This window comes from Kaistia defluvii (assembly GCF_026343955.1).
GTDB classification, from domain to species: Bacteria; Pseudomonadota; Alphaproteobacteria; order Rhizobiales; family Kaistiaceae; genus Kaistia; species Kaistia defluvii.
Genome location: NZ_JAPKNI010000002.1, coordinates 57094 through 114078, shown reverse-complemented (window position 1 = coordinate 114078; position 56985 = coordinate 57094). Strand labels below are relative to the sequence as shown.

Below are 56985 nucleotides of genomic sequence, written 5' to 3'. Positions count from 1 at the left end.
AGCTTGAGTGGCGACAACATCGCTCCCGAGATAGCCCGCTTGAAAGGCGAACAGGAAGCCGTCCGAAAGGCTGGAATCACGAAAAACTGCAAATAGCGGCGGGTTAGACACTATCCTGTTCTCGCTGGTGCTTCAGGAGCAGGCCATCATTACGATTGTCGTTGGCAAGCTTACGGCAGCCGTATGGAGCGCACTCTTGGTCGGCGGCCATAAAGCAGCTCAGACCTTGGCGTGAGGACCGCCTGTCTCCCTCACGCGCGCCGCGCACTTGCATGCACGTGAAGGCCGAGCCAGCATTGCACGTAAATCGCCTGCCGAGTCCACTGGCTGGCGTTTGGGGTGCTGCGGCCGCCCGGGTGGCGGCCGGCCTGCAAAGCGCCGTCAGCGGCTTCGGCTGACTCGGGAAAGTGCATATCGCACTGGCAGCCGCCTATCCAAAGCCCGGCGATCTATTGGCCGCACATCTCGTTGACGGCTTTGTAGATTGAGCCGAGGGCCGGCAGTGGCAAGTCCTTCGGGTTCCTCGCGAGCCAGGAGATTACCAAATCGTACAGCGTCGCACTGTTTATCTTGGCGCCAAAGACACAGGCACGGATCGCCTCGATCCTCGGATCGTCTGTGTCGACCACCAGCACGCGATCCTCGACCACCCCCAAGACATAGCCGGATGCAAAGGACGGGTCGGCTTGCTTAAACTCGGCGCCGGTCAACCCAGCCGCCGGGGACGCGACAAGAGCGAACGCAACCGGCACCACTAAATGCATCAGCCTCATCGCAAGCCCGTTGGAGTTTGCTGATTCAGATGCGCCGCTCTCATAAGGTGTTTTGTCCTTTGGAAAAGCCTCGAACGATCCAGCCAATCGCCCAACTGGCAACGAACAAAAACACCGACAGGGCTATCCACCCCAATCCTAACCAAAGGGCGTTATCGGCGCCGCTGTACTTCTCCCAAGGCCCTCTTGGTGTTGTTAGGTGGTTATAGGCCCAGCCTGCGAGCATGACCAAGCCGATCAGAAACGGGATGGCGCCTAGCACCACCCCGACGCGGCGAAACCCGACCGCAAAGTTCATCCTGGTTCTAACGCCCGCCGATGTAGTGGCTTCCCTTGCCGTGGCTGTTGTAGCCCCCGATGCGGATGCTACCCTTCCGTCCGCGCGCTTCCGCGGCGCTCTCGACGACGATTGTAGTAACGAACAGAACAACAATCGTAGCGGCGGCTATCCGTAGATAATTTCTCATCGGACTACTTCCCGCCGGGGCGGACCGTTGAGGCTCTGTCGCCGCAGCGTGAGCCATCCGAAGCGCGGTCATCGGAATAAGTGCAGTTGCCGGCCAAAGCCGCGCCAGTGCTCATCGCGCCTAAGACGAGCGCCAATATCAAAGTTCTCATGAAGTCCCCCCCAACCGCCCCAATAGGCGAATAACTTAGTTTGCCCGATACATTCCCTAAAGTCATCCGGGAACACGCGGTTCTAGCGACCGAAGGAATATTGCTTGGCCGCCACACAAACCGCATGCGTTGCGGCCGCCTGATCTGGGAACGCCCCCAGCTTGTTCCCGTCGTGGCCCACCGCCACGAAGTCGTGCGGACCAGACGGCTGGGTTGCTGGTGGCGGCCTCAAGTTCCCGCGGTCGCCGACTGCCACCAGGTTTCGCCCTCGACAAACGGCACGCTGCCGGCGGCGACGCCATCGCTAGCCATCTCGGCTTGAACCTCGGCCATGATGTCGTGCTCACTGGCGGTCCGAGGCGGGAAGTCTTTGCCCCGTTCGAGGTGCCAGCGCATGGCGCGTTTCACGCTGGCTCGCTTTTCGGCTGTGCGTCGCTCTTCCACGGCCAATAGATCGAGAAGCCCCTGCCGCGCTTCCGATAGCCTGGAAAGGGACGCTATCCACCTCGCCTGCAGCGCTTCCTCCGCCTTCAGGGCCGTCAGCACCTCCGCTATCGACGGGAGGAAAGTCTGCGTGTCCATGATGCGCAAGCACGCTGCTTCAAGCGCGCCGGTCGTCGGCTCTTGAGCCCCTACCCGTTCGGCCAGCATCCGGCCGTAGACCGCGGCGTCGCCTTTGCCTGCGGATGGGTTCGAGCCGATGACGAGCGCCAGCCTTTGGCTTATCTCTGCCGTGGTGGCCTTGGCTTCGCCGGTTCGGAGCTGGTTCAGGACGGACGCGGCGACCGTCTCTGCAGCGTCCAGGTGCGCCACGAGGGCGGTGGCGACGTCGCGGCTGTAAACCGCATACATGTCTCCCTGCAGGATCCGCTCAGCCTCATAAACCAAGCCGGCCAGTTCCTCGGCCTTCTTCCGGGCGCGCTCGGCGACGGGCGTTCTTGGAACCGCAGAGGTGGAGTTAGCCTTCGATGACAGGGCCGTCGACATATGGCGCCTCCTGCGTAAGTCCGTAGCTCAGAATGCCCGCCATTGCCGACTGGCTGCGGGATCGCGGCTGTCCGGACTGCATACGGCTGGTAGCAGGTACTGCTGGGGGTGCGACGTTCAGCCATGCCTCGGCATTGAGCCAAGTCGCCGGCTGCTTGGTGTATTTCGGATCCTCGTTCTCGCGCTCGGCGGCATAGCGCATCGCGCCGTTCACCAATTCGGCAACGGTCGCCTTCTTCGCCCTGACGACCGCCAGGAAGACCTTGCGCGCTCGGCCCTTGTCGTCTTTCCGCGGATAGGCTGGCCAGAACTCTTCCTCAAAAGCCGCTTCGAATGCTGCAGCTTCCGCCTTCATCTGAGGTTTTGACGCGGACGTCGGGATCGGTTCCTCATCGCTTTCGAGCACTCGCGAGATAGTTCTTTCCTGCTCCTCTTCCTGTTCCTGTTCTCTCTCCTGTTCCTGTTCCTGGTTTCGAAAGGGTTCGGGAAGGGTTTCGAAACCGTTCAGCACACCTACCGGAAATTTGGGCGCGAATTCCCGCAAAGCCCTTGCTAGCTCTCGCTTTTGATGGATGTCATCGGGGACCATTTTGAAGAGCTTGGCGGCCGATGCGCCTTGGTTCGGATTTTCGATCAAGTTCCATTTGAGGAAGAGCCGGATGAAGACCCAGCTCGACCCCTTATCACGGGCTGCGAAACCGTTTCGAAACAGTTCGGCAAACCCTTCCGAAACCCTCTCGACCGACCACTGCAGGTCGTCGGCGACATACCCGTCCGGCAGCCGGAAGCAGCCAATCTGGTTGCTGTGGGGCGAGGTGAGAAGATAGAGGGCGAGCGCCCTCCCATCCTCCGACATGGCTCGCGTGGTGCTGCTGGTCCAAAATGAGGTGTGAACCTTGCCGTAGTCACGCATGAGGGCGGCCTATCCAACCCGGCAGGTCGTCATAGAACCCACGGCAGGCCGAGGCGAAGGACTGATAGACCGGCCGGTCCTTTTGCCAATCGGCGAACCACGTTTTACGGAAGGGTTTCAGCCACTCGATGCCAGCTGCGCGCCAATCGTCGTGAGAGCAGACGGCATAGAAAGCCGCGGCTTCTAGACAGTCGATTTCCAATTCCGCAAGGTGTTCGACAGCCGCCGTCAGCAGGATCGACAGGCCCGCCGCTGCAATCTCTGGCGGTGCCTGCCACGACTTCGTGCTCTCCATGGCGAGGTCGAGCACGGGTAGGAAGGTGGCTGCCCGCGTGTCCCAGGACGAATGATCTAGGGCCAGCGTTACCCAGTTTTCCAGCGGCTCGACGATCCCTTGCGTCTTCGGCATGTTCGTGTAGGCCGAATGGCCTGGCCGTTGGATCGGTATGTGCGGGACCTTGCAGCCGCCGTGATCAAGGAAGATCTGGAAGTGCACGCCGCCCTTTCCCATTGCCTTCTCCAACGCGGCTTTGCAACGCCCGCGGTTGATCTTGCCGTGGATGCCGGCGATGGTCATGCAGCCGTCGAGGTCGTGACCGAACTCGTCGTCGAGCCCTTGGAGCCGATAGACGGCAACTGGCACCCCATAAGGCGACGGGATGTAGCCGAGGGGTGCCCTCATGCCGCGCGCTCCTCTTCCAGAACTTCGACGGACGAGCGCAGGACGTAGCGGGCATGGTGGCCGGCGTATGTTCCAGCATGGGGTTCGTCGATGGTCTCTACAACCAGGCCAGCACGGCGCAGTTTGAAAATGTAGTGAGACCACCTAGGCGCGGGGCGCTCAATCGGGGTGACGCCGCGTTCGCCGGCTCGCAGCAGGGCATCCAGTGCCCAGGCATCCCGGCCACGAACCTTGACGGTCCGACCCTCGCGCCCGCCGACGCGGATTTCGAGTTTGGTGACATTGGTCATGAGTGCACCTCACGCATGGCGAGGCCGGCACTGACCGCCGTTACCTTCGCGGTTGATTCCGACAGCCCGAACCGCGCCTGAAGGCGACGGGCAGCTTGTAGAAGGGGGGAGGGTTGGCTATCTTCCGAAGTGATCAGCCCGCCAAGGTGATCGATTTTACGAAGGCCGCGCGCTGTGCACCCAGCCGCGGCCTTTCGCGTGTCTGGGGGAGCGGCAGCCCGAGCCGGCGGGAGCTTGGTCTGTACCGTAACTGGCATGACTGAACCTCGATGGCTTTGCGCCAGAGGACGGTCGAGGCTATTCTGGAAACGCGAAACTGATAGCCTTCGGCCCGTCCATTGTGGCGGGGCTTTTTCTTAGGCGGCGCGCTGGACGCGGCTAGATAACCATTGGCCGATGATGCTTTCCGGCCAAGCAATCGCACGTTTCGACAAGTTCACCGGGCGCGGGAACGTGCCATCCTTCATCTTGTCGTAGATGGTGCTGCGGCTCAGGCCAGTCGCGTCGATGACGGCGGGCAGTCTCAGATGCTTCTCAACCATGTCGGTTCCTTTCGGCAGGCGCTGGACACCGCCAAAAGAACGCAACCGTCCCCGTATGTTAAGAGAAGATCTGGGCCCACTAAGCGCCTGAAGGAATTAGGCAATCCGCTTAAGTTCTCCGGGCCAAATGACGAACCGCTTAAGGTCCATCGCGACAGTGATAAACTGCTTAAGCGGTTGCCTAGTGACGGTGTAGCTTCGGAGGGAACAGGGACAAATACCTAGCCTGCAATGCTTCCCCCGCTTCCCCTCTGCGGACTAGGCCGAGATACTCCTCTACCTGTCCCAGTCCTTGCGACCACAACGAGGGGTTCTCCGCGCTGGCATCCTGTCCAGCCAACCTTGCAAGCCCCAGCGGCCCGATGCGCAGCACAGCAGGACTCCCGCCTGCCAAGCGCTCCATATGTGCGACAAGTGAAGCGATCCGCTCAATTCGCTTGCCGGCTGACTTTTCTCCTGCTTTATGCGCCCGCTTGGCCTTCAGCTTCTCGAATCCCATTCCCGCTAGTGCATATGCCTCGATGCCAGCTTTGACCTGGTATTCGCTGAAGATACGACCAGCTAGATACCCTAAATCGAAGGCCTCACTCACATTGTCCCGACCCGCGTTGCCAGGCGTCTCGCTAGCGAAGCCGATAAAGTTATCCCGCTCAGCCAAAGTCAGGGCCAACTGCGAAAGGACCATTCGTCTTCCGAGCTCTTCAGGCCCCATGGCGGCAGCGCATTCACTGCAGAGGCAGGGCATGGCATCGACGTCGGAATAGTGCTTCTCAAGGATATTTTCTATTTCTGTTTCCATGATCTGACGTTCGCAGGAAGTATCATCCAAGGCGCCGAGCAAGACGTATCTATTGAATTCGCCCAAGCTTGCAAATTCGAGTAATTCGGCCGGGGATACCGTCCAGCGGATCGAGAAGATACCGTTCCGCCGCCTAACACCGACCACGTATTCAAGGCATCCGTCTCGGCCGCAAGGGCACCGATAAATATCGATTTCCACCGAGTATGGATTGTCACTACGGCTGATACGCAATGGTCCAAGAGACTCGACGGCATGGCGCAATTGCTCAAAGTCGATCGGTCCATCGATATCTATCGGGCTTTTGGGAAACTGAAGCGCGTTTTCGGTCATGCGATCCTCACCACATTGTTGCGCCGTTCAGCCAGGAATGCTGCCCAAGCGTCCATCATCTTTCGCCGTTTCTCGAACACGTCCGACCGCGCATAGGCCTGCTCGACGGCATCGCCGACCGCATGCGCCAACGCCGCCTCGGCGACCTCGCGCGGGAAGGTCGTCCGCTCTTGCGCCCAGGTCCGGAACGACGTCCGGAAGCCATGAACATCGACGGGGAAGCCCAATTCCTTGACCAGCTTCGACAACGTCATATCGGAAAGGGGTTTTCCGGTTTTCGTGCCGGGGAATACCAAACCTGATCCATCGCCCAGCGCCTTGGCCTGATCGAGAAGCGCAAGCGCCCGACTGGATAAGGGGACGCGGTGCAGCTTCTTCATCTTCATGCGCTCGGCGGGCACTTCCCAAACCTTGGCCTTCAGGTCGAACTCGCTCCATACCGCCAGCCGGATCTCGCCAGACCGTGATGCGCTTAGCACCAGCAGTTCCAGGGCGAGCTTCGTTGCTAGACCCGCGCCCGATGCCCTTACGGCGTCGAGGCAAACTGCAACCTCGCCGTAGGCGAGCGCTTTCCGATTCGCTTTCGCAGTCTCAGCCTTGGGCAATGCCTGGGCTATGTTCTCAGCCGGGTTGTCCTGTCGCCAGCCTTGAGCAATCGCCCATTTCATGACGGTGCCGATGCGCTGGCGAACGCGACGCGCGGTTTCGGCTTTCTCCACCCAGATCGGACTGAGCACCGCCAAGACATCGGCCGTTGTCACGTCCGGGACCTTTAACCGGCCCAGTCTCGGGAATGCATAGGTCTCAAGCGTCGAAATGAACTGTGCCGCGTGCTTGGGATTTTTCCATGTTGGCGAGTGCATTTCGTGCACCTTGCGGGCCGCTTCTTCAAACGACAGGACCGCAGCGGCTTCCCGCTTAGCCTGCAAAGGGTCGCCGCCCTCTCGCGCAAGCTTGCGGTTTGCCAGCGCTACCGCCCGCGCCTCGGCCAGCGGCACCAAGGAAGGCGGGCCGAGGCCCAACTCGCACCGCTTGCCGCGGATGGTGATCCGCTGCACCCAGAACCGTGAACCGTTCGGCTCCACACGCAGATAGAGCCCCTGCCCGTCAAAGTACTTGCCAGGCTCTTGCACGGTTCGGACGAGTTGGGCAGTCAGCGCCTTTTCGGGCCGGCGGTTTATCGAGTGCGACAACGCATTCCCCCTCCGCTTCCCCCAATAGAGACCGGAATGCATAGAACATTACCGGAACATCTTGGACAATGGAAGGGAGGATAACGCAGGGATACCCAGCTAATTCCGGATGTTCCCGGATAATCCCGGATATGGCGGATGCGGACGCTCCCTCCGCCATTCTTGCTAACTAGTTGCTGTTTTCAGACGGTAAACTTGGCAGCCTATTCGACCTGCACCCTCTCATACCCCGCCCGTCGTTACAGTCCCGCTTAGTGGGTGACACAACCACGCGATAGATGGGCATGATCTCTTCGCGGCCTCTTGGCGCGGACAGTCGGTAGACGTGTCGGGCCGCAAGAACCCTCCCCCTTGCGGCGTATCAGATCGTGGATCCGTGTCATCCGCAACCGATCGCGCCGAGGCAGCGGCTGACCGGGCGATGACAAGCGAACGCACCATCCGGGGCTCGGATCGCCTTGCGCGCCACCTTGCGCGACAAACGCAGGTGACGTGCATTTGCCTTGATCGGCTTGCCGCTCGCATGGTTCCGCCGAATCCGCACCACGGTCTCCACAACCAGCATCCCGATCTCGCCACCGGGAAAACCAGGCCGCTGTCGAATTCATCGAAAGGAGGGGCCCCTCTTGGACCCCGATCCCCCCGCAAGGGGGATCCTTTTGCACGCGATCCACACGCAGCGGGAACCCCCGGGCGCTTTTCGGCAGGCATTTCGGCGTTGCGGAGAGGGAGGATATTTTTCGGAACAATCCGCAAGAAATCGAGACAGAAAATGAGGCCGGAGCACTGAACTAGATTGCACGGCATGCTCCGGACTTAAGAAATCCGCTTGGCCATGGCTAACCAACATCTCCGGTTGAACCTTGGCAATCATCCATGAGACCGAGACATTGCGATCGACCAACCCAAGGTGTCCTCCGGCATCTCATACCTTGGCACTGCTTGAAGAAACGATCTTCATCTCACCCCCGTCAGAGACTTGCACGTGGTGCTGGACAAGGGGGCGATTGCCAGCCGCCCGGCGCATCAGGACATAGAAAACGGGCGTCATGAATATGCCGAAGAAGGTGACGCCGATCATGCCGGAGAAGACAGCGACACCCATGGCCGAGCGCATTTCCGCACCGGCGCCGACGGAAACAACCAGGGGAACCACGCCCATGATGAAGGCCATCGAGGTCATCAGGATGGGACGCAGGCGCTGGCGGCTGGCCTCGATGGCCGCCTGAACCGGGTTGCGACCTTCAAACTCGAGTTCGCGGGCGAACTCGACGATCAGGATCGCGTTCTTGGCGGACAGGCCCACCAGGACCATGAGGCCGATCTGCGTGAAGATGTTGTTGTCGCCGCCGATCAGCCAGACACCCGTCAGAGCCGCCAGCACGCCCATCGGCACGATCAGGATGATGGCGACCGGCAGGGTCAGGCTCTCATATTGAGCCGCCAGCACCAGATAGACCAGCAGCAGGGCGAGCGCGAAGACGATGAAGCTCGAATTGCCGGCGATAATCTGCTGATACGTCAGGTCCGTCCATTCGAAGTCGATGCCCGCCGGCAAGGTCTCGCCCGCGATCTTCTCAATGGCCGCTTCCGCCTGGCCTGAGGAAAATCCAGGCGCCGGCCCTCCATTGATGTCGGCGGCCAGGAAGCCGTTGTAGCGGGTCGTTCGTTCCGGGCCATTGGCGCTTTCGACCTTGAGCAGAGCGGCCAGGGGGATCATCTCGCCCGATTGCGAGCGGACATGGAGCCGGCCGATGTCTTCCGGCACGGCCCGATAGGCCGCGTCGGCTTGCACGCGGACACTGTAGGTCCTGCCAAAAGCGTTGAAATCATTGACGTAGAGCGATCCCAGATAGATCTGCAGCGTGTCAAAGACGTCCGTGACCGCGACGCCGAGCTGCTGGGCTTTCGGCCGGTCAATATCGGCGAAGAGCTGGGGCACGTTGATCTGGAAGCTCGAGAACAAGCCGGCCAGTTCGGGCGCCTGACTGGCCTTGGTCAGGAAGTCCTTGGTGGCGTTGTCGAGTGCCTGGTAGCCAAGGCCGGCCCGATCTTCGATCTGCAGCTTGAAGCCGCCCGTCGAGCCAAGGCCGTTGACCGGCGGCGGCGGGAACATGGCGATGAAGGCGTCCTGGATCCCGGCAAATTTGCCGTTCAGCTGCATGGCGATGGCGCCGCTCGACAGTTCGGGCGACTTGCGCTTCTCGAAATCGTCAAGGACCGCGAAGACGATGCCGGAGTTCGAGCCGATCGTGAAGCCGTTGATCGACAGGCCCGGAAAAGCGATCGCATGGGCGACGCCCGGCTGTTCCAAAGCGATGGCGCTCATCCGCTTGATGACAGCCTCGGTGCGGTCGAGCGATGCCCCGTCCGGGAGCTGCGCGAAACCGATCAGATACTGCTTGTCCTGGGCCGGCACGAACCCGCCGGGTACGCTGTTGAACACCAGATAGGTCGCGCCGCCGAGGGCAAGATAGATGGCCATCACGATGCCCTTGCGCGTCATGAGGCCGCCGACGCCCTTGCCGTAGCCGGCGGACGCCGAACTGAACATCCGGTTGAAGCCGCGGAAGAACCAGCCAAAGGCAAAATCCATGGCGCGGGTAAGGCGGTCCTTCGGCGCGTGATGGTCCCGCAGCAGGAGGGCTGCCAGGGCGGGCGACAGCGTGAGCGAGTTGATGGCCGAGATCACGGTCGAGATCGCGATCGTCAGCGCGAACTGGCGGTAGAACTGGCCGGAGAGGCCGCTGATGAATGCCAGGGGAACGAAGACGGCCACCAGCACCAGGGCAATGGCGACGATCGGTCCGGACACTTCGCGCATGGCGCGATAGGTCGCCTCCCGGGGGCTCAGCCCCATCTCGATGTTGCGCTCGACGTTCTCGACCACGACGATGGCATCGTCGACGACGATGCCGATCGCCAGCACCAGGCCAAACAGCGTCAGCGCGTTGATGGAGAATCCGAACACGTACATCACGGCGAAGGTGCCGATGATCGACACCGGAACCGCGATCAGGGGAATGATCGACGCCCGCCAGGATTGCAGGAAGAGGATGACGACCAGAACGACGAGGGCGACGGCCTCGAGCAGCGTATCGATGACCTTGTCGATGGAAGCCCGCACGAACTGGGTCGTGTCATAGACGATCTCGTACCGAACCCCTTCCGGCATGGCGCGTTGCAGCTCATCCATCGTGGAATAGATCTGGTCGGCGATCTCGATGGCATTCGAGCCTGGCGCCTGCAGGACCGCGATGGCCACGGCCGGCTGGCCATCGAGCAGCGAGCGCAGCGTATAGTCGGCCGCGCCCATTTCAACGCGGGCCACATCGCGAAGCCGCGTTATCTCGCCGTTCGAGCCTGTCCGGACGATGATGTCGCCAAACTCCTCGGGCGTGCCGAGGCGGCCGCGTGCGTTGACGTTCAACTGCAGGTCCGCGGTCGACGGTGCGGGCGAAGCGCCGATCGTGCCGGCGGCCGCCTGGATGTTCTGCTGGCGGATCGCATTGGTGATGTCGCTTGCAGCGAGGCTGTGTCGCGCCGCCTTTTCCGGGTCGATCCAGACGCGCATGGCGTAGTCGCCGGCGCCGAAAATCTGGACCTGGCCGACGCCCTCCGTGCGAGCCAGACGGTCCTTGATGTTCAAGGTCGCGTAGTTTCGCAGATAGGTGATGTCGTAGCGGTCCGTGTCGGAAACCAGATTCACCACCATGATAAAGTCGGGCGAACTCTTGATGGTCGTGACGCCCAGCGCGCGCACCTCGGCCGGCAGGCGGGGCTCCGCCTGCGAGACGCGATTCTGCACCAGCTGCTGCGCCTTGTCGGGATCCGTGCCGAGCTTGAAGGTGACGGTGAGGGTCAGCACGCCGTCCGACGTCGCCTGGCTGTTCATGTACAGCATGTCCTCGACGCCGTTGATCTGCTCCTCGAGAGGCGTTGCCACGGTCTCAGCGACGACGACGGGATTGGCCCCCGGATAGGTCGCCCGCACGACGATCGAAGGCGGAACGACCTCCGGATATTCAGAGATCGGCAACGACCGCATGCCGATCAGGCCTGCGACGACGATGAGGACGGACAGCACGCCGGCAAACACGGGGCGATCGATGAAGAACCGCGATATATTCATTTCCAAGTCCTACTCTGGGACGAAATTTGCGTGAATCGTCCTAGTCCCCGGATCGCTCCGCAGGCCGATTAGAAGAATCTGAGGTTTTTGCGGAGCTTGGAGGCCCTCCGCTGTGGCCTCTATTTCAGGACGGCGACCGCTTCATCGACCTTCGGTGCCACGAGGGCGCCGGGGCGAACCCGCTGCAAACCGTTGACGACGACCCGGTCACCGGCGGCCAGGCCACTTTCGACGATACGCTCGCCACCCGCGCTGGCGCCGAGTTGAACGGGCCGGTAGATCACCTTGTCTTCCGCGTCGACAACGAAGACGAACTTCTTGTCCTGGTCCGTACCGATCGCGCGTTCGCTGACCAGGATTCGCTTCTCGGCCTTCGGTTCGCCGACACGGATCCGCACAAACTGGCCCGGAATCAGCTTGCCACCCGGATTGGAGAAGACCGCGCGGACCCCGATGGTGCCGCTGGTCGCATCGACCTGATTGCCGATGAACTGCAGCTTTCCGCGAAGGGGCGCGCCATCTGCCATCGGCGATTGGATCTCGACGGGTATCTCTTCGAGAGGAGAATGGGAGGCATCGGATGGCGGAAGCTTGGCAAGGATCTCAGCTGCAATGTCCTCGGCGACATCGAAGCTCGCATAGATCGGATCGATCGAGACGAGCGTCGTCAGCGCAGGCGAGGCGGATCCGGCGGCCACCAGATTGCCGGCGGTGATTTCGACCTTGCCGATGCGACCGGTGACCGGCGCATACAGCTTCGTATAGTCGAGCTCGAGTTGCGCCGACTGCAAGACTGCCTGGGCCATCTGTTGAGCCGCCCGCGCTTCGGCCAGGGCGTTCTGGCGCTGATCCAGGGTACTTTGCGATATGACCTGGGTCTGCGACAGCCGCTGTCCTCGCTCCAACTCGATTTCTGCGAGCTTCAATTTGGCCCCGGCCGACGCGACCTGGCCCTCTGCCTGGGCGACGGCAGCCTGATACGGGCCCGGATCGACCGTAAAGAGGAGGTCGCCGGCGTTTACGAGCGAGCCTTCCCGGAAGTCGACGGACTGGATGGCGCCCGCGACGCGAGAGCGAATCTGGATGCGGTTGACCGCCTCGAGGCGGCCCGAGAACTCCTGCCACCGGTTCACGTCACGAGCCTCTATGACGGTGACGGTAACGGGCACTGCCGGGGATTGCAGCACCCCGTCCGATGCCGCTGCATGGCTGCTCAGGGGAAGATCCAGGACCATGGCGGCGGTCAGAACGGACGCAGCAAGGCCCAGGCCGGTGCCCGCAAGGGCCCAGCGCTTGATAGTCGGTGTCATTGTCTTTTCCTTACGGCGTGTGGGTGCCGGCGATGGTCAACTAGGTTTCAAGCCGCGCATACCGGGTGCCGAGTTCGCGGGTGAAACTCAAAAAATGGCTTCCTGCTGGATCCTGCCATGACGATGCCTGGCCCGTGTCGCCACCATAGATGGATGGCCAGCCAGTCCCGGCAGGCAGAATGGTCTGGTGTACGGGAACCCCCGCATCCGTCAGATGCCGGGCATAGTCTTTCGCTTCATCCAGCAAGGGGTCGTCTTCCGACGTCAGCACGAGTGCCGGCGCCACGTCACGAAGGCGCGAACAGAGGGAGGGGGCGGCGTATGGATGACAGATCCCGCCGCTCAGATAATGGGCCCACCCATTTTCCCACCGTTGGCGCATCCCGATATCATTGGAATTGCGAAACGACGGCGAGCCCATGAAAGGATCCAGCAGCGGCGAAGCAAGCACCTGGCCATCCAGTTCGCCGGCAAAGTTATCGCGTGCCTTCAGCGCGACGGCAGCGGCGATGTTGGCGCCCGACTCCTCGCCGCCGACGATCAGAAGCGACTTTCGCTCGCCAAACCCGACGCATTTCTTCGCAAGGACGGAGAAGATCGAAAAGCCGACTTCCATGGGTTTGGGAAACACACCGCCGAGGGGCGCATTGTAGTCCGGCACCACGACGATTGCGCCGGTGGCCGCAAAGCACCGGGCAAGCGGGCACTCTTCCAGACCCGTACGCATGAAAGCGCCGCCGTGAAAATACAGGAGGACGGGTGGGCATCGGACCGATTCTGCGCCCTGATAGATCTGCGCAGACACACAGCCTCCCTCCAGCTGCTCCAACTCCACATTTCTCACTTGGACGGCGATCACGCTTCTCACTCTGGATGTTGAGGCCGCAAGGTTCGCAGCTCCCGTCATTTCAGAAATCTAGCATTATTCAACGCCTTGAATAAGGGCGCCAAATCCGACTACTCTATTCGAGATTTCGAACAATCACCCGCTCCCGGAGGCGCAGGCTCTGATATGGATCAGCTATTGGCCATGCGCGCCTTCATTCGTGTCGTCGATACCGGCAATTTCACCAAGGCTTCCGAAGCCCTCGGCCTGTCGAAAGCATCGATGACAAACCTCGTCCAGAATCTCGAGGCGCACCTGCAGACGAAGCTGCTCAATCGGACGACGCGGCGGGTTATGGTCACGACGGACGGCGCCCTCTACTATGAGCGCGCCTTGCGGATCATATCCGAAGTGGACGAACTCGACGGCAGTCTGTCCCAGTCCTACTCGACCCCGACCGGACGCTTGCGGGTGGAGATGGCCAGCATTTTTGCTGACTGGATCGTCATTCCCGCGCTCAATGATTTTAACCAGGCGTTTCCGGACATCCATATCGACCTGGGTGTCGGCGACCGGAACGTCGACTATCTCGCGGAAAATGTCGATGTCGCACTGCGGGGCGGCCAGCCCGCCGATCAATCCCTGATTGCGCGTCGCGTGGGCCAGGTCGACCTGACATTCTGCGCCTCCGCCGGCTATGTGGAGAGGCACGGGATGCCGAAGCATCCCTCGCAGTTTGAGGCGGACCATCAGTGCGTCGGCTACTTCATGCCGCCGAGCAATCGGAGCATGTCGTTCCGGTTCGCAAGGGACGACGAGCAGGTCGAGATCAACCCGCGCTATGCGCTATCGGTCAATGACGCACGCAGCTACACGGCGGCGGTTCTTTCCGGCCTCGGTGCGGGCCAGCTGCCTCGCTGCATGGTTGCCGAGGAGATTGCCAGCGGGCGGCTCATTTCGGTTCTGCCGGAGTGGAGTATCGAGCCCGTGCCACTCTACGTCGTCTATCCGCCAAACCGGCACCTGAGCAACAAGGTGCGGGTCTTTGTCGAGTGGCTGGTACGGTTGATGGGAAAAACGGGCCTGAACGCCCAGCCGTCCTCTTAGCATATGGCTGATCAGGAACCCGGTCGCCATTGGCCGGATCGGCCCCGGTGGCTAGCCGAGAAACCGACGAAAGCGGTTCAGCGAAAATGTGAAGAGCGCGACGCCGATGGCCAGCAAGGCCACGAGTTGCGGCCAGACCACGGCGACGCCCGCCCCACGGAAGAGGACGGCCTGCGAAAGCATCACGAAGTGGGTGGTGGGCGCGGCGAGCATGATGATCCGAATGATCTCGGGCATGCTCTCCCGGGGGGTGACGCCGCCCGACAAAAGCTGCAGCGGAATCAGGACCATCATCACGAGCAAGGCGAATTGCGGCATCGAACCGGCAACGATTGCCAGGAACATGCCGAGGCAGGTCATGGCAAAGATATCCAGCGCCGCGGCCGCGAGGAACAGCAGCATGGACCCGTGGATGGGTACCGCCAGCAGGCCCTGCACGACGACGATGAGGCAGAAGCTTGCCGCCACCAGAACGACCAGCCCCATCGACCACAGCTTGCCGACCATGATCTCGAAGGCGCTCACCGGCATCACCAGAAGGTGCTCGATCGTTCCATGCTCGCGCTCGCGGATCAGCGCCGCGCCCGTGAGGATCACGGACAGCATCGTGATCGCGCCGATCAGTTCGTTGATCGCCCCGAACCACCTTTTGTTCAGCTCCGGATTGAAGCGGGCGCGCAGGTCGAGCCCGACGGGCAACTGCGTCTCGGCCCTGTGGCGTGCCAGGAACTCGCTGACCTCGCCCGAAACGATCGACTGCACATAGCCTCCCCCCGTGAACGCCTGGGTCATGCGCGTCGCGTCGATGTTGAGCTGGATGGTCGGAGACCGGCCCGCGAGAAGGTCGCGCTGGAAGTTGGGGGGAATGTCGAGCGCGAACGTATCCAGGCCTTCATCCATCCGGCTGTCCATCTCGGATGGCGAAATCAGCTTCGGCTCGACGAAATAGGGCAGGTAGAAGGCGCTCGCGATGCGGTCGGAAATGGCCGAGCGGTCCTCGTCGACGATGGCGATCGGCGCCCGGTTGAGAGACTCGGGCATGGCGCGAGAGGCGGTGTAGACCTGAAGCGAGAAGGAATAGGCGATCAGCAGGAGCAGCATGACGTTCCGCAGCAGGACCCTCAGTTCCTTGACGCCCAGTTGGAAGATGTTGGCCAGCCGCATCAGCGTGCCTGCTTTCGGAGGAAAGCCACGCTGAGGCCGATGACGACCGGAACCGTGATCAGCAGCGGGACAAACGCGCCCCACAAATCGTGGAATCCCAACGCTTTCGAAAAGACACCACGCGATATGATCACGAAATAGGTGGCCGGGTAGATCTGCCCGATGAACGCGCCGGCCCCCTCCAGCGAGGAGACGGGATCGATCAGTCCCGAATATTGCGACGCCGGAATCATCGTGAGGAGCACGGTGGCGAAGATCGCGGCGATCTGGCTGCGCATGAAGGTCGACAGGAAGAAGCCCATCGATGTCGCGATGACCACATAGAGGAAGGCGGCTGCCGCGAAGGCCGTGAAACTACCGGTGAAGGGCACCTGGAAACCGTAGACCGCGAACGCTGTCAGCAGCAGGAAGTTGAGCATCCCCAGCGCGACATAGGGGATTTGCTTGCCCAACAGGAATTCCATCCGCGTCACCGGGGTGACGTAGAAATTCGTGATCGAACCCAGTTCCTTCTCGCGCACAACGCTCAGAACCGCCAGCATCGCCGGGATCATCAGGAGCAGCATGGGAATGATGGCCGGCGCTATCGCGTCGAGGCTGCGGACATCCGGGTTGTAGCGGTAGCGGATCTCCATCTGGAAATCGCGCTGATCGGCAGCCTTGCCATAGGCCTCCCGCGCCTTCTGGGCGAGCCAGGTCGAGTGCATTCCCTCGACATAGCCCCGGACGGTTTCCGCCCGGGTCGGCATGGCGCCATCGATCCAGGCGCCGACGGTGACGTTGCGGCCGTGCGCGAGATTGCGCGCAAAGCCCGGCGGAATTTCAAGCGCCAGGCTGATCTCGCCTCGCTCCATCCGCTGGTCCATGTCGGCATAGCCGGTCAGGGGCGCCTTCTCCGTAAAGTAGCGCGAACCGGCAAGCTGGAGCGCATAGTCTCGGCTGATGGCGGTGTCGTCTTGGTCAAGAACTGCGAAGGACAGCTTCTCGACATCCATATTGATGCCATAACCGATCACGAACATCAGCAGCAGGCTGCCGATCGTCGCCAGGGTCGCGCGAATTGGATCACGCAGCAGTTCCACGCTCTCGCGCTTCGTGTAGGCCAGCATCCGGCGTGGATCGAACAGGAGGCGTGTGGCGCCAGCCGCCGCATGTGTTGAAGCGCCGACGAGCAACGGCGCGGGCGTCGCGTTGCGGGACGTATCGCCCGCCGCGTCCTCCAGATAACGGATGAAGGCGGCTTCGAGGGTCGGCGCCGCGCGGCTGGCCACGATCGCTTCGGGCGTGTCGCTGACCAGGACCTTGCCCGCATGCATCAGGGAGATGCGATCGCAGCGCTCGGCCTCGTTCATGAAGTGGGTGGACACGAAGATGGTGACCCCGTCGCGACGGGACAGTTCGATGAGAATGCGCCAGAAATTGTCCCGAGCGACCGGGTCGACGCCAGATGTCGGCTCATCGAGGATCAGGATATCCGGCGAATGGATCATGGCGACCGCCAGGGACAATCGCTGGCGGATGCCGAGCGGCAATTCGTCCGGCAGCGCGTCCATCTGCTCGATCAGGTCGAACTGCTGCGCCACCTCCGTGATCCGCGCCGGTATGCCGGCCTCCGGAAGGGCGAACAGCCGGGCGTGCAGTTCCAGATTCTGGCGCACCGTGAGTTCGGAGTAGAGCGAGAAGGCCTGCGACATGTAGCCGACGCGGCGCCGGATCTGGATGTCGCGGGGATCGACCTCCCGGCCGAACAGCCGGACCTGACCCGCGCTCGCGGGAAGCAGGCCGGTCAGCATCTTCATGGTGGTGGTCTTGCCGCAGCCGTTGGAGCCGAGGAAACCGAAGATCTCCCCCCTCGCGATGCGGAAGCTGACATCGTCGACCGCCGTGAAATCACCGAAGCGCTTTGTGAGATGCTCGGCCTCGATCGCCGGTTCTCCATCGGCGACCGGCAGAGGGGCGGGGCGCACCACCGCCTCATGGCCTTGAGACGCTTCGGCGGGCAACAGGGCGATGAAGGCGGCATCGAGGTCCGCGGCGCCGGTCCGGGCGAGCAGTTCGGCCGGCGTGCCGGTCGCGAGCACGCGCCCGCGGTCCAGGGCAACCAGCCAATCAAAGCGCGCGGCCTCCTCCATATAGGCCGTCGCCACGATCACGCTCATGCCGCCGCGGTTGGCGCGGATCCGCTCGATCAGTTCCCAGAACTGCTTCCGCGATAGCGGATCGATGCCGGTCGTCGGCTCGTCGAGAATGAGGAGATCGGGATCATGGATCAGCGCGCAGCAGAGCCCGAGCTTCTGCTTCATGCCGCCGGAAAGATTGGCCACCCTGCGGTCGGCGAAAGGCGCCAGCCCGGTACTCTCCAGCAGCGCGCCGATACGGCGATCCCGTTCCTGGCGGTCAAGGCCGAAGAGGCGTCCGAAAAAATCGACATTGTCGAAGACTGAGAGCGAGGGATAGAGGTTCTTGCCCAGCCCCTGCGGCATGTAGGCGATGCGGGGACAGGTGCGCCGACGATGGGCTGCATCCGCCATGTCGCCGCCGAGCACGGTGATGCTGCCGCGCTGGATCACGCGCGAGCCCGCCACCAGAGACAGCAGGCTCGACTTTCCCACGCCGTCGGGGCCGATCAGGCCGACCACGCAGCCCGGCGGAATGTCCAGTGTGATGTCCTGGAGAGCCGCCACCGCCCGATAGCTCTGGCAAACGCCCTGCAGCCGCACCACCGGCTCGGGCGGCGCTCCAGACTTCATTGGAGCAGATTTCCCTGCAGCGCGGCAGGCCACTCGGCTTTCGGATCCAGCTTGACATAGGCCGTGCCGGGCAGGCCGGTCTTCACATGCTGGATGTATTTGCGCAGCAGCTCAGGGTCGATCCTCGCCTTGACGCGGAACATCAGCTTCTGGCGCTCTTCCTCCGTCTCGACCGTTTTCGGCGTGAATTGCGCCACGTCGGCGACATAGGTGGCCTTGGCCGGTATGATGTATTGCGGCGCCGCATCCATGACCAGCCGGACCTCGCTGCCAATCGCCACGCGCCCCACCTCGGCGGTTGGCAGGAAGAACGTCATATAGACGTCCTCGAGATCGACGAGATTGATCACCCTGCCTCCGCTGCCCAGAACCTCGCCGGGCTCGGCCACGCGATATTGAATCCGCCCGTCGCGTGGCGAGCGGAGGGTCGCATCGTCGATTTCCGTGTCGATCGCCTCGGTGGCGGCGCCGGCGGCTTCCATCGCCGCCTGGGCGTCGATGACCAGCGCCCGCGCGGTATTGATCGCCGCATCGCTCGCCACCAGTTGCGCTTCCGCAGCAGCGACCGCCGCGGCCGCGCCCCGTTCGGCCGCTCTGTCATCGTCGAGCGTCTGCTGCGAGATGGTGTTGCTGGCCGCGAGCTTCTCCGAACGCTGGAAACGCTGCACCGCTGCATCGTGTTCCGCTTGCCTCTGGCTGAGGACAGCTTCCGCGGTCTTCTTCTCGGCCTGGCGCTGCGTGACCAGGAGATTGGCGGTGTCCACGGCGATCCGGGACCGGCGCAATTGAGCCTCGGCTTCGCGGCGCTTCGCTTGCAACTGCGCCGTGTCCATGCGTGCCAGCACGTCGCCGGCCTTCACGAAGTCACCTTCCTCAGCAAGGATCTCCTTCACCCGCCCCGCAGACTTCGCCGAGATATCGATCTCGACGGCTTCTATGCGACCATTCGCCCGTGCAATTCCCTCGGGCAAGGCATCGTTTCGGGATCGTTGCCAAGCATAAAACGCGATTGCGGCAAGGAGCACCAGCAGACCAACGAGCAGCCAACTCCGTTTGGCACGGCTCATGTCGCATCCTCACCCGATGATGGCAGCGCCGAAGCAACACCGTCCGGGCACGCTCTGCCCTGGGAGGACGGTGGCTGTTGCGCAGCCGGGAACAGCACACCGCTCTGCGCAAGCACCACGCTGGTGTCTCCGCCGGATGAGCCCCCGCAGAATATTGCGGGAAGCGGGTCGTGCGCAAGGCGGGTGCGAGCGCCAGCCTCCATCAACCAGTTGAGGTTGCAAGCCGCCGGCCGACCTCGGCCCTCAAGCGGCGGCATAGTGGGAAAAGTCGCTGGTGCCGCCATTCCGGCGGATCAGGAACCCGTCATAGGCCTCGCGCTGCGGCTCCGCCCCCATGCCCGGCGAGCCATAAGGCATGCCGGGGACGGAGAGGCCGACGGCGTCGGGACGTTCCGCCAGCAGCCGGCGAATGTCGGCAGCCGGCACGTGGCCCTCGATCCCATAGCCCTGGATCCGCGCCGTGTGGCAGGAGGCCATCTGTAGCGGGATGCCGCTGTCTCGCTTGTAGCGTGCGGGCAACGTTGCCTGGCGCTCTTCGCCCCCCCCCACCTCGAACCCGTCCGCCCGCAGGATCTCGACCCAGGCCGAGCAGCATCCGCAGCCGGGATCCTTCATCACGTGAACCGCCGGCCCTCCACCTTGCGTCAGAGCCCCAGGGGAGAGGCGGCCAGCAAGGCGGCCCCGCCGATCAGGAGCGCGCAGCGCGAAAGCGTGGCCCGGGCCGTCCGTTGTCCTTTCCAGTTTGAATACCGTGCGATGACACGCCGCCCAGAACCGGGTCCGACGACGTCACCCGCGATTTGTTCATCGCCCGCCTCCTTGGCGACCCCGCCGGGCCGCGCTACTGTCATCGACGGGATAGCATCTACGTCATGCTAAAATTACGACTCTCCATTCTAAGCCCCATCAAATAGATGTGCCGGATTCTCCGGATAATTCTTGATGACTCAGGGAGAATTGGAATGAAACCGTCGAATTTGAGCATCGCCTTATTGGCGATGACAGCCCTTACCGCTGGGGAAGCATCCGCGCAAACCAGCAAACCGAATATCCTTATGATCGTTTCCGACGACACCGGATATGGAGACCTCGGGCCGTATGGCGGCGGCGAGGGCCGCGGCATGCCGACACCCAATATAGACAAGCTCGCCGACAGCGGCATGACCTTCTTCTCCTTCTACGCCCAGCCAAGTTGCACGCCCGGACGCGCCGCGATGATGACAGGGCGCATCCCCAACCGCAGCGGCATGACGACGGTCGCCTTCCAGGGCGAGGGCGGCGGACTGCCGGCGGCCGAATGGACCCTGGCCTCGGTGCTGAAGCGGGGCGGTTACGGCACCTACTTCACCGGCAAGTGGCATCTCGGCGAGGCGGACTATGCTCTGCCGAACGCCCAGGGCTTCGACGTGATGCGGTATTGCGGCCTCTACCACCTCAATGCGTACACCTATGGCGATCCAACCTGGTTCCCCGACATGGACCCTAAGCTGCGGGCCATGTTCCAGCGGGTGACCAAGGGCGCCTTGACGGGCAATGCCGGAGGACCGGTTGTCGAGGAGTTCAAGATCAACGGCCAGTATGTCGACACCCCGACGATCGACGGCAAGGAAGGCGTCGTCGGCATTCCATTCTTCGACAGCTATGTCGAGAAGGCCGCTCTCGGGTTCCTGGACGACGCGGCGACCAAGCCGGACACGCCATTTTTCATCAGCGTCAACTTCATGAAGGTGCACCAGCCGAACATGCCGGCGCCGGAGTTCGAGCATAAGTCGATGTCGAAATCGAAATATGCCGACAGCGTCGTCGAGCTGGATACGCGCATAGGCCGCATCATGGACAAGCTCCACGAGACCGGCATGGACAAGAATACGCTGGTTTTCTACACCACCGACAATGGTGCCTGGCAGGACGTCTATCCCGACGCCGGCTATACGCCGTTCCGCGGCACCAAGGGCACGGTTCGCGAAGGCGGCAACCGCGTTCCGGCCATTGCCGTGTGGCCTGGCCAGATCAAGCCGCGCAGCAAGAGCCACGACATCGTCGGCGGACTCGACCTGATGGCCACCTTCGCCGCCGCCGCCGGCGTGCCGCTGCCGGACAAGGATCGCGAGGGCCAGCCGATCATCTTCGACAGCTACGACATGACACCGATCCTGAAGGGCACCGGCAAGTCGGAGCGTACGGCCTGGTTCTATTTCACCGAGAACGAACTGACGCCGGGAGCAGCTCGCGTCGGCAACTACAAGGCGGTGTTCAACCTGCGCGGCGATGACGGCGCCCACACGGGCGGCCTCGCCGTCGACAGCAATCTCGGCTGGAAGGGGGCCGAGAAATATGTCGCCACCGTCCCCCAGGTCTTCGACCTCTGGCAGGACCCGCAGGAGCGCTACGACATCTTCATGAACAATTACACCGAGCGCACCTGGACGATGGTCACGATCGGCGCAGCCATCAAGGATCTGATGCAGACCTACGTGAAGTACCCCCCACGCAAGCTGCAGAGCGCCAGTTATAGCGGCCCGATTGAGATCTCCAAATATCAGCAGTTCCAGTGGGTCAGGGACCAACTCATGAAGGGTGGCGTCGATATTCCGATGCCGACGGGAAACTAGTCTCCGGACGGACGACGAGACGGGGACTTCGGTCCCCGTCTTCTTCAAAGGGTTGGCGACTGAGGTTCCATGCAGCCATCCGGCCTCGCCCCGCCCCAGACACAGCCGGACTGGCGCAGCCAGCGCTGCGAGGCCAGGATCTGGCAGATTGGGGCCGTCGCGCCGGACGACGAGGCGCCGTTCTGCCTGGTCCTGGCTGCGCGGATCGCTTCGCGCCGCCGCCGCTGGCCCGAGCGATCGGGCGATGTCTGTCGTGTCCTTCATTCCGGACCCAGAAATATCTGGCGAACCAATCGGAGCCGGACGTTCAGGCTGAAAACTCACAAGCCGAACGGATAGGTTTCGTCTTCTCCCGACGTCACTTGGCCGGGTAATGGCGTCACGGCGTGGGTATCGTCCAGCCAGACGAAAGCATCATACTGTTCGGCGGGACAGGCATAGCTGTAATGGCTCCAGCGTTCCGTGTCCGGCCGGTAGATCACGCCAATATATCGTTCCAGAACCGGCTGGCTCAGCCCTTGCCTTAGTGCCGCCTGGTCGCCCTGCTGCAGATCGATCAGGAAGCGTTCATATCCCGCCTCATGACAGAGGGCCTCGAAACTGTCCGGACGCGAGGGGAGGACTCGTTTGACCTCCATGGGGGCATCCCATTCGCTCGCAGCGGAAACCGTGCCCGAATGGGTGCCGAAGCCGATCAGCGCCGCGCCCTGCCCGTACTGCTCGCGACAAAGCTGACCGATATTCACTTCCCCCCGCTCGGTTCCCATGTCGGTGTAGCGGGCGTCGCCGATGTGCGAATTATGGGCCCAGACAACGAGCCTGCCGTGCGGCCCCGCCCGGGTCAGGATGCTCTGAAGCGTCTCGAACATATAGCGATCGCGCAAGTTCCAGGATTCGCGGGCACCGTAATACATCGCCCGGTAGTAGCGCTCCGCATTGGCCACGAGCCTGGCGTTTTGCATGGCGTCAAAGAAGCTCTGCCCATCCTGTTCCGAATACCGGACCTCCTTCTGGAGCAGGTCGATGAGGATCCGCGTGACGGGAGCCTCGCAGAGTGCATAGCCTTCCGAAAGGGAGGCCCGACCGTAAGCGGAGGGCTCGCCCGACCAGGGCGACAGGCAGGAATATCGGGCTCGGGCGATCCTCGCGGCTTCTGGATCGACACGATCCAGATAGGCGAGCACGGCAGCGATCGACGCGGTCATGCTGTAGAGATCCAGACCGTAGAATGCCACGCGGTCCGCCGCCGGCAGCGCCCGATTATGCTCACGCAGGAAGCCTACGAAATCATCGACATCGCGATTGCGCCACATCCAGTTGGGAAACCGGGTGAAGGGCGACGCGCTCATGGAACGATGCGCGGAATGGCGGACGTAACGGTCGATGGCGGCGGCGTCCGGCCAATCGGCTTCCACCGCCACGGCCGTGAAGTTGTGGCGCTCGATCAGCCGGCGCGTGATGGCGGCCCGCGCGCGGTAGAATTCGGAGGTCCCGTGCGATGATTCCCCCAGCAGGACAATCTGCGCCCGGCCAAATCGGTCGAACGCGGCGGCGAAGAGCGGGTCATCCAGGGGAGGCAAGGGCTCGGCGGCGGCGCGAAGCAATTCGACCAAGGGCCGCCTGGTTCCCTTTTCCGGGGCAATTGACGGGCGGGGGCCTGGCAGCGGCAGCAGATAGTGCTGGAACCATGCGCTCGCCATGCCGGTGACCGCCTCCAGCGCGCCCGGCTCCTCGAACAGGTGCGTGGCGTTGGGGACGATGCGAAGAAGCTTTTCGCAGGTGAGCCTGGCCAGGGCTTGGCGGTTCAGGTCCAGCACCTGGGGATCGGCGCCACCAACGACGAGAAGCGTCGGCGCGGTCACCTCCGACATTCGCGGGCCTGCCAGATCCGGACGGCCGCCCCGGGATACGATTGCGCTGATCCGGTCGCCGAGTTCGGCTGCCGCGAGCAGCGCCGCGCCGGCCCCGGTGCTGGCCCCGAACAGCCCAAGCGCAAGATCGGAAATGTCGGGCTCGGAGCCGATCCAGAGCGTCGCCTCGATCAACCGCTCGGCAAGCAGGGGAATGTTGAATACGTTCCGCCGGTCCTTGGCTTCGGCCGCGGTCAGCAGATCCAGCAGCAGGGTCGCGAAGCCCGCGCCATTCAGCGTCTCGGCGACAGCCCGGTTGCGGGGGCTCAGCCGGCTCGAGCCGCTCCCATGCGCAAACAGGACGATTCCGCGCGGATTGGGCGGGACGCACAGATCTCCCGCCAGGTCGACCGGTGGGATCAGCACCTCGCGCCGCTCGGTTGGCAGCCCCTGCCCCAACGGCGCCTCCAGCCCCTCCGACCAGGCCTGGCGCAGCAGACCGATCGTTTCCTCGTCGGAGAGCTGATGGAAATCGTCGTAGAAGTAGCCGACGCCCTGGAAGAAGCTGGCCGGATGCAGGCACACGATCGTGTCGGCGTCCTCGGCCATCTCGGCCAGGGTTTCCCTTGGGGCGACAGGAATGGCCAATATGGACCGAACCGCCCCCCGCCTCTTGAGCGCGATCAGGGCAGCTTTCGCCGTGGCGCCCGTCGCGATTCCGTCATCGACGACGATGGCCGTGCGCCCATCCGGGTCGATCCGCGAATGGTCGCCGAGATAGCGGGCGCGGCGCCGCGCGAGTTCCAGGATCGCCCTTTCGCGGGCCTGCGAGATATAGGCATCGTCCACGTGCGTGGCGCGTCTGACGCTCTCGTTGATGACGATCTGAGGGGGCTCCCCCTCCACCACGGCGCCCAAGGCCAGTTCCGGCGCCATCGGCGCGGATATCTTCTTGGCGAGGATCAGGTCGAGCGGGGCCCGCAAGGCTCGCGCGATTTCCAGGGCGACAGGGACGCCGCCACGCGGCAAGGCGTAGACAACGGGATTGTGCAGCGACAGGCCCGCCAGCTTCGCCGCCAGCTGGCGACCTGCGTCCGCACGATCCATCAATCGGAAGGACGAGCCGGACATCCAGGCCCCCTGCCAAGTCTCTCTACGCTTTCAGCGCCGCCAACACTTCGGGCTCGCCAGGGCCCCAGTGGCGACGTAGCGGGAGCCGCACGAACCCAGATGGCTGTTCCGAGTAGAGGGAGCCGATCGACAGCCGGGCCCCCAGTAATCACTGTCACGCCGCTACGAATTGTAAGTATACATGAGGATCGGCAAGCCTCCTCGAGAGATCGTGATAGCCGGTGGAGCCCGCGGGGGGCAGGGTAGAGACGTTCTCGCAACAATGCGGGCGCCGAGGATGCCGCTGGAACAGGAAAGTTGCGTCCGCGTCAAGATGCGGGGGCCGTTTTGTACTGGACGGGCGGGCTCGAAGGCGGCGCACGCCGTCGGCCTCCTTGACTTCGTTTCCATGGACGTCAGCCGCCGCTGCGCAGAAACTTCGCTCGTCCGATGACGACACGGCCCCTTTGCAGACTTCCTGCCGACCTCTGCTTTTCCTGGCTCTCCAGGCGGCCCGATCTGCCGTGGGCAGATCCTCGCAAATGTGATGACGGAACCATTGCTTCGGGAGTACGATCGAAAGCTGGAGAAGACACGATGGAGAAGAATGCTCGTCTAGCGGAAATATCCCGCCAGTTGTTCATTTTGGTGAAGGAAGCGGAAGCTCTTGAGGAGTACCAACTCGCCGCTCAACTCATCGAGGCCCTTCACGAAGCCAAGCGTTGCGGATTGCCTCCTCACGCGCATCAAGAGCCGCGCGCGGACCGCGAACCAGAAAAGTAAATTGGATCTGAAATCACACCTATTGAAATATAGATTAATATATCTAGATGATTAAATACTATATTTCAATAAATATGAAATTTATTTTCCGGTAATTCTCGACTGACGCGGGATAATAATTTCAACTTTACCAAAGTATATGAATTTACGGAATGAACTGAGTTTTTAGATCTCAGCATTCGTGGAAGAACGAAGTAAACGGGAGATATAGATGCTCGTCGATAGCGTCATGACCACACCGGTTGTTAGCGCGAGATCCGACATGTCGATCCAGGATGCCGCACGCCTCATGCTGGCGCGCCGGATCAGCGGACTTCCCGTGGTGTCGGCAGATGGCGAACTGCTCGGCTTGATCAGCGAAGCCGACTTCATGCGGCGTGCGGAACTGGGGACGGAGCCGAAGAAGTCCTGGTGGCTGGAGTGGCTGACCTCCGAGGGGACCGAGGCTGACCAATATGTCCACTTGCATGGCCGAAAGGTCGGCGAGGTCATGGCGCGCGATGTCGTGACGACGCGCAAGGATGCACCGCTCGACGAAGCGGTGGAGTTGATGATCAAGCATCGTGTCAAGCGCCTGCCGGTGTTGGATCAGGGAAAGCTCGTCGGCATCCTGACCCGTTCGGACCTCATGCGGGCCATGCTGCAGATCCTGTCGTCCGAGCCTCGGCGAATTTCCGATGACGAACGAATTCGGGCCCGCATCGAAGCCGAGATCGCCACGCAAGGTTGGGGAGGCTTCGTGCGGGTGCAGGTGGAGAATGGCGAGGTCGAGCTGACGGGGACAATTTTCGACGACCGCAGCCGCTCCGCGGCCAGGGTCGCGGCCGAGAACGTGCCGGGCGTGAAGTCGGTCCGGGAAGAACTCCTCTATATCGAGCCGCTTTCCGGCATGGCGGTCCTGCCGTGAGGGCGATGGTGCTGCGCGCCATCGGGCAACCCTTGGTGCTGGAAGAGCGGCCGGATCCCGTCCCGGGCACGGGCGAGATCCGCCTGCGTGTCGAAGCCTGCGGCGTCTGCCGGACGGATCTGCATGTTGTCGATGGCGACCTCAGCCACATCCCGCTGCCCGTCGTCCCGGGCCACGAGATCGTCGGCATCGTGGAGGCGCAGGGGGCCGGCGTCACCTGGCCGCGCCTCGGCGCCCGCGTCGGCGTTCCCTGGCTCGCGCATACATGCGGACATTGCCCCTATTGCCGATCGGGCCGAGAAAACCTCTGCGACGAGCCAGCCTTCACGGGCTATACGCGCGATGGCGGCTTCGCGACCCACGTCGTGGCCGAAGCCGAATTCGCGTTTCCGCTCGACGGATTTGACGATCCCGTCGCGACGGCGCCGCTGATGTGCGCGGGACTGATCGGCTGGCGTTCGCTCGTCATCGCCGGCAGTGGCGAGCGGATCGGCCTCTACGGGTTCGGCGCGGCGGCCCATATCCTGGCGCAGGTCTGCCGGTGGCAGGGACGCGAGGTCTATGCCTTCACGCGGCCCGGCGACGAGGCGGCCCAAGCCATGGCGCGGTCGCTCGGCGCGGTCTGGGCCGGCGGCTCGGACGAACTGCCGCCCGAGCCTCTCGACGCGGCGATCCTGTTCGCCCCCGTCGGCGCGCTGGTACCGCTGGCGTTGCAAGCCGTCCGAAAGGGCGGGAAGGTTGTCTGCGGCGGCATCTACATGAGCGATATTCCGAGCTTTCCCTACCATCTTCTCTGGGAGGAGCGTCAGCTGGTCTCGGTCGCCAATCTGACCCGGCAGGATGGAATCGATTTTCTCGCCATCGCCGCGAAGGCGGGGATCCGCACGACCACCACAGTCTACTCCCTCGACAAGGCGAATGAGGCGCTGGCCGACCTGCGCGCCGGCCGGTTTCAGGGCGCCGCTGTCCTGGTGCCCTGACCACCCCTTCCAGCGGCTCGGCCGTTCACACGTTGCATGGCCCGGAAATGCCTGGATCCCCGTGGGACCGTTTCATCGCCACCCGCATCAGGCCTTCGAGGGCGCGAGAGAGACAAGGCCAAGTGCCATCAGGGGCGGTGCCGACAGGCTCACGAAACCGCCCTCTCTCGCTGCCCCGCACTCAGCGGGCGATCCATTGGTCGCCTTCCTTCCGGTACCTGTGCTTGACGGCGGCCCAGGCGACCCGGCGCGCGATATCCTCCCGCGCCTCATCACCCCTCGCAGCATATTCGGTCCATGCATTGTTGAAGGCCGCGCGAAAGATCTCCTGGGCGTGAATTGGCAAGTGGGCCCGCACGGCGAGCGGCAGGTCGTCCAGCTCGGCATAGGGCATGTTGCGACCTCCGCCAGCCCTTGGGTGTCCGTCCGCCGGATATAGGGGCGACGCGCAAGCCGCCGCCGCCCCCCTTCGTCACTCCACGCCCGGCCAGCGCCAGTTGGCGACCATCGGCATGTCGGCGCCATGCTCGCGGACGTAATGATAATGCTCCGTCAGCCGGTCCCGCATCGCCTGCTTGACATAGGCCGCGGCGGCGCCGAGGCCCGGCACGCGGTCGACCACGTCGGCGACGAGGTGGAAACGGTCGAGTTCGTTGCGCACCACCATGTCGAAGGGTGTGGTGGTGGAGCCCTCCTCCTTGAAGCCGCGCACATGCATGTTTTCGTGGTTGGCCCGCTTGTAGGCAAGGCGATGGATCAGCCAGGGATACCCGTGATAGGCGAAGATCACCGGCTTGCCGCGCGTGAACAATTCATCGAAATCGGCGTCGGACAGACCATGCGGATGCTCGGTCTTCGGCTGCAGCGTCATCAGGTCGACGACATTGACGAGCCGCACCTTGAGATCCGGGAGGTACTGGCGCAGCAGGTCGACGGCGGCCAGTGTCTCCAGCGTCGGCACGTCGCCGCAGCACGCCATGACGACATCGGGCTCGGCGCCGCGATCGTTGCTGGCCCATTCCCAGATGCCGATGCCGGCCGCGCAGTGCTTGATCGCCTCGTCCATGGTCAGCCATTGCGGACTGGGCTGCTTGCCCGCGACGATAACGTTGATGCGGTTCCAGCTGCGCAGGCAGTGGTCGGTGACATAAAGCAATGTATTCGCGTCCGGCGGGAAGTAGACGCGGACGATCTCGGCCTTCTTGTTCACAACATGATCGACGAAACCCGGATCCTGATGGCTGAAGCCGTTGTGATCCTGGCGCCAGACATGTGAGGTCAGCAGGTAGTTCAGCGACGCGATCGGCCGCCGCCAGGCGACCTCCTTCGCGGTCTTCAGCCATTTGGCGTGCTGATTGAACATCGAATCGACGATGTGGATGAACGCCTCGTAGCACGAGAAGAAGCCGTGCCGGCCGGTGAGCAGGTAGCCCTCGAGCCAGCCCTGGCAGGTATGCTCGCTGAGGATTTCCATCACCCTGCCATCGGGCGACAGGTGATCGTCCGAGGCGAGGATCTCGGCATCCCAGGTTCGGTTGGTGACGTCGAACAGGTCCTGCAGCCGGTTGGACGCCGTCTCGTCGGGGCCGAAGACGCGGAAATTCCGGTTCGCCGCGTTCTTCTGCATCACGTCGCGCAGGAAACCGCCGCTGATCCGGGTCGCTTCGGCGCTGACACCGCCCGGCTGCTGCACCGCCACCGCGTAATCCCGGAAATCCGGCAGCTTGAGCGGCCGCATCAACGCTCCGCCATTGGCGTGCGGATTGGCGCTCATCCGCTTCTCGCCCACGGGGGCCAGCGCGGCGATCTCCGGCCGCAGCCGCCCCGATGCATCGAACAGCTCTTCCGGCACATAGCTGCGCAGCCATGCCTCCAGCAGGCCGAGATGCTCCGGCTTCTCCATGGTGAACGGGACCTGATGCGAACGCCAGGAGCCTTCGGTCTGCTTGCCGTCCACCGTCTTCGGCCCGCTCCAGCCCTTGGGCGAGCGCAGCACGATCATCGGCCAGACCGGCCGCTCGGCCGTGCCGCCACCGGTCCGGGCCTTCTGCTGGATGGCGCGGATCGACGCGAAGGCGACGTCGAGGGCGGCGGCCATCTTCTGGTGCATCGCCTCGGGCTCGTCGCCTTCGACGAAGATCGGCGCATAGCCATAGCCGCGCAGCAGGGCTTCGAGTTCCCGATGCGGGATCCGGGCCAGCACGGTCGGATTGGCGATCTTGTAGCCATTGAGGTGGAGAAACGGCAGCACGGCGCCGTCATGCGCCGGGTTGAGGAACTTGTTGCCGTGCCAGGCGGTGGCGAGCGGGCCGGTCTCCGCCTCGCCGTCGCCCACGACGCAGGCAACGACGAGATCGGGATTGTCGAAGACGGCGCCAAAGGCGTGGCTCAGCGAATAGCCGAGCTCGCCGCCCTCATGGATCGAACCCGGGGTGTCCGGCGAGGCATGGCTGGGAATGCCGCCTGGAAAGGAAAACTGCCGGAACAGGCGGCACATGCCTGCTTCGTCCTGGGAAATCTCGGGATAAAGCTCGCTATAGGTACCTTCGAGCCAGGTACTGGCAACGACGCCCGGCGCGCCGTGCCCGGGCCCCGCGATGTAGAGCACGCTCGCATGGTCGCGCTTTATCACCCGGTTCAGATGGGCGTAGATGAAGTTGAGGCCCGGCGTCGTGCCCCAATGGCCAAGCAGGCGCGGCTTGACGTGCGCCCGGGTCAGAGGTTGGCGCAGAAGCGGGTTGGCCAGCAGATAGACCTGGCCGACGGAGAGATAGTTCGCCGCCCGCCACCAGGCGTTGATCAGCCGCACCTCGTCCGGCGACAAGGGTGGCGACTCCGCTCCGGAAACGCTCTGCTCGGCGGTTGTCATTCGGCACGCTCCGTTGTGAGGCCGCGAAAGATCTACTATGGCTTGCGTCACCCAGAATAGCGCAGCCAGCGGAAAAAGCCCGTGCGTTGAAAACTGCGGCGCCTCTGCAAGGGACGCCTTGATGTGCATCAAGGCGAGCTGGAAGGGCGAGGCAGGCGGTCCACGGGGGAGAAATCAGGACCATGACCGAAGCGATCCTGACCCTGAATGCCGGCTCGTCCAGCCTCAAATTCGCGCTCTTCCGCGTGGGCCGTCCCGACACGCTGGAACTCGCGCTGCGCGGCGAGATCGAGGCGATCGCCGAGCACCCGCACTTCCTGGCCTGGGACGTCGACGGCGAGACGCTTGTCGATGAGGCCTGGCCGGATGCCGCAGGCGGCTCGCGACCGCTGTTTGAGAAAGTGATCGACTGGATCGAGGCGCATCTTGGCAGCGACCGGCTGATCGCCGTCGGCCACAGGGTGGTGCACGGCGGACCCGACCATGCCGAGCCCGAACGGGTGACGCCGGCGCTTCTGACCTCGCTGGACAGGATCACGCCACTGGCGCCGCTGCACCAACCGCAGAACCTCGCGCCGATCCGGGCGATCGCCGCCGCGCGACCCGATCTGCCTCAGGTCGCCTGCTTCGACACGGCTTTTCACCACACCATGCCGGCCGTCGCCAGCCGCTTCGCTCTGCCGCGCGAATATGAGACGATGGCCATTCGCCGCTACGGCTTTCACGGCCTGTCCTATGAATCCATCGCGAGCCGCCTGCCCGACCTCGCGCCCGCCTTGGCCCGCGGCCGGGTGATCGTCGCGCATCTGGGCAATGGCGCCAGTCTCTGCGCCCTCGATCGGGGACGCAGTATCGATACGACCATGGGCTTCAGCGCCCTGGACGGCCTGGTGATGGGCACGCGGCCGGGCACGCTCGATCCCGGCGTCATCCTCTACCTGCTGCAGGAGCAGGAGATGACGGCCGCCGAGATAGAGGACCTTCTCTACCGCCGATCGGGCCTGCTTGGCGTTTCCGGCGGGATTTCCAGCGACATGCGCACCCTGCTCGAAAGCCCCGATCCTCGGGCTGCCGAGGCGGTCGAACTGTTCGCGTATCGGATCGCCCGCGAGGCCGGGGGGCTGACGAGTTCGCTCGGAGGTCTGGATGGCCTCATTTTCACGGCCGGGATTGGCCAGCACGCGCCTCCCATCCGCGCCGCAGTCTGCGCCCGTCTGGAGTGGCTCGGCATCGTTCTGGATCAGGCTGCCAATGAACGCGGCGAGACGCTTATCAGCGCGCCGCAAAGCCGGGTCGAAGTTCGCGTGATCGCGACCGACGAGGAGAGCATGATCGCGCGGCACACCCTGGCGACGGGTGCATAGGCCTTGCCAGCCTTGGCGCACGCTTCAACACCGCGATGAGGACAGGCGGTGGCGGGAGACCCCGCCACCGCCGTGCGGACTAGAGGCTGACGCCTGCCAGCTTCGCCGTCAGCGTCTGCCGATCCTCGACAGATTTCAGACGTATAGTCAGCGTATCGTTCTTGGCGGGGACCTGAGGCGGGAGGCTGATCGCGATGTCAGGGGCGTTTTCGGCAGCCCAGCCCTTGAAGCGCGGCAACTTGTTCGGGCCGCTGATGGGGAACGTGAAAGTGTATTTGAAGGTCATTGGGCCGATCCCAAATAGAAGGGGCCTCCGGAGTTGAGCGGCGCGCAGGAAAGCGCAGCCAATCGCTCAGCCAGGACACACGGATTTCGGATGTTGTGAGGAATGCTTCCCTGGCGCCGCTCTTGCTCTCGCAGGTAGCAGCACCAGGTAGTCAGCCTGTTTGGAGGCTGCCTTTGCGGATCTTGCGTGGGGCAAAGGAAACGGTTTGCATGCTCGATGTCTCGGCCAGATAGCCAGCATTGTCAAACCGCGCAGGTCGGTCAGTTCGCCGCAGCGGTGCGAGAGGCCTCCGCCCTGGATCGGCCCGTGTCCGGACGCCACGGCGCCGGGACACGGGCCTTCAGGAACGCGCGGCGGACCCCTACCGCTCGTAGAACTTGTTGAGCCTGGCGCTGATGACAACTTCGTTGAGGCAGACCGAGGCCGGCTGGGTCGCGATGAAGAGCGCGAGCTCGGCGAGATCGGCCGGCTGCAGCATCTCGGCCCGCTCCTGGGCCGTCGGCGGTGTCGGGCGCTTTTCGAGAATCGGCGTCGCCACCTCCGCCGGCAGGATGGCCGTCGACCGGATGCCGTTGCGATATTCTTCCATGTTGATGCTCTGGCTCATGGCCACCACGGCATGCTTGGCCGCCGTATAGGCGGGTCCGCTAACCGGGTGGATGAACTTTCCCGCCCAGGACGCGATGTGGATCAACTGGCCCTGCCCGGCCCTGCGCATGGGGTGCATCGCGGCGGCGGCGCAATAGAAGGCGGCGGACAGATTGCTGTGGATCAGGGCATCGATGCTGCCGGGTGTCAGGTCCTTCCAGGCGCGATCGACAATATTGCCGCCGGCATTGTTGACGAGAATGTCGAGCCGTCCGAACCGGTCCTCGATTTCAGCGACGATCGCATCCGCCGTTTCGGGATCGGTCAAGTCGCCGGCCCGCGCGACGCTCGTGCCGCCCTTGCCGGCGATCGTCTCCGCCGTCTGATCAAGCGCTTGCCGACGTCGTCCGGTCAGGACCACGCGACAACCGGCACCGGCCAGCGCGGTAGCGACCGCCTGTCCGATGCCGCTGCCGGCGCCGGTGATCCAGGCGACTTTTCCAACCAGACTGTTCATGCTGTTCCGTCCTTTGGGTGAGCGCCGCTGATACCCAGGAATGAGGGCGAAGGGCAAGCGCATGGGCCGCGAGGCGGCGAAGGGTTCAGCGCAGGAGTTCGTCGCGGTCGAACTCGTCCCAGCCCCGGAGTTTTGGCGCAGGAGCCTTCTCTCGACGTCCTGCCGGGGAAGCCAGCGGCGCGGCCTTGGGCTCCCCCTTTCTGGAGCGGGTCAGCGCGGCCTTGCCGGCGGCTCTTCTGCGGTTCTCCGCGGCCTGCGCCGCGTCATTCTCGCGCCAGACGGTGACCAGATCGCGATCCAGAACATCCTCGACATGGCGCGGGTCGAAAACGTGAAAGGTGATCTTCTTCGAACGGCCCCTGAGCTTGACCGTTCGTGTCCCGGCGCTGTGCAGGCGTCCGTCCTTGAGCCATCGATGCCGCTCGGTCGTGGAGATCGTCAGGATGTCCTCGATCTCACGCGGGATCACGGGCAATGCCTCGATCCCGTCCAGCACACGGGAAACAACAGCTGCCGTAGCGGCAAAGGCTTCAGCGGAAGTCTCGGACATGGTCAGGATGAGAATGCTGCCCTTGACCGACAGCGCCTTCTTCGCAGCGGAAGGCAGGCGCGCCCGCATCTCCAGAAGGATGCCATGAGCGCGCACCGACGACCCCAGCGTGACCGCAGCCGGCAGCACCCATTCTTGCACCCGCTCGGGAGCCTCGTTCTTTTTTGGCTGAGACGACATGGACGCCAGATTGGCCTCGTCTCGCGGATCGAACAAGCCCTCGCTCCAAGAAGGCGTCCTGCACGCGCCCTCATCATTCGCCCTGTCCCGGCCGGGCTCGAAAACGCCGAAGCTTCCGGCGTCTCGCGGCACGAAGGTTGAGCTTTTGACGCAGATTTCAGGGAACGATAAGCGATCGAGGTGGTTGATACCGCATAATCACACACTCGGAATGAATTTCCGAGTAGTCCGGAGGAAGATCATGGCTTCTGAGAAGAATTTGTCGGATGCGTTTTACGAAACGCTCAAGGATGTCTACTTTGCCGAGAAGCAGTCTGTAAAGGCGTGCAAGAAGTCGGCGAAGGCTGCACAGTCGCCTGAGCTGAAGAAGGCTTTCACCGACCATGGCGAGGAAAGCCAGGGCCATGTCGAGCGTCTGGTGCAGGTTTTCGAGATCCTCGGCAAGCCGGCACGCGGCAAGACCTGCGACGCGATGGTCGGCATCACGTCCGAGATGGAAGAAGACCTGGAAGATTTCGGCGGGACCGCCGCCGCCGACGCCGTTCTGATCGGCTGTGGCCAGGCGATCGAGCATTACGAGATTGCCCGTTACGGCATGCTCAAGACCTGGGCGATGCAGCTTGGCATGAAGGACGCCGCCAAGCTTCTCGATGAGACGCTCCAGGAAGAGCACAAGGCGGACGCGTTGCTCACGCAGATCGCCGAAGCCGGCGTCAATGCCAGCGCCGAGGAAGGCCGCAAGGCCGCTCGCGCCTAACCACCCCTCCCTCATTCTTCTCCCGGCCTTTTGCAACACGCTTTGCCGTGGCCGGGAGAGCTTTGTCTAAATCTGGAGATCCACCATGAAGAACCTCGTATTCGCCGGCCTTCTGATCGCCGCCTCTGCCGCCCCGGCCTTCGCCGAAGAGGCCAAGACCCCGGCTGTCGCTGGCGAGCAGACCAATCCCGCCGCTCCGGTCGCCGGTGCGAACAGCTTCACCGAGGACCAGGCCCGTGATCGCGTCACCGACGCCGGCTACAGCGACGTCTCGGCGCTGGTCAAGGATGACGACGGCATCTGGCGCGGCAAGGCATCGAAGGGCGGAGCCATGATGGACGTCGCCGTCGACTTCCAGGGCAACGTCACCAGCAAGTAAGTTTCGAGTTGAAAGGATATCTCATGACTACCACCGTTTCGGGACTGTTCGACACGCGCGCCGATGCCACCGCCGCCGTCCGCGACCTTCAGGCTCTGGGCATTGCCCACGATGATATCAGCGTGGTGGCTTCCAATGTCGATGGCGACGTGGATGCTTCGGATGTTGCCGTCGACGCCAGCGCTGGCGCCGGTATTGGCGCGGCCTTTGGTGGCCTCGGTGGCCTTCTCGCCGGTCTTGGCATCGTGGCCATTCCGGGCGTCGGCCCGGTCGTGGCGGCCGGCTGGCTGATCGCAACGGCAGCCGGCGCGGCCGCTGGCGCGGTCGTGGGTGGCGCAGCCGGCGGGATCGTGGGCGCTCTCACGGAATCCGGCGTGCCGGAGCGGGATGCGCATGTGTATGCAGAGGGCGTTCGCCGCGGCGGCACGCTGGTCACCGCCCGCGTCGCCGATGAGAAGGCCGAACTGGCCCGCGGCGTGCTGCATGACGCACGCGCAGTCGACCTGGAGCGCCGCCGAAGCGACTACGAGACGGCCGGCTGGACCAGCTTTGACCCGGATGCGCCGATGCCTCCGAGGGATCGCGTCGGCACGTATAGCGACCGAATCTGAAGAAAAGCGGGGCCTTCGGGCCCCGCTCTATTTCGCCTGTGTCCCCGGATCGATGGTCTGCCGCGCGGGCACGCGGCGAAAGCACGATGGCAGTCTGGACGCGTTGGCACCCGCAAGCCGATCCAGCCGGCCGCCCCACGCCGAGCGGTCCTCCGAAGGTCGTGTCGCCAGGGAGCGCGCGGAACTGGCAGGTCTCACCCGCACCGCGTGGAACGGATCCCGGCTTGGCCCCGTTGATGCGCAGCCGCCGCGTGAAACACGCGCAGCGCATTCCATCCAGGCACCACAATTGGGAGGAACCTCATGGACCCGAAAAGTCGCGTGAACTCGCCCGCCAAACTGGGCGATGAAGTCATGGCACGGGGCGCTGGAGGCGAGACGCACCAGACCACCGAGGGCGGGTACGAAACCCTCACGACCCAGCAGGGCATGCCGGTCGCGGACGATCAGAACACGCTTCGCCAGGGCGCGCGGGGTCCCGCGCTGATGGAAGACGCGCATTTCCGCGAGAAGATCTTCCACTTCGATCACGAACGCATTCCAGAGCGCGTCGTCCACGCGAGAGGCTACGGCGCACATGGTTTCTTCGAAACCTACCAGCCGCTCACCGACCTCACGCGCGCCGACATCTTTCAGCGGGCCGGAGAGAAGACCCCCGTCTTCGTGCGGTTTTCGACGGTCGCGGGCAACAAGGGATCGGCCGACCTGGCACGCGACGTGCGCGGTTTCGCCGTCAAGTTCTATACCAAGGAAGGCAACTGGGACCTCGTCGGCAACAACATCCCCGTCTTCTTCATCCAGGACGCCATCAAGTTCCCTGACCTGATTCACTCCGTGAAGCAGGAACCGGACCGGGACTTCCCGCAGGCGCAGAGCGCCCATGACAATTTCTGGGATTTCGTCTCTCTGATGCCGGAAGCGATGCACATGATCCTGTGGGTCATGTCCGACCGGGCCATCCCGCGTTCGTTCCGCTTCATGGAAGGCTTTGGCGTCCACACCTTCCGGCTCGTCAATGCCGAGGGCCAGTCGACCTTCGTCAAGTTCCACTGGAAGCCCAAACTCGGCATGCAGTCGGTCGTCTGGAACGAGGCGGTCAAGATCAACGGCGCCGATCCGGACTTTCACCGCCGCGATCTGTGGAACGCGATCCAGAGCGGCGACTACCCCGAGTGGGAACTCGGCCTGCAGACCTTTGACCAGGACTTTGCCGACAACTTCGATTTCGACGTGCTCGACGCGACCAAGCTCATCCCCGAGGACATCCTGCCGGTTACCCCGGTCGGGCGTCTCGTGCTCGATCGCATGCCGGAGAATTTCTTCGCCGAGACCGAGCAGGTCGCCTTCATGACGCAGAACATCGTCCCGGGCATCGACTTCTCCAACGATCCGCTGCTGCAGGGACGGAACTTCTCCTATCTCGACACGCAGTTGAAGCGTCTCGGCGGGCCCAACTTTACGCATCTTCCCATCAACGCCCCAAAGTGCCCGTTCCATAATTTCCAGCAGGACGGCCACATGGCCTTCCACAATCCCAAGGGACGGGCCAATTACGAGCCGAATTCCTGGGGCCCGGAAATCGGCGGACCGCGCGAGGCGCCGATGCAGGGCTTCCAGACCCTTGCCCAGGAACCCGAGGGCCCGAAGGTCCGGCTGCGCGCCGAAAGCTTCGCCGATCACTACAGCCAGGCCCGGCAGTTCTATCGCAGCCAGACGGCCATCGAGCAGAAGCACATCGCCGACGCGCTGGTGTTCGAGCTGAGCAATTGCGAGACGCCCGCCATCCGGGAGCGCGTGGTTTCGCACCTTCTCAACATCGATGACGACCTGGCGAGGACGGTAGCTGCCGGCCTTGGCCTGCCCAAGCTTCCGAAGGCCGCGACCCCGGCGGCTCAGCCGAAGATGGACCTGCCCACATCGGACGCGCTCAGCATCCTCAAGAACGGGCCTGGCCACTTCAAGGGACGCAAGCTAGGAATCCTAATCACCGACGGCGTCGACGCGGCTCTTCTCGCCGCGCTCGAGAAGGCGGTCGAGAAGGCTGGGGGCACTTTCGAGCGGATTGCGCCAACCGTCGGTGGCGTCAAGGCAGGCGACGGCACGCAACTGCCCGCCCATCGCAAGATCGATGGCGGCCCCTCGGTGCTCTTCGACGCTGTGGCCATCCTCGCCAGCGAGGCCGGCCTCGCCGACCTGCTGAAGCTTCCGCCGGCCCGTGACTTCGTCGCCGATGTCTACGCGCATTATAAGTTCTGCGGTTTCACGGCCGCCGCGAAGGCCCTGTTCGACAAGGCAGGGCTGCCTGGGGATCTCGACGCGGGATTCGTCCAACTCGCCAAGCCGGGCGACGCGGATCGCTTCATCGAGACATGCGGCGCTCTGCGCTTCTGGGATCGCGTCGACGGCGCCTAGGCCCTTTCCGCCGCCCGGAACGGTTGCTGTTTTGTCGCAGCAACCGTTTCTGCTTCCAGCCGTTTTCCCTCGCTCAGCGCGACGCGAGGAAAACATGGCCGCACGGACCCTGCTTCAGTTCTTCCACTGGTACTATCCCGATGGCGGACGTCTGTGGGGTGAAGTGGGGGAACGGGCCGACGCGCTCGCGACCATGGGCATCACCGATGTCTGGCTGCCGCCGGCCTACAAAGGGGGCCACGGGCGGCTATTCTGTCGGCTATGACAGCTACGACCTGTTCGATCTCGGGGAGTTTGACCAGAAGGGCACCGTCGCCACTAAATATGGCGATCGCGCCGCCTTCGAACACGCGACAGGCGCGCTGCGCGCCAAGGGCCTGCGCGTCATCCATGACGTCGTCTTCAATCACAAGATGGGCGCAGACGAGGAAGAGACCGTGCGCGTGCGCAGGGTCAATCCCGAAGACCGCACCCAGATCGAAGACGAGGCGTTCGAGGCCAAGGCCTACACCCGCTTCACCTTTCCCGGTCGCGACGGCCAATATTCGCAGTTCATCTGGGACGTGAAGTGCTTCAGCGGCGTGGACGTCATCAAGGACCCGGATGAAAGCGGAATCTTCCGCCTGGTCAACGAATATGGCGACGGCGAGTGGAACGAGGAGGTCGACGCCGAAAACGGCAATTTCGACTTCCTGATGGGCGCGGATGTCGAGTTCCGCAACAAGGCCGTCTATGAAGAGCTGAAATATTGGGGCCGCTGGCTGGCGGAACAGGTGCCGGTCGACGGTTTTCGGTTGGATGCGGCCAAGCATATCCCGGCGTGGTTCTTTCGCGATTGGGTCGGCCATATGCGCGACACCGTCGATCCCGAACTCTTCGTCGTCGCCGAGTACTGGCATCCCGACATGGAGACGCTGTCGAACTATCTGGAGCTGGTCGACAAACAGTTGATGCTGTTCGATGTCGGGCTGCACCACCGCTTCCATGACGCATCCGCCCAGGGCGCCGATTTCGACATGCGCACGATCTTCGACGGCTCGCTGGTGGCGGCCTCGCCGGAGCATGCGGTGACCCTCGTCGACAACCACGATACCCAGCCCTTGCAGGCGCTGGAGGCTCCGGTCGAGCCCTGGTTCAAGCCGCTTGCCTACGCCTTGATCCTGCTACGGGAACAGGGGGTCCCCTGCGTCTTCTACCCGGACCTGTTCGGCGCGCACTACACCGACAAGGGTGGCGACGGCAACGATCACGAGATCGACATGCCGGCGATCGAGTGCCTGCCCAAGCTGATCGAGGCGCGGAGCCGCTTCGCGAATGGAGCGCAGACGGACCTGTTCGACGACGCGAACTGCGTCGGGTTCATCCGGCACGGCACGGCGGACGAGCCCGGCTGTGTGGTCGTCCTGTCCAATGGCGAGGGCGGCGAGAAATCGGTCGAGCTCGGCCCCGAGCAGGCGGGCGCCACCTTCCACGATTTCCTGGGTCACCGGGACGACCAGATCGTGCTCGATGATCAGGGCCGGGGTGCCTTCCCCACCCATGGTGGCAGCGTCAGCGTGTGGGTCCGATCCGAGTCCTAGCGTTTTCGCAGGAACCGTGCCCCGCTGCGCGGGACGAGCGCGATGAAAGCAGACCCGAGACCCGTGTTCGCGTCAGGACACCGGGCCCGGGTCTCGCTTGCATGACGGCTTTAGGCAGGCTCGAACGACCGCTCGATCAGTTCTGTCAGGCAGGCGCCCGCATCGGAACCGGGAATGGCGAGGTCCCGGACACTGTCCATGTGGTTCCGGGACGGCACCGGATGCAGCGTCACGGAGAGCCCCTGCCCGGCCAGGACATCCCGAAAGGCCTGCGCCTGCTGGAGGAAGGGAGGCGTTTCCAGCTCGCCGACGGCCACGACGACGCGGGTATGCGCGTTATGCCGATGGCGCATCGGCGAGAAACGGGCGACCTCATCGTCCGTGATGGCGATCTCCGCATGCAGGAACGAGGATTGCAGCGGCTGCAGTTCGTAAAGACCGCCCAGCAACAGCGCCGCGCCGACGCCCGATGGCGTCTCCGGGTCGTTGAACAGGAATGTGGAAAGATGCGCCCCGGCGGAATGACCGCTGACGGTCAGCCGGGCCGGATCCCCGCCATGGTCGGCTATATTCGCAATCACCCAGGCCTTGGCGCGCCGAACCTGATCGACGATCGTCGCCATCCGCACCGACGGCATCAGCGCGTAGTCGACGATCACGGCGATGGCGCCCGCCTGCGTCACGGTTTGCGCGACGCAGGAATAGTCCTCCTTCGAGAACATCCGCCAGTATCCGCCATGGATAAAGACATGGACCGGCACCGAGGGGCCGGGGTTGGCGGGGAAGAACAGGTCCACCGTCTCGGTCGGATCCTCCCCGTAGGCGACGTTGGCGCGCATCGGCACTGCCGACCGCGTCTGCGCACTGCGGGCTCGAATGTCCGCGACGATGGCGTCGAAATCAGCCACATGGTCGCGGATCCGGTACGGATCGAGCGTGGAATGCGCAGTCGCCATGATGGCCCCCTCAGAAACTGGTGGCGATGTATTTCGCCTCCATGAATTCGGCTATGCCGTGATGCTGACCGCCCTCGCGACCCAACCCGCTTTGCTTGACGCCACCAAAGGGGGCGGCGGGATCGGAAACCAGACCTCGGTTGAGCGCGATCATACCGGCTTCGATTCGCGATGCTACCCGCAAGCCGCGCGCCACATCGCGCGTGAAGATATAGGCCGCCAGGCCGTATTCCGTGTCGTTGGCGCGGGCGATCGCCTCGCTCTCGGTCTCGAAGCGATAGAGCGGCGCCACGGGGCCGAAGATTTCCTCATGCGCCATTTCCGCCTCGGGCGAGACGTCTGCCAGCACGGTGGGCGGGTAGAAGAAGCCCTCCCCTTCGCCGACGGTGCCGCCGCATAGGACCCGCGCCCCGCGGCTGGTCGCATCCTCGACCAGGCGATCGATCTTCTGCACGGCCTTGCGGGTGATCATCGGACCGCACTCAGTCGCCTCTTCCGGTCCCGCGCCAACCTTGAGATTGGCCATGCGCTCGCGCAGCCCCTCCGCGAAGGCGTCATAGATGCCGGACTGAACGTAGAGGCGGTTGGCCGCCGTACAGGCTTCGCCGGCATTGCGCATCTTGGCGACCATCGCGCCATCGAGCGCCGCCTGCAGATCCGCATCGTCGAACACGACGAAGGGCGCGTTGCCGCCCAGTTCCATCGAACAGGAGATGACGTTCTTGGCCGCTTCCGCCAGCAGGGCGCGGCCGACGCCGGTGGAGCCGGTGAAGGAGAGCTTGCGCACCGTCGGATCGGCGAGCATCCATGCCGTCAGGGGACCGGGGGTGGACGTGGTCAGGACGTTGACGACGCCGGGCGGAACACCGGCCTCCTCATAGAGGGCCGCCAGCGCATAGGCGGTGAGCGGGGTTTCGCTCGCGGGCTTCAGGATAACCGTGCAGCCGGCCGCCAGGGCCGGCGCGATCTTGCGGGTCGCCATCGCAGCCGGAAAATTCCACGGCGTGATCAGGACGCAGACGCCGATCGGCTCGTAGTCGACGATGATCCGGTTGGTGCCGGCCGACGCCCTGCCGAACTCGCCGGAGATGCGCACCGCTTCCTCGGCGTTCCAACGGAAGAATTCCGCCGCATAGGCCACCTCGCCACGCGCGTCGCGCAGCGCCTTGCCGTTCTCCAGCGAAATCAGCGTGGCCAGCATCTCCGAGCGTTCGACCATCAGTTCAAAGCAGCGGCGCAGGATTTCCGAGCGCTTGCGCGGCGCGGTCTCCCGCCACCCCTCGGCAGCGGCGGAAGCCGCCGCAACCGCGGCTGCGGCATCCTCCAGCGCGGCATCGGGCACGGACGCAATCACTTTTCCCGTCGAGGGATCGGTAACGGGAATCACGCGGCCGCTGCGGGCGGCATGCCAGGCGCCGTTGATGTAGAGACCGCGCGAAAATTCGGAAAGATCCAGTCCATGCGTTGTCGACGGATCGATTTGCTGGCGAACGTTCATCGGAGTTTCTCCTGAAGGCTTCATTGAGCGGAAGCGGCGAGATCGCCGTCATAAGCGGCCTGGACCAGGCGGCGCATGGCGGCGAGATCGAGGCTTCGCGGGTTGTTCTTGACCAGACGCCCGATGCCCAGCGCCTGCTCGGCGGTCCAGTCAACCTTGTCGGCGGGCAATCCAAGCGCGGCCAGGGTCGGGGTGATGCCGATCGCCGCGAACAGGCGGCTTATCTCCGCGATCGTGGCATCCGCCATCGCCTCGACGCTCCGGCCCGCGCCATCAACGCCCAGAGCAGCGCCCACCTCGGCGATCTGCTCCGCAACCACGGCGCGGTTATAGGTCATCACGTAGGGCAGCATTGTCGCGACGCCGAGGCCGTGCGGCGTGTGGGTGAGCGCGCCGACCGGATATTGCACGGCATGGGCCGCGGCAGTGCCGGCGGTGCCGAAGGCACAACCCGCCGCCAGCGCGCCCATCATGACATCGGCCCGCGCGTCCTCGTCGCTGCCATCCGTGCAGGCCCGTTCCAGACCACGCCCCAGGAGCTTGATCGCCAGCAGCGCGAAGTGATCGGTGAGATCGCTCTTGCCGATGAAGACGTGCTGCTGCGCCAGTTCGGCCCCGGTTCCCCGTCGGGCCGCCGTGAACGCCTCGATGGCGTGGGTCAGCGCATCCGCCCCGGCGATGGCCGTCAGGCCGCGCGGGCAGGTCATGGTCAGCTCGGGATCGCAGATCGCGGCGGCCGCGATCAGATACGGGCTGGAAATGCCGACCTTGAGCGTCTTTTCCGGATCGGAAATCACGGCAACCGGCGTGACTTCCGACCCCGTGCCCGCCGTGGTCGGCACCGCGATGACAGGCATGACGGGTCCGGGAATCCGGAACTCGCCATAATAGTCCTGCAGCACGCCACCATGGGTGAGGAGAAGCGCCGCGCATTTGGCCATGTCGAGGCAGCTGCCGCCGCCAATGCCGATCACCATGTCGGGAGCGAAGGCCCGCGCCGCCTCGACGCAGACGGCGACGCTGTCGCGTGGGACGTCCGGCAGGATCTGATCATAGACCAGGACCTCGATCGACGCGGCGCGCAGCCCCTCGACACTCCGGGCGAACATTTCCGTTCCGGCAAATCGCTCATCCGTGCAGATCAGCGCGCGCTTGCCGAGCTTGCCCGCCACATCGGGAAGCGCGTGGCGCTGGCCTTTGCCGAACAGGATTTCGCGCGGAAGCCTCAAGGCTGCAAACAGGCTCACTGGTGTTTTCCTTAAAGAACCGAGGACGGGGTGAGATTCAGGCTGTTCAACGCGTCCCAGAGCGGGACCTCGATCGGGAAGCCGTCGGCCAGGAACGCCTGCCGTCGCCGCGAAGCGCCGTCGCCAGGAATGCCAACGGGGATCTCGGGATCGGCGGGCGCAGAAGATCGGACGGCGTCGAGATAGGCGGAGAGGCGCAACGCCAGATCGGGGGCGGCGAGCGTGTCGATCGCGATCAGCACGTCGCCCTTGTTGCAGGCGAACCGATCATCCAGCGTGCCCTGGATATCGGGCGCGAGCGCCGAACCCGCGAGCGCGGCGACGAGCAATTCGATGGCCATGCCGAGCCCATAGCCCTTGGCGCCGCCGAACGGCGCAATCGCGCCTTGGGTCGCGCGGGCGGCATCCGTCGTCGGACGTCCCTCGGCGTCGCGCGCCCAGCCGGCCGGAATCGGCCAGCCATTTGCAGCGTGGTAGTGGATCTTGCCCATGGAAACGATGCTGGTCGCGAGGTCCAGCACCATCGGGCGGTCCGCCGTGGGGATGGCGATTGCGATGGGGTTGGTGCCGAGCATGGCCCGGGTACCGCCATGGGGGTGGACCAGCGCCTCGCTCGAAGACATGGCGATGCCAATGCGCCCCGCCGCCGCGATGTGTTCGACATAATGCGCCAGCATGCCGAGATGGTTGTTGTTGCGGATCGCCGCCAGCGCGATTCCGGTCTCGGCAATACGCTCCTCCAGGCGACCCAGCGCCGCCATGGCTACAACCGGGCCGAGCCCTCTCTTGCCGTCGACATCCAGCACGGCGCCGGAGCGCCAGCGCGCCTCGCCGGTGGTTTCGCCGTCGATCAAACCTTTTTCGAGACGGCTCAGGATGCGGGGCAGACGCTGCAGACCATGCGACGGGTGGCCCTTGAGTTCGGCCTCCACCAGCACGCGCGATTGGATAAGCGCATGTTCTATCGGCACTTTTCTCTGATCGAGGAGGTCCATGGCCAACGCCATGGCTGCCTGTTCGGTGATGTTCACGAGCCCACTCTATATCAGATCCTATAGGATATAGTATTGCGTTGGCCCAAATAGCCTGCTAGGTCTGGCTCCTGTCAATAGGCAAAAGACGGAAGACGATGACTTCAACCCGCTTCACGGACACAACCCAGGGCAGTGCCGCCATCCACCGGGCCAACAGCCTGGCCGAGGACGTCTATGAGGCGATCTTCAACCAGTTGATGGCCCTCAAGATCGCGCCGGGCTCGCGCATCACGGTGGACAGCCTCGTCAAGGAATTCAGCGTCTCGCAGACCCCGATCCGCGAAGCGCTGGGCCGGCTGGAGGGCGAAGGCCTGGTCGTCAAGACCCATCTCGTCGGGTATCGGGCCGCTCCGCAGATCACGCGCCGCCGCTTCGACGAGCTTTACGAGCTTCGGCTGCTGCTCGAGCCGGACGCGGCGGCCAAGGCCGCCGCGGCGATGGACGCCGAGAAGCTCGCCATTCTTCGCGAGGCCGCAGGTGTGATGGCGGGCCGCGAAGGCAAGGACGACCATGTCCATTACTCGACCTTCGCCAGGCTCGACGCGATCTTCCACGACAAGATCATGGAGTTCGCTGGCAACCAGCTCATCCGCGAGATGCTGGGCTTCCAGCACACCCACTTTCACATCTTCCGACTGATGTTCCATTGGCGGGTAACGGCCGAAGCGCTGGACGAGCACCAGGCTCTGCTGGACGCCTTCGCGGTCGCGGATCCGGAAGCGGCCGCCAAGGCAATGCGCGCGCATATCGAGCATTCGCGGGACCGGCTGCTGCCGGCCTTCGACTGAACCGTTCCCCGTTTCCATGGCACGCGATCCGGACATGCAACAGACGCCGCCCCGCCCCGACGCTACCCAGGCTGAACCCTGCCTGCTGCGTACGGCGAACCTTACCAAGCAGTATGGGCCCGTGACGGTGCTCTCGAATGTCGGCATCGACATTCACGCTGGCGAGATCCACGCCATCATCGGCGAGAACGGCGCCGGCAAGTCGACGCTGATGCGCCTGATTTCCGGCTATGTGCAGCCGAGCGCCGGCACGATTGCCGTGTCGGGAAAACGGGTCGCCTTCGCCACCCCGCATCAGGCGGAAGAAGCCGGCATCGTCCTCGTCCACCAGGAGATCCTCCTGGCGGAAGGGCTCACCGTCGCCGAGAACCTGTTTCTGGGTCGCGAACTCACGCGAAACGGGCTGGTCGACGACCGGGCCATGCATAGGATCGCCCGCGAGAAGCTGGACGAACTTGGCTGCCACGTCTCGCCCCGGACGCTCGTGCGCGACGTCGGGCTCGCGGACCGGCAGCTGATCCAGATCGGGCGCGCCCTGCTCGACGACCACAAGCTGGTGATCTTCGACGAGCCCACGGCGGTGCTGACGGGCAACGAGGTCGAGCGATTGCTCGAGATCGTGCTGCGCCTGAAGGACCGCAATATGGGCGTCCTCTATATCAGCCACCGGCTCGACGAGGTGCAGCGTCTGGCCGACAAGGTCACGGTCCTGCGCGACGGCAAGATGATCGGCACCTATGCCGGCCACACGCTGAGCCAGATGGACATGGCCGAACTGATGGTCGGTCGCGAACTGTCGGCGCTCTACCCGCCAAAGAGCGACGCCCCGCGCGGCGAGGCCATCCTACGGGTTAACAACGCGACCGTTCCCGGCTACGCCAACGACGTATCGTTCACCCTGCACCGGGGCGAGATCCTGGGATTTGCCGGGATGATCGGCGCCGGTCGAACCGAACTGTTCGAGGGCATCGTCGGCTTGCGGCCTGTCGATGCCCACGTCGAGCTGCATGGCCAGCCGATCGCCATCCGCTCCCCGCGCGAAGCCATCGACGCCGGCATCGGTTATCTGACCGAGGACCGGAAGGGCAAAGGATTGCTGCTGCAGGAGCGGCTGGCGCCCAACCTGACCCTGTCGGCGCTCCGCCGTCTCAATCCAGGACTGTGGCTGCGCAAGCGCCAGGAGGCGGTCGCTCTGGACCAGGCCGTCGATCAGTACGACATCCGCGTCCGCAGCCTCCGCCTGCATGCAGGCCAGCTCTCGGGCGGCAACCAGCAGAAGCTGCTGCTCGCCAAGATCCTGCTGACCAACCCCAGCGTCGTCATCATCGACGAGCCGACGCGCGGCATCGACATCGCCAACAAGGCGCAGATCTACACCTTCATCCGCAAGCTGGTGAGCGAGGGCAAGGCCTGCGTGGTCATTTCATCCGAGATGCAGGAACTGATCGGCCTCTGCGACCGGATCCTGGTCATGCGCCAGGGCCGGATCAACGGCGAGATCGCCGGCGAGCGGATGACGGAAAGCAATATCGCATGGCTCGCCACCGCCGAGGCGGGGGTCGCGCACGCGACCGAGGGAGGAAGAGTATGAGCGTTGCAACGACAGAGCCAGGAAGGCTCGAGCGCGACAGGGATTTCAACTTCAACTGGGCCGCGGCGGGCCCGTTTCTGGCGCTGCTGGTGCTGCTCGCCATCGGTTTTGTGATCAATCCGGACTTCCTGTCCGCGACCAATCTCAGCAACGTCATAACGCGCAGCGCCTTCATCGCCATCATCGCCGTGGGCGCGACCTTCGTGATTTCCTCGGGCGGTCTCGATCTCTCGGTCGGCTCTATGGCCGCCTTCATCACCGGCATCACCATCATGTGCATGAACATGATGGTGCCGAATGTCGGCCTCTGGTCGATCCCGGCCGGCATGGCGATCGCGGTCCTGGCCGGCATCGCCTGCGGCCTCGTCAACGGCGTCATCGTCACCGTCGGCAAGATCGAGCCCTTCATCGCGACCCTGGGGACGATGGGCATCTTCCGCGCCCTGATCACCTACATGTCGGATGGCGGCACGATCCCGATCGATCGCACGCTGCGCGAAGCCTACCGGCCGGTCTATTTCGGCACGGTCGCCGGCATTCCGCTGCCGATCCTCATCTCGCTCGCCGTGGCGGCGCTGGGCGCCTTCATCCTCTACAAGACGAAATATGGCCGCCAATGCGCCGCCGCCGGTGCCAATGAGGATGTGGCGCGCTATTCCGGCATCTCGATCATCCGCACCCGGACGATCGCCTATGTGATCCAGGGCGCCTGCGTCGCCATCGCCGCGATCTGCTACGTGCCACGCCTCGGCGCGGCAACGCCGACCACCGGCGTGCTGTGGGAACTTCAGGTGATTACCGCGGTCGTGATCGGCGGCACGGCGCTGCGTGGCGGAAAGGGACGGATCTGGGGCACGGTCGCCGGCGCCGTCATCCTCGAGCTGATCGCCAACCTGATGGTGCTCTCGGATTTCGTTTCCGAATACCTCGTGGCCGCCGTGCAGGGCGTCATCATCATCATCGCCATGCTGATCCAGAGGTTCTCGAAATAGCCCGCGCCGGACCACGCGGGTCTCGTTCTCGATCGGTCCATCTTAACGGGAGGAAACAATGACAAAAATGAAATGGGCAGTAACCGCCGCGACCCTTGGCGCACTTCTCCTGGCAGGCAACGCCATCGCCGCGGACAAGAAGGTCGTCGCCGTCTCGATCCCCGCAGCCGATCACGGCTGGACGTCCGGCATCGTCTATCATGCCCAGGCCGCCGCCAAGGAAATCAACGCCGCCTTCCCGAATGTGGAAGTCGTCGTCAAGACCTCGCCCTCGGCCGCCGCGCAGGTCAGCGCGCTGGAAGATCTGTCGGCAGGGCGCAAGCTCGACGCGCTGGTGATCCTTCCGCACACATCGGAAGAGCTCACCATGCCGGTCAAGGCGGTAAAGGAGGGAGGCACCTTCATCACCGTGGTCGATCGCGGCCTGAACGATCCGGCGATCCAGGATCTCTATCTCGCCGGCGACAACATCGCCGTCGGCAAGAACACCGCCAAGTTCCTGGTCGACAAGCTGGGCGGCAAGGGCAATCTTGTCGTGCTGCGCGGCATTCCGACCGTCATCGACGACGAGCGCATCCAGGGCTTCAAGGACGGCATCGCGGGATCCGACCTCAAAATCCTCGACATCCAGTATGCGAACTGGAACAGCGACGATGCCTTCAAGCTGATGCAGGACTACCTGGCCAAGTATCCGCAGATCGATGCGGTCTGGGCCAATGACGACGACATGCTGCTCGGCGTCCTCGAGGCCATCAAGCAGTCAAGCCGTACCGAGATCAAGTACGCGCTGGGCGGCAACGGCATGAAGGAAATCATCAAGAAGGTTATCGACGGCGATGCGATGACGCCCGTCGAGACGCCCTATCCGCCTTCGATGATCAAGACGGCCATCTACATGACGGTCGCCAACCTCATCGGCCAGGCCCCGATCCGGGGCGTCGTGAAGCTCGACGCGCCGCTGATCACCAAGGACAATGCGGCGGAATACTACTTCCCCGATTCGCCGTTCTAACAAACGGACTGGCAGGCGGGTCGACGACCCGCCTGCCCTTCAACCGCACGAAGGAAGCAAGAATGCCCGGCAAGAAAATCCTGATGCTCACCGGCGACTTCACCGAGGAATACGAGATCTTCGTGTTCCAGCAGGCGATGGAGGCTGTTGGCCACACGGTTCACGTGATTTGCCCCGACAAGAAGGCCGGCGACATCCTCAAGACGTCGCTGCACGATTTTGAAGGCGACCAGACCTATACCGAGAAGCCCGGTCATCACTTCATCATCAACAAGACCTTCTCGGAAGCCGAAGCCCAGTTGGACCGCTACGACGCCGTCTATGCGGCGGGCGGCCGCGGCCCCGAATATATCCGTACAGACAAGCGTGTGCAGGCGATCGTCCGCCACTTCCACGAGGCGCAGAAGCCGATCTTCACGATCTGCCACGGCGTCCAGATCCTGATCGCGGTCGATGGCGTGGTTCGCGGCAAGAAGGTTGCGGCGCTTGGCGCCTGCGAGCCGGAAGTGATCCTGGCCGGCGGCACCTATATCGACCTTTCGCCCACCGACGCCTATGTCGACGGCACGATGGTCTCGGCCAAGGGCTGGACGGCGCTGGCGGCATTCATCCGCGAATGCCTCAAGGTGCTCGGCACCGAAATCCGGCACAATTGAGCCGGAAGCGGCGAGCCGGCGGGAGTGCCAGCCCCGCCGCATCCGCCACGGGATTTTGAGCGAGAGCCGCCGACATGCGAGGGGCGCCCATCGGGCGCCCCTTTGTTCGTGACATTCGCGCCGTGGAATAGGAGGGCGCCGGCCTGCGACGGCCGCCGCGCCCGATCGGATCAACCCGCGACCTGGGAGCGTCGCCATGCCCGTCGAAGACGAGGACCAGCGCCTGTGGAAAGCCTGGAACCCGAAACAGGCGCAGCCTGAGGTTCCAGCGAAGCGTGACAGGTCTGCCGGGGCGACGCCACCAGCGCGGCCATTCCCTTGACGCCGAACCCGAAAAATCTCGCCGAATAGGCGATATCGCGTCGGATCGGCGAAGCCGCGAGCCCGGGCAGCGTGGCTACCGTCCGGGCCGAAGGGACTTGGCAGACTAGGCTTGCCGCGCCTTGCGATTGGCGTAGCGCCGGTCGCGCTCGGCCTTGCGAGCGGCTTCGTCTTCGATGACGCGCGAAACGCGGTTCTTCTGGGCAGCTTCGCGTTCGTCGCTCTCGGCGCGGGCGGCGGCCTCGATGGCGGCTTCACGCTCTGCGGCTTCGGCGCGAAGGCGCTCATTCTCTTCGGCCTTCACCCGCTCGCGCTCCAAGCGGCGCGCGTCCCGGGCTTCGGCAACGGCTTTGCGCTCAGCCTGGCGGGCGAGCAGCGTCGGTTCGGCAGCTTCCTTGGCGGCGAGATACGCGCGCAGGGCTGCGGCCTTGGCGTCGGCGGAAGTGCTGCGACGGTCTGCGAATTTATCGGCGATATTTTTCAAACTTAGGTTCCAATTGACGTTTCAGACTGAAGGGTATTCAGGCCTTCGAGGCGAGCCTTGAAGGCTTCTTGGCCAGGAGCGAAAGTTGATCCTGGGCTTCCTTTGCAAGGCGAGCCTCGCGCAGGCGTAGGGTCTTTTCGTCGCGAGCAACCACGATCAGATCCAGTTCATCGAACACGCGCTTGCGCGCTACGAATTGCGACTGAACCTTTCCAAAGGCCAAATCCGCCGTTTGACGAGATTTGCTGCTTGTCTCTGTCATGGTCATTCCGATCTGAAGACGGACAATAAAAAAGGCCAGGCAATCTGCCTGACCTTCATTGGTCTCATGCTTTCAACAGTGCCAGTACATCCGTGGTCAAAGGAAAGCAGATCCCTATTTAAGCAGCCTGCAGATTGCAGGCTGACATCTTGCCCGACCGGGCGTCGCGCTCGACCTCGTAGCCGATCTTCTGGCCTTCGACGAGTTCGCGCATTCCCGCGCGCTCGACAGCCGAGATGTGCACGAAGGCGTCGGGACCACCATTATCAGGCTCGATAAAACCGAAACCCTTGGTGGAATTGAACCATTTAACGGTACCTGTAGCCATGATGAACCCTCCATAGCAAATTGCGTGACCACGGCGACGAGGCGCCATGGCGTAATAGAATGATTTTTGAAAGGAAGGTTCGTTCGAGCGCGGTGCTAATCGCGCGGCAATCAAAGCCCGTCAACCAAAACTCAGCACGCCCTATTTACGATACCAGTCGGCGAATGTCAATGAATTATTCTTATGCCATACGATCGGCATGCCAGAACAGCCCATGAAATCCTGCGGAAAGGTCGCGAAAAACGCTGGCAAAAGCCAGCTCCCGTGCGCTTTTCATGATCCCGCCAATGCAGGCGGCGTGACGCATCGTCCGGGGCGTTGGGGCGGATCCCGATCGCAGCAGGGGCCGTCGGATACCCTGTCGCGCGCCTCTGATGGGCCCTGATCCAGACACGCGGATCAGGGCGGCCGGCAAAGCCGGACCGCCCTCCAGATAAGGCGATCCGGCACGCCGACTGTCCTGCGCTATTCCGGATTGCCGGGCAGGAAGGTGAACGGCTTGGCCGGTTTGAATTCGGCCGCGACTTCGCCGGCGAAGATCTCGCCGTTCTGGATCGTCAGCTTCTGGACCGGGGCGCCGGGCTTCAGGTCGAGCTTGTCGAGGGACACCCAGAAGGTGTTCGGCCGGGTCGCGGAATCGAAGTAGTAGATCCGGTTCTTCTGATCGGAGATCGAACGCCAGATGGTCGAAGAGATGTTCGGCTGGTCCGGGGTGGTGATCCCGAGCGGCACGCTGACGGCGCGTTGCACGCCCATGACGCTGGCGACGGCCTGATAGTCGAACGAGTGCTGCGGCACGCTCTTGATGTAGTTGGGATCCGCCGCCTTCGGGATCGCGCTCAGCAGGAACGAGGCCCGGGCAAAGCGGTCGGCCGCGCGATTGGTACCCGGCAGGAAGGTCAGGCCGCCGATCTCTTCCCAGTATTCGTTCATCGCCAGCTGCTTGTCGTAAGTCGGCGAATTGGTCATCACCGTGTATTGCTTGCCGTGATGGATCACCAGCTTGCCTTCGACATATTCGAAGATCGCTGAATCGCCGGACGCATCCGACATGGCGAGATGAAGCGCAGCGGGGGAGCCGTTGGGGAGCGTCGGCGCGAGCAGGTTGAACGGCTCGGTCCTCAGATGGGCGACAGCCTCATCCACCGTGGCGAAGTTGTCGAGCACATACTGCGCCCACAACGAAATCGACAGGAACGGACGTCCCGCGACCGGCGCCGGATACTGCGATTCCGCCAGATAGAGAATGTTGGCGACGAGGCCCTTCTCGTTCATTCCGTCGGTCGATCCGGCCTCGTAGCCGGAGGTGATGACGCTGCCATACTTGGACGTCCAGGTGAGGGATTGCGGGCCAGATGCGCCATCGCGCTCGATTCCGGCCGGGAACGCCCAGAGGTTGGAGAACATGTCCTCCTTCCAATCCATGTTGCGCCCCGTCGCCACCATCTGTCCGTCGCCGACGAAGAGGGTGCGGGTGCAGGCATCGGCAAAGCCGGTCAGGGTCGGCATCAGCATCGCAGCCGAAAGGGCGAGTGCTGCGGATCGGGACAGACGCTTCTTCATGGAAAAACTCCTCACATGAGTTCGGGGGAGCGAGCGGGGACGGCGCGGCTCAGAACTTGATCGTGCCGCCGAGAATGGGCCCCTGGATGACGGCGTCGAAGACGAAGGGGCCGTCTTCGTAGTCGATGCCCTGCGCGCGATAGCCGGCCATGGCGGAAAAACGATCGTTCACCTTGTAACCGACCGCGCCGAGCAGATCCCAATTGTAATCGGAAGAGCCGCCGCCGGCGATCGCCCAGCCGCTCACGAACACGGACTCGGTCAGGGAATATTGCGCCTTGACGCCGACCACGGCGTCGACCCATGTCGCCCTGTGGCGCCGGTCGAGGCCGAGTTGCAGCGGCGCGTCCGTGACATTGAGCGACGCTTCGACCGACCAGAGCCGCGCGCCCGCCAGCACATCGAAATTGCCACGATCGGTCTTGATCAGCGAGTAGGCGGCGGCCGGCGTCCACTGCAGCAGCTCGGTTCCCAGTTCCGCGCCGATTCCATAGGGCAGCTTCGCATCGGCGGAGAGCTTCATATAGAGAAGGTCGGAGAAGATCGAGAAGCGGTCATGCCGCGCCTCGACCACACCCATGGCCGCGAAATCGAGATGATCCCAGATCTGGGAGAAATCCATTTCGAAGGACGCCTTCACCGTGCCGAACCCGACATTTCCCGACGTGGACGGCGCCCAGACATAGGGCGCGACGGTGAAGGTCCAGCCCGAGGCCGGCGCTGCCACGGCGGCTTCCGGCACGGCCGGGATATCGGCCGCCGAGGCGGTTCCGCCGGCTCCAGCCGCGATGCCAAGGGCCAGCAAAACGGTCCACAACCTCGCGGCCGCAGGCCGGCGCCGCTTGGCGGAAGAGACGTTCAGGGCGGGCAGATGGAGGGGCATTGGATGCATCTCTCGGCAAGATCGGACCGTGTCGGAAGATCGCAATCGGCTGGCGGAACTACACGCGAATCAGAGTCCATCAGCCAGGATGCAACCGTATTTCCCCTGTCCCCCATACGGGTCTCCGGCAAAGCTCGTCAATATTCAGGAGCCTGCCAGATCTTCCGCCGCTTAGAACATCGCCATTCTGACCAGCGCATTTGGAAGGGAAACCTCGATCCTCGCCAAACCGATCGAGACTGCCTATAGCAATCCAGAGGCCGGGTGGCGCCGTCTGGAACAGCGGCATCGGGCGACAAGGACGCGAGATGCCGATGTTCGATTCGACTCCGATTGCCAACTCCTCCGACAAGACCGCCTTCTATCGTGAGCTCGACCAGCAACTGGCTTCGCTGATCGAGGGCGAGCCCGATGCGATCGCCAACGCCGCCAACATGTCGGCGCTGCTCTATCACGCGATGCCGGAGCTGAACTGGGCCGGGTTCTATTTCCTGCCCGAGGGGACCGACGTCCTCGTGGTCGGCCCCTTCCAGGGCAAGCCGGCCTGCGTCCGCATTCCGATCGGCAGGGGCGTCTGCGGCACCGCGGTGGCGAAGCGCGAGACGATCCTGGTTCCGGACGTGCATGCCTTTCCCGGCCACATCGCCTGTGACGCGGCATCGCAATCCGAACTGGTCGTGCCGCTGATCCGCGACGGGCGGGTGCTGGGCGTGCTCGATCTCGACAGCCCCAGGGCCGGCCGGTTCGACGCCGACGACCAGATCGGCATCGAACGCCTCGTTGCGCGCTACGTCGCCAATCTTCCAGCCTGACCCATCCGGGTAACCACCCGGAAAGCGTGCAGCTTCTATGGATGGTCCGCCTGGCTGCGACAGCGGCGAGGCAGGACGGAATATTGGCCGGGGGAACGGACAGCGCATGGCGGCGGATCAGGGCACGGGCATCGCGATCATCGGCTGCGGCTATGTCGCCGACTCCTATCGGCATTGCCTAGCCCTGCATGAAGGGACGCTGCGCCTGACAGGCGCCTATGACCGCGACCCGCAGCGGCTTTCCGCCTACCAGGCCACATGGGGCGACCCGGCCTACGCCTCGCTCGACGCGGCGCTGGCCGATCCAACCTGTTCGATCGTTCTGAACCTGACGGATCCCGAAAGCCACGCCGCCGTCACCGAGGCCGCGATTGCCGCAGGCAAGCATGTCTATTCGGAGAAGCCGCTGGCGATGACGGCCAGCGAGGCCGCCGCCCTGCGCGATCGCGCGCGCGACGCCAGCGTCCGCCTCGCCTCCGCGCCCTGCAATGTGCTTGGCGAAAGCCTGCAGACGGCCTGGGCCGCAATCCGCGCGGGGGCGATCGGCAAGGTGCTGCTCGCCTATGCCGAGCTCGACGACGGCATGATCCACCGCACCCAGTATGGCGACTGGCTGAGCCGCAGCGGCAAGCCCTGGCCGGGACGTGGTGAATTCGAGACCGGCTGCACCTATGAGCACGCCGGCTACGCGCTGACCATCTTCGGCGCGATGTTCGGCCCGGCGACGCGGGTCACCGCCTTCTCGGCCCTGCTGGTGCCCGACAAGCAGACCACGCCGCCGCTCGTCCATCCGGCGCCGGACTTCTCCGTCGGCTGCATCGAATATGAAAGCGGCGTCGTCGCGCGGCTGACCAATTCGATCGTCGCACCCTATGACCACCGCATGCGGATCATCGGCGAGACGGGAATCCTCGAGATCAGGGAGCCCTGGGACTATGCCTCGCCGGTCATCCTGCGCCGCCCCGGCGAGGGACGGATCGCGCGGCTGATCGAGCGCCGCCTCGGCGGCGGCCTCGGCAAGCGCCTGCCGATGGCGCGCCCCGTTACGTTCAAGGGCGGGCGTGGCAAGCCGACCATGGATTTCATGCGCGGACCGGCGGAACTAGCGTCCGCGCTCCGGGAAGGCCGCCGGTCGCGGCTCGACGAGGATTTCGCCGTGCATGTGACGGAAGTGACGGAGATGCTGCAATATCCCGAGCGCTTCGACCGCCCTGCCCGCGTACAGTCGCGCTTCGCGCCGATCGAACCGATGGACTGGGCACGATGACGGCCATGCCAGAAGCCAATCTGATCACCTGCTCGTTCCGGGGCGATCTCGACGTCTGCCGGATGCTGTGCGAGAGCATCGACCGCTTCGTGCCAGCGACCATCCCGCACAGCCTCTACGTGCCGCGCGCCGACCTGCCGCTCTTCGCCGACCTCGCCTCGGACAGGCGCATCGTCGCCGCGCAGGAAGACCTGCTGCCACACTGGTTCCGCAAGCTGCCGCTGCCCGGCCCCGAATGGCGGCGGCGGCTGCACCTTCCCCGCCGCAACATGTATGTGACGCCCTACAGCCCGCTGGTACGCGGCTGGATCGCACAGCAGATCATGAAGATTTCTGCGACCGCCAACGCATCGGCCGAGATCGTCGCCCATATCGACAGCGACAATGTCTTCATCCGGCCGCTGAAGCTCGAACACCTCGCCCGCGACGGCAAGGTGCGGATCTATCGCAATCCGGAAATGGTCGATCTGGAAACGCATCGCGTCTGGCAGGAGACGGCCGGAAAGCTGCTCGGCCTGCCGCCAAGCCGCTACTACGGCGCCGAATACATCAACCCCTTCGTCGTCTGGAAGCGCTCCGTCCTTCGCGGCATGATCGAGCGGATCGAGGCCATCGCCGGCCGCGACTGGCGCATCGTGCTCGCCCGCACGCCGCATTTCGCCGAATATGTCCTTTACGGCGTCTATGCCGACAAGGTGATCGGCCTCGACGCGGCCGGGCTGATGCCGGAATCCTTCACGCTTTGCCACTCGCGCTGGGGCGACGAATTCACCGGCGTCGAGGACGAGGAATCGTTTGTGCGGTCGCTGCGGCCGGAGCATGTCACCTGCCTGATCCAGTCGACGATCGACACGTCGATGGCAAAAAGGCATGCGATCTTCGACCGGGTCGCGGCGCTCGCGGCCGAGCAGGATCAGGAAGCGGCGCGTTTGGCCGGATCGGTTTCGCGATAGACGGGATAGAGGCTGCCGAGCGACAGCTTGCCGAGCACGCCCGCCCAGCGATAGCGGAAATCGGCCTCCGCGGCCGGACCCTTTCGGCGAACAAATGGATAGCGCAGAGCCAGCAGGCCCAGTTGCACCAGTGCCTTGGCGCGCAGCCACCAGCGGGTGGCAAGGGGTGACGGGCTGTTGCCCGCGACGGCCTCGGCATAGACCTGTCCGCCGGCGAAAAAGCGACGACGGAGATAGCCGGGATCGCAGCGCGTTGCCGGCACGAATTCCGACACCCGCGCATCGGGCAGCCAGCCGAAGCGGCGGCCGCGCGCCTGCAGCCGGCAGAAGAGATCGAGATCCTCGCCGCCGGCATGGCCGAAACGCGGGTTGAAGGGCTCGTCATCGGCCAGCGTCGTGGCGCGGCGGAAGATCGAATTGCAGGTCGCCACCGTAATGACGCGCTCGCTCCTCTTGCCGAGCGCCACGACGTCCTGGCCGGATGGGGCCTCGATCTGGCGCGAGAACAGGGTGTGGA

Annotated in this window: 51 protein-coding genes and 2 pseudogenes (2 of these 53 cut by a window edge); 20 read left to right on the top strand and 33 right to left on the bottom strand. The window is 63.9% G+C overall.

Annotated elements, in window-relative coordinates; genetic code table 11:
• Window positions 1-96, top strand: partial view of a hypothetical protein gene (locus OSH10_RS04960; protein ID WP_266330502.1) — the 3' end only. It extends 237 nt beyond the left edge of the window; the window shows 96 of its 333 coding nt (coding positions 238-333); its start codon lies beyond the left edge, outside the window; the stop codon is at window positions 94-96.
• A gap of 353 nt (window positions 97-449) precedes the next feature.
• On the opposite strand, the gene OSH10_RS04955 is transcribed toward OSH10_RS04960, so the two are convergent.
• The 13 genes and pseudogenes from OSH10_RS04955 to OSH10_RS04895 form a co-directional block, all read right to left on the bottom strand.
• Window positions 450-764, bottom strand: coding sequence for a hypothetical protein (locus tag OSH10_RS04955; RefSeq protein ID WP_266330501.1), 315 nt, complete (start codon window positions 762-764; stop codon window positions 450-452).
• Window positions 765-813: 49 nt separating this feature from the next.
• Window positions 814-1071: a hypothetical protein gene (locus tag OSH10_RS04950; RefSeq protein ID WP_266330500.1), complete on the bottom strand. Its 258-nt coding sequence runs from the start codon at window positions 1069-1071 to the stop codon at window positions 814-816.
• Window positions 1072-1619: 548 nt separating this feature from the next.
• Complete coding sequence (locus OSH10_RS04945) at window positions 1620-2378, bottom strand: hypothetical protein (RefSeq protein ID WP_266330499.1); 759 nt, start codon at window positions 2376-2378, stop codon at window positions 1620-1622.
• Window positions 2350-3291 carry a hypothetical protein gene (locus tag OSH10_RS04940; RefSeq protein WP_266330498.1) on the bottom strand — a complete coding sequence of 314 codons (942 nt, stop codon included), beginning with the start codon at window positions 3289-3291 and terminating at the stop codon, window positions 2350-2352. The genes OSH10_RS04945 and OSH10_RS04940 overlap by 29 nt, the downstream gene beginning before the upstream one ends.
• On the bottom strand, window positions 3284-3973 hold the full coding sequence (locus OSH10_RS04935) for a hypothetical protein (RefSeq protein WP_266330497.1): 690 nt from the start codon (window positions 3971-3973) through the stop codon (window positions 3284-3286). The genes OSH10_RS04940 and OSH10_RS04935 overlap by 8 nt, the downstream gene beginning before the upstream one ends.
• Window positions 3970-4263, bottom strand: a complete 294-nt coding sequence (locus tag OSH10_RS04930; RefSeq protein WP_266330496.1) for a winged helix domain-containing protein — start codon at window positions 4261-4263, stop codon at window positions 3970-3972. The genes OSH10_RS04935 and OSH10_RS04930 overlap by 4 nt, the downstream gene beginning before the upstream one ends.
• A 356-nt stretch (window positions 4264-4619) precedes the next feature.
• Window positions 4620-4805, bottom strand: coding sequence for a helix-turn-helix transcriptional regulator (locus OSH10_RS04925; protein ID WP_266330495.1), 186 nt, complete (start codon window positions 4803-4805; stop codon window positions 4620-4622).
• Between the two features lie 181 nt (window positions 4806-4986).
• Complete coding sequence (locus OSH10_RS04920) at window positions 4987-5937, bottom strand: hypothetical protein (RefSeq protein ID WP_266330494.1); 951 nt, start codon at window positions 5935-5937, stop codon at window positions 4987-4989.
• Window positions 5934-7130 (bottom strand): tyrosine-type recombinase/integrase, encoded by a 1197-nt coding sequence (locus OSH10_RS04915; protein ID WP_266330493.1) that lies wholly within the window; start codon window positions 7128-7130, stop codon window positions 5934-5936. Before OSH10_RS04915 ends, OSH10_RS04920 begins: the two co-directional genes overlap by 4 nt.
• A gap of 281 nt (window positions 7131-7411) precedes the next feature.
• Window positions 7412-7695, bottom strand: a pseudogene (locus OSH10_RS04910) (IS21 family transposase); the annotation flags it as partial.
• Window positions 7696-8055: 360 nt separating this feature from the next.
• Complete coding sequence (locus OSH10_RS04905; protein ID WP_266330492.1) at window positions 8056-11262, bottom strand: efflux RND transporter permease subunit; 3207 nt, start codon at window positions 11260-11262, stop codon at window positions 8056-8058.
• 119 nt (window positions 11263-11381) lie between these two features.
• Complete coding sequence (locus OSH10_RS04900; protein WP_266330491.1) at window positions 11382-12572, bottom strand: efflux RND transporter periplasmic adaptor subunit; 1191 nt, start codon at window positions 12570-12572, stop codon at window positions 11382-11384.
• Between the two features lie 40 nt (window positions 12573-12612).
• On the bottom strand, window positions 12613-13428 hold the full coding sequence (locus tag OSH10_RS04895) for an alpha/beta hydrolase fold domain-containing protein (protein ID WP_266331113.1): 816 nt from the start codon (window positions 13426-13428) through the stop codon (window positions 12613-12615).
• 156 nt (window positions 13429-13584) lie between these two features.
• On the opposite strand from OSH10_RS04895, the gene OSH10_RS04890 reads away from it, so the two are divergent.
• The gene (locus tag OSH10_RS04890; RefSeq protein ID WP_266330490.1) at window positions 13585-14505 is read left to right on the top strand and encodes a LysR family transcriptional regulator; all 921 of its coding nucleotides are present in this window, start codon (window positions 13585-13587) and stop codon (window positions 14503-14505) included.
• Between the two features lie 51 nt (window positions 14506-14556).
• Here OSH10_RS04890 and OSH10_RS04885 read toward each other — a convergent pair whose 3' ends face one another.
• The 4 genes from OSH10_RS04885 to OSH10_RS04870 all read right to left on the bottom strand — a co-directional run bounded on the left by OSH10_RS04885 (window position 14557) and on the right by OSH10_RS04870 (window position 20101).
• Complete coding sequence (locus OSH10_RS04885; protein WP_266330488.1) at window positions 14557-15669, bottom strand: ABC transporter permease; 1113 nt, start codon at window positions 15667-15669, stop codon at window positions 14557-14559.
• On the bottom strand, window positions 15669-18419 hold the full coding sequence (gene rbbA / locus OSH10_RS04880; protein ID WP_266330487.1) for a ribosome-associated ATPase/putative transporter RbbA: 2751 nt from the start codon (window positions 18417-18419) through the stop codon (window positions 15669-15671). The genes OSH10_RS04885 and rbbA overlap by 1 nt, the downstream gene beginning before the upstream one ends.
• Complete coding sequence (locus tag OSH10_RS04875) at window positions 18416-19486, bottom strand: HlyD family secretion protein (protein WP_266330486.1); 1071 nt, start codon at window positions 19484-19486, stop codon at window positions 18416-18418. The genes rbbA and OSH10_RS04875 overlap by 4 nt, the downstream gene beginning before the upstream one ends.
• 243 nt (window positions 19487-19729) lie before the next feature.
• Window positions 19730-20101: a DUF411 domain-containing protein gene (locus tag OSH10_RS04870; RefSeq protein WP_266331111.1), complete on the bottom strand. Its 372-nt coding sequence runs from the start codon at window positions 20099-20101 to the stop codon at window positions 19730-19732.
• A gap of 383 nt (window positions 20102-20484) precedes the next feature.
• Here OSH10_RS04870 and OSH10_RS04865 point away from each other — a divergent pair, with 383 nt between their 5' ends.
• Entirely contained in the window at window positions 20485-22098 is a 1614-nt protein-coding gene (locus OSH10_RS04865; RefSeq protein ID WP_266331109.1) for an arylsulfatase, read from the top strand.
• Window positions 22099-22418: 320 nt separating this feature from the next.
• Here OSH10_RS04865 and OSH10_RS04860 read toward each other — a convergent pair whose 3' ends face one another.
• Window positions 22419-25079, bottom strand: coding sequence for an erythromycin esterase family protein (locus OSH10_RS04860; RefSeq protein ID WP_266330485.1), 2661 nt, complete (start codon window positions 25077-25079; stop codon window positions 22419-22421).
• A 576-nt stretch (window positions 25080-25655) separates the two neighbouring features.
• Here OSH10_RS04860 and OSH10_RS04855 point away from each other — a divergent pair.
• From OSH10_RS04855 to OSH10_RS04845, 3 genes are all read left to right on the top strand, one after another.
• Complete coding sequence (locus OSH10_RS04855; protein WP_266330484.1) at window positions 25656-25841, top strand: hypothetical protein; 186 nt, start codon at window positions 25656-25658, stop codon at window positions 25839-25841.
• A gap of 211 nt (window positions 25842-26052) precedes the next feature.
• Window positions 26053-26748, top strand: coding sequence for a CBS domain-containing protein (locus OSH10_RS04850; RefSeq protein WP_266330483.1), 696 nt, complete (start codon window positions 26053-26055; stop codon window positions 26746-26748).
• Window positions 26745-27728 (top strand): zinc-dependent alcohol dehydrogenase family protein, encoded by a 984-nt coding sequence (locus OSH10_RS04845; RefSeq protein ID WP_266330482.1) that lies wholly within the window; start codon window positions 26745-26747, stop codon window positions 27726-27728. The genes OSH10_RS04850 and OSH10_RS04845 overlap by 4 nt, the downstream gene beginning before the upstream one ends.
• A 181-nt stretch (window positions 27729-27909) precedes the next feature.
• Here OSH10_RS04845 and OSH10_RS04840 read toward each other — a convergent pair whose 3' ends face one another.
• Window positions 27910-28122 carry a ChaB family protein gene (locus OSH10_RS04840; protein WP_266330481.1) on the bottom strand — a complete coding sequence of 71 codons (213 nt, stop codon included), beginning with the start codon at window positions 28120-28122 and terminating at the stop codon, window positions 27910-27912.
• Window positions 28123-28200: 78 nt separating this feature from the next.
• The gene (locus OSH10_RS04835) at window positions 28201-30597 is read right to left on the bottom strand and encodes a phosphoketolase family protein (protein ID WP_266330480.1); all 2397 of its coding nucleotides are present in this window, start codon (window positions 30595-30597) and stop codon (window positions 28201-28203) included.
• A 182-nt stretch (window positions 30598-30779) separates the two neighbouring features.
• Here OSH10_RS04835 and OSH10_RS04830 point away from each other — a divergent pair, with 182 nt between their 5' ends.
• Window positions 30780-31961 (top strand): acetate/propionate family kinase, encoded by a 1182-nt coding sequence (locus OSH10_RS04830; RefSeq protein ID WP_266330478.1) that lies wholly within the window; start codon window positions 30780-30782, stop codon window positions 31959-31961.
• A 79-nt stretch (window positions 31962-32040) separates the two neighbouring features.
• On the opposite strand, the gene OSH10_RS04825 is transcribed toward OSH10_RS04830, so the two are convergent.
• The 3 genes from OSH10_RS04825 to OSH10_RS04815 form a co-directional block, all read right to left on the bottom strand.
• Window positions 32041-32247 (bottom strand): hypothetical protein, encoded by a 207-nt coding sequence (locus OSH10_RS04825; protein WP_266330476.1) that lies wholly within the window; start codon window positions 32245-32247, stop codon window positions 32041-32043.
• 361 nt (window positions 32248-32608) lie between these two features.
• Window positions 32609-33352: an SDR family oxidoreductase gene (locus tag OSH10_RS04820; RefSeq protein ID WP_266330474.1), complete on the bottom strand. Its 744-nt coding sequence runs from the start codon at window positions 33350-33352 to the stop codon at window positions 32609-32611.
• A gap of 85 nt (window positions 33353-33437) precedes the next feature.
• Complete coding sequence (locus OSH10_RS04815; protein ID WP_266331108.1) at window positions 33438-34082, bottom strand: hypothetical protein; 645 nt, start codon at window positions 34080-34082, stop codon at window positions 33438-33440.
• Window positions 34083-34323: 241 nt separating this feature from the next.
• Here OSH10_RS04815 and OSH10_RS04810 point away from each other — a divergent pair, with 241 nt between their 5' ends.
• From OSH10_RS04810 to amyA, 5 genes and pseudogenes are all read left to right on the top strand, one after another.
• Window positions 34324-34839: a YciE/YciF ferroxidase family protein gene (locus OSH10_RS04810; RefSeq protein ID WP_407660670.1), complete on the top strand. Its 516-nt coding sequence runs from the start codon at window positions 34324-34326 to the stop codon at window positions 34837-34839.
• Between the two features lie 85 nt (window positions 34840-34924).
• A complete protein-coding gene (locus tag OSH10_RS04805; protein WP_266330473.1) occupies window positions 34925-35218 on the top strand; it encodes a PepSY domain-containing protein in 294 nt (97 codons plus the stop codon).
• Between the two features lie 23 nt (window positions 35219-35241).
• Entirely contained in the window at window positions 35242-35829 is a 588-nt protein-coding gene (locus OSH10_RS04800) for a general stress protein (protein WP_266330472.1), read from the top strand.
• A gap of 303 nt (window positions 35830-36132) precedes the next feature.
• Window positions 36133-38241, top strand: coding sequence for a catalase (gene katE, locus OSH10_RS04795; RefSeq protein ID WP_266330471.1), 2109 nt, complete (start codon window positions 36133-36135; stop codon window positions 38239-38241).
• A gap of 94 nt (window positions 38242-38335) precedes the next feature.
• Window positions 38336-39821: pseudogene (gene amyA / locus OSH10_RS04790) on the top strand (alpha-amylase).
• A gap of 110 nt (window positions 39822-39931) precedes the next feature.
• Here amyA and OSH10_RS04785 read toward each other — a convergent pair.
• Genes OSH10_RS04785 through OSH10_RS04770 form a run of 4 tightly spaced genes read right to left on the bottom strand, consistent with a single transcriptional unit; the run spans window position 39932 to window position 44553 of the window.
• Window positions 39932-40777 carry an alpha/beta hydrolase gene (locus OSH10_RS04785; protein WP_266330470.1) on the bottom strand — a complete coding sequence of 282 codons (846 nt, stop codon included), beginning with the start codon at window positions 40775-40777 and terminating at the stop codon, window positions 39932-39934.
• A 10-nt stretch (window positions 40778-40787) separates the two neighbouring features.
• Complete coding sequence (locus OSH10_RS04780; protein WP_266330468.1) at window positions 40788-42275, bottom strand: NAD-dependent succinate-semialdehyde dehydrogenase; 1488 nt, start codon at window positions 42273-42275, stop codon at window positions 40788-40790.
• Window positions 42276-42295: 20 nt separating this feature from the next.
• A complete protein-coding gene (locus tag OSH10_RS04775; RefSeq protein ID WP_266330467.1) occupies window positions 42296-43522 on the bottom strand; it encodes an iron-containing alcohol dehydrogenase in 1227 nt (408 codons plus the stop codon).
• Between the two features lie 11 nt (window positions 43523-43533).
• Window positions 43534-44553, bottom strand: coding sequence for an Ldh family oxidoreductase (locus OSH10_RS04770; protein ID WP_266330466.1), 1020 nt, complete (start codon window positions 44551-44553; stop codon window positions 43534-43536).
• 98 nt (window positions 44554-44651) lie between these two features.
• On the opposite strand from OSH10_RS04770, the gene OSH10_RS04765 reads away from it, so the two are divergent.
• The 5 genes from OSH10_RS04765 (at window position 44652) to OSH10_RS04745 (ending at window position 49595) form a co-directional block, all read left to right on the top strand.
• A complete protein-coding gene (locus tag OSH10_RS04765; RefSeq protein ID WP_266330465.1) occupies window positions 44652-45344 on the top strand; it encodes a GntR family transcriptional regulator in 693 nt (230 codons plus the stop codon).
• Window positions 45345-45378: 34 nt separating this feature from the next.
• Window positions 45379-46935 carry a sugar ABC transporter ATP-binding protein gene (locus OSH10_RS04760; protein WP_266330464.1) on the top strand — a complete coding sequence of 519 codons (1557 nt, stop codon included), beginning with the start codon at window positions 45379-45381 and terminating at the stop codon, window positions 46933-46935.
• Window positions 46932-47927 (top strand): ABC transporter permease, encoded by a 996-nt coding sequence (locus OSH10_RS04755; protein WP_266330462.1) that lies wholly within the window; start codon window positions 46932-46934, stop codon window positions 47925-47927. The genes OSH10_RS04760 and OSH10_RS04755 overlap by 4 nt, the downstream gene beginning before the upstream one ends.
• 58 nt (window positions 47928-47985) lie before the next feature.
• On the top strand, window positions 47986-48939 hold the full coding sequence (locus tag OSH10_RS04750; protein ID WP_266330461.1) for a substrate-binding domain-containing protein: 954 nt from the start codon (window positions 47986-47988) through the stop codon (window positions 48937-48939).
• A gap of 62 nt (window positions 48940-49001) precedes the next feature.
• Complete coding sequence (locus OSH10_RS04745; protein ID WP_266330460.1) at window positions 49002-49595, top strand: DJ-1/PfpI family protein; 594 nt, start codon at window positions 49002-49004, stop codon at window positions 49593-49595.
• Between the two features lie 427 nt (window positions 49596-50022).
• Here the strand turns inward: OSH10_RS04745 and OSH10_RS04740 are convergent, their stop codons facing one another.
• The 5 genes from OSH10_RS04740 to OSH10_RS04720 form a co-directional block, all read right to left on the bottom strand.
• Window positions 50023-50400 (bottom strand): DUF6481 family protein, encoded by a 378-nt coding sequence (locus OSH10_RS04740; RefSeq protein ID WP_266330459.1) that lies wholly within the window; start codon window positions 50398-50400, stop codon window positions 50023-50025.
• A gap of 37 nt (window positions 50401-50437) precedes the next feature.
• Window positions 50438-50662, bottom strand: a complete 225-nt coding sequence (locus OSH10_RS04735) for a hypothetical protein (RefSeq protein WP_266330458.1) — start codon at window positions 50660-50662, stop codon at window positions 50438-50440.
• Between the two features lie 118 nt (window positions 50663-50780).
• Window positions 50781-50990 carry a cold-shock protein gene (locus OSH10_RS04730; RefSeq protein WP_266330457.1) on the bottom strand — a complete coding sequence of 70 codons (210 nt, stop codon included), beginning with the start codon at window positions 50988-50990 and terminating at the stop codon, window positions 50781-50783.
• Between the two features lie 465 nt (window positions 50991-51455).
• A complete protein-coding gene (locus OSH10_RS04725; RefSeq protein WP_266330456.1) occupies window positions 51456-52553 on the bottom strand; it encodes a linear amide C-N hydrolase in 1098 nt (365 codons plus the stop codon).
• A gap of 49 nt (window positions 52554-52602) precedes the next feature.
• Window positions 52603-53436, bottom strand: a complete 834-nt coding sequence (locus OSH10_RS04720) for a hypothetical protein (RefSeq protein WP_266330455.1) — start codon at window positions 53434-53436, stop codon at window positions 52603-52605.
• Between the two features lie 314 nt (window positions 53437-53750).
• Here OSH10_RS04720 and OSH10_RS04715 point away from each other — a divergent pair, with 314 nt between their 5' ends.
• The 3 genes from OSH10_RS04715 to OSH10_RS04705 all read left to right on the top strand — a co-directional run bounded on the left by OSH10_RS04715 (window position 53751) and on the right by OSH10_RS04705 (window position 56468).
• Window positions 53751-54248, top strand: a complete 498-nt coding sequence (locus tag OSH10_RS04715) for a GAF domain-containing protein (RefSeq protein ID WP_266330454.1) — start codon at window positions 53751-53753, stop codon at window positions 54246-54248.
• Window positions 54249-54354: 106 nt separating this feature from the next.
• Window positions 54355-55515 (top strand): Gfo/Idh/MocA family protein, encoded by a 1161-nt coding sequence (locus OSH10_RS04710; protein WP_266330452.1) that lies wholly within the window; start codon window positions 54355-54357, stop codon window positions 55513-55515.
• 5 nt (window positions 55516-55520) lie between these two features.
• Window positions 55521-56468 (top strand): DUF6492 family protein, encoded by a 948-nt coding sequence (locus OSH10_RS04705; protein WP_266330451.1) that lies wholly within the window; start codon window positions 55521-55523, stop codon window positions 56466-56468.
• Here the strand turns inward: OSH10_RS04705 and OSH10_RS04700 are convergent.
• On the bottom strand, window positions 56429-56985 hold the 3' portion of the coding sequence (locus OSH10_RS04700) for a glycosyltransferase family 2 protein (protein ID WP_266330450.1). 427 nt of this gene lie beyond the right edge of the window; 557 of the gene's 984 nt are visible here — the last part of the coding sequence; its start codon lies beyond the right edge, outside the window; it ends in the stop codon at window positions 56429-56431. The genes OSH10_RS04705 and OSH10_RS04700 overlap by 40 nt on opposite strands.

Coding starts and splice junctions, on each gene's coding strand:
- OSH10_RS04780 (WP_266330468.1), bottom strand. CDS start 42,275: ATGAACGTTCGCCAGCAAATCGATCCGTCGACAACGCATGGACTGGAT.
- OSH10_RS04930 (WP_266330496.1), bottom strand. CDS start 4,263: ATGACCAATGTCACCAAACTCGAAATCCGCGTCGGCGGGCGCGAGGGT.
- OSH10_RS04890 (WP_266330490.1), top strand. CDS start 13,585: ATGGATCAGCTATTGGCCATGCGCGCCTTCATTCGTGTCGTCGATACC.
- OSH10_RS04755 (WP_266330462.1), top strand. CDS start 46,932: ATGAGCGTTGCAACGACAGAGCCAGGAAGGCTCGAGCGCGACAGGGAT.
- OSH10_RS04835 (WP_266330480.1), bottom strand. CDS start 30,597: ATGACAACCGCCGAGCAGAGCGTTTCCGGAGCGGAGTCGCCACCCTTG.
- OSH10_RS04825 (WP_266330476.1), bottom strand. CDS start 32,247: ATGACCTTCAAATACACTTTCACGTTCCCCATCAGCGGCCCGAACAAG.
- OSH10_RS04720 (WP_266330455.1), bottom strand. CDS start 53,436: ATGCCCCTCCATCTGCCCGCCCTGAACGTCTCTTCCGCCAAGCGGCGC.
- OSH10_RS04885 (WP_266330488.1), bottom strand. CDS start 15,669: ATGCGGCTGGCCAACATCTTCCAACTGGGCGTCAAGGAACTGAGGGTC.
- OSH10_RS04955 (WP_266330501.1), bottom strand. CDS start 764: ATGCATTTAGTGGTGCCGGTTGCGTTCGCTCTTGTCGCGTCCCCGGCG.
- OSH10_RS04905 (WP_266330492.1), bottom strand. CDS start 11,262: ATGAATATATCGCGGTTCTTCATCGATCGCCCCGTGTTTGCCGGCGTG.
- OSH10_RS04785 (WP_266330470.1), bottom strand. CDS start 40,777: ATGGCGACTGCGCATTCCACGCTCGATCCGTACCGGATCCGCGACCAT.
- rbbA (WP_266330487.1), bottom strand. CDS start 18,419: ATGAAGTCTGGAGCGCCGCCCGAGCCGGTGGTGCGGCTGCAGGGCGTT.
- OSH10_RS04735 (WP_266330458.1), bottom strand. CDS start 50,662: ATGACAGAGACAAGCAGCAAATCTCGTCAAACGGCGGATTTGGCCTTT.
- OSH10_RS04705 (WP_266330451.1), top strand. CDS start 55,521: ATGCCAGAAGCCAATCTGATCACCTGCTCGTTCCGGGGCGATCTCGAC.
- OSH10_RS04760 (WP_266330464.1), top strand. CDS start 45,379: ATGCAACAGACGCCGCCCCGCCCCGACGCTACCCAGGCTGAACCCTGC.
- OSH10_RS04810 (WP_407660670.1), top strand. CDS start 34,324: ATGGCTTCTGAGAAGAATTTGTCGGATGCGTTTTACGAAACGCTCAAG.
- OSH10_RS04745 (WP_266330460.1), top strand. CDS start 49,002: ATGCCCGGCAAGAAAATCCTGATGCTCACCGGCGACTTCACCGAGGAA.
- OSH10_RS04710 (WP_266330452.1), top strand. CDS start 54,355: ATGGCGGCGGATCAGGGCACGGGCATCGCGATCATCGGCTGCGGCTAT.
- OSH10_RS04945 (WP_266330499.1), bottom strand. CDS start 2,378: ATGTCGACGGCCCTGTCATCGAAGGCTAACTCCACCTCTGCGGTTCCA.
- OSH10_RS04900 (WP_266330491.1), bottom strand. CDS start 12,572: ATGACACCGACTATCAAGCGCTGGGCCCTTGCGGGCACCGGCCTGGGC.
- OSH10_RS04865 (WP_266331109.1), top strand. CDS start 20,485: ATGACAGCCCTTACCGCTGGGGAAGCATCCGCGCAAACCAGCAAACCG.
- OSH10_RS04850 (WP_266330483.1), top strand. CDS start 26,053: ATGCTCGTCGATAGCGTCATGACCACACCGGTTGTTAGCGCGAGATCC.
- OSH10_RS04870 (WP_266331111.1), bottom strand. CDS start 20,101: ATGAAGGATCCCGGCTGCGGATGCTGCTCGGCCTGGGTCGAGATCCTG.
- OSH10_RS04830 (WP_266330478.1), top strand. CDS start 30,780: ATGACCGAAGCGATCCTGACCCTGAATGCCGGCTCGTCCAGCCTCAAA.
- OSH10_RS04940 (WP_266330498.1), bottom strand. CDS start 3,291: ATGCGTGACTACGGCAAGGTTCACACCTCATTTTGGACCAGCAGCACC.
- OSH10_RS04730 (WP_266330457.1), bottom strand. CDS start 50,990: ATGGCTACAGGTACCGTTAAATGGTTCAATTCCACCAAGGGTTTCGGT.
- OSH10_RS04925 (WP_266330495.1), bottom strand. CDS start 4,805: ATGGTTGAGAAGCATCTGAGACTGCCCGCCGTCATCGACGCGACTGGC.
- OSH10_RS04935 (WP_266330497.1), bottom strand. CDS start 3,973: ATGAGGGCACCCCTCGGCTACATCCCGTCGCCTTATGGGGTGCCAGTT.
- OSH10_RS04920 (WP_266330494.1), bottom strand. CDS start 5,937: ATGACCGAAAACGCGCTTCAGTTTCCCAAAAGCCCGATAGATATCGAT.
- OSH10_RS04715 (WP_266330454.1), top strand. CDS start 53,751: ATGTTCGATTCGACTCCGATTGCCAACTCCTCCGACAAGACCGCCTTC.
- katE (WP_266330471.1), top strand. CDS start 36,133: ATGGACCCGAAAAGTCGCGTGAACTCGCCCGCCAAACTGGGCGATGAA.
- OSH10_RS04950 (WP_266330500.1), bottom strand. CDS start 1,071: ATGAACTTTGCGGTCGGGTTTCGCCGCGTCGGGGTGGTGCTAGGCGCC.
- OSH10_RS04840 (WP_266330481.1), bottom strand. CDS start 28,122: ATGCCCTATGCCGAGCTGGACGACCTGCCGCTCGCCGTGCGGGCCCAC.
- OSH10_RS04800 (WP_266330472.1), top strand. CDS start 35,242: ATGACTACCACCGTTTCGGGACTGTTCGACACGCGCGCCGATGCCACC.
- OSH10_RS04860 (WP_266330485.1), bottom strand. CDS start 25,079: ATGTCCGGCTCGTCCTTCCGATTGATGGATCGTGCGGACGCAGGTCGC.
- OSH10_RS04815 (WP_266331108.1), bottom strand. CDS start 34,082: ATGTCGTCTCAGCCAAAAAAGAACGAGGCTCCCGAGCGGGTGCAAGAA.
- OSH10_RS04725 (WP_266330456.1), bottom strand. CDS start 52,553: ATGAAGAAGCGTCTGTCCCGATCCGCAGCACTCGCCCTTTCGGCTGCG.
- OSH10_RS04750 (WP_266330461.1), top strand. CDS start 47,986: ATGACAAAAATGAAATGGGCAGTAACCGCCGCGACCCTTGGCGCACTT.
- OSH10_RS04855 (WP_266330484.1), top strand. CDS start 25,656: ATGGAGAAGAATGCTCGTCTAGCGGAAATATCCCGCCAGTTGTTCATT.
- OSH10_RS04875 (WP_266330486.1), bottom strand. CDS start 19,486: ATGAGCCGTGCCAAACGGAGTTGGCTGCTCGTTGGTCTGCTGGTGCTC.
- OSH10_RS04765 (WP_266330465.1), top strand. CDS start 44,652: ATGACTTCAACCCGCTTCACGGACACAACCCAGGGCAGTGCCGCCATC.
- OSH10_RS04820 (WP_266330474.1), bottom strand. CDS start 33,352: ATGAACAGTCTGGTTGGAAAAGTCGCCTGGATCACCGGCGCCGGCAGC.
- OSH10_RS04805 (WP_266330473.1), top strand. CDS start 34,925: ATGAAGAACCTCGTATTCGCCGGCCTTCTGATCGCCGCCTCTGCCGCC.